The 57671-nt window shown below is 48.1% G+C and carries 56 protein-coding genes and 2 pseudogenes (1 of these 58 running past the window's edge); 33 read left to right on the top strand and 25 right to left on the bottom strand.

Going from position 1 to position 57671, the window contains the following annotated elements; translation table 11 throughout:
• From HQ41_RS08010 to HQ41_RS07975, 8 genes are all read left to right on the top strand, one after another.
• Positions 1-751 carry the final stretch of an ABC transporter ATP-binding protein gene (locus tag HQ41_RS08010; RefSeq protein ID WP_044190221.1) on the top strand. It extends 1028 nt beyond the left edge of the window, so only the last 751 of its 1779 coding nucleotides appear in the window; its start codon lies off the left edge, out of view; the stop codon is at positions 749-751.
• A complete protein-coding gene (locus tag HQ41_RS08005; RefSeq protein ID WP_036849996.1) occupies positions 744-2468 on the top strand; it encodes an ABC transporter ATP-binding protein in 1725 nt (574 codons plus the stop codon). Before HQ41_RS08010 ends, HQ41_RS08005 begins: the two co-directional genes overlap by 8 nt.
• A 22-nt stretch (positions 2469-2490) precedes the next feature.
• Complete coding sequence (locus HQ41_RS08000; RefSeq protein WP_036845232.1) at positions 2491-3276, top strand: outer membrane lipoprotein-sorting protein; 786 nt, start codon at positions 2491-2493, stop codon at positions 3274-3276.
• The gene (locus tag HQ41_RS07995) at positions 3276-4535 is read left to right on the top strand and encodes a DUF1302 family protein (protein WP_036845229.1); all 1260 of its coding nucleotides are present in this window, start codon (positions 3276-3278) and stop codon (positions 4533-4535) included. Before HQ41_RS08000 ends, HQ41_RS07995 begins: the two co-directional genes overlap by 1 nt.
• Before the next feature lie 10 nt (positions 4536-4545).
• Positions 4546-6888 carry a TonB-dependent receptor gene (locus tag HQ41_RS07990; protein WP_036845226.1) on the top strand — a complete coding sequence of 781 codons (2343 nt, stop codon included), beginning with the start codon at positions 4546-4548 and terminating at the stop codon, positions 6886-6888.
• Positions 6889-6923: 35 nt separating this feature from the next.
• Positions 6924-8162 (top strand): DUF5074 domain-containing protein, encoded by a 1239-nt coding sequence (locus HQ41_RS07985; RefSeq protein WP_036849989.1) that lies wholly within the window; start codon positions 6924-6926, stop codon positions 8160-8162.
• A gap of 485 nt (positions 8163-8647) precedes the next feature.
• The gene (locus tag HQ41_RS07980) at positions 8648-8983 is read left to right on the top strand and encodes an RteC domain-containing protein (RefSeq protein ID WP_036845210.1); all 336 of its coding nucleotides are present in this window, start codon (positions 8648-8650) and stop codon (positions 8981-8983) included.
• Between the two features lie 152 nt (positions 8984-9135).
• Complete coding sequence (locus tag HQ41_RS07975; protein WP_036849987.1) at positions 9136-10347, top strand: ATP-binding protein; 1212 nt, start codon at positions 9136-9138, stop codon at positions 10345-10347.
• 263 nt (positions 10348-10610) lie between these two features.
• Here HQ41_RS07975 and HQ41_RS09800 read toward each other — a convergent pair whose 3' ends face one another.
• The 4 genes from HQ41_RS09800 to mobA all read right to left on the bottom strand — a co-directional run bounded on the left by HQ41_RS09800 (position 10611) and on the right by mobA (position 14775).
• Entirely contained in the window at positions 10611-10814 is a 204-nt protein-coding gene (locus tag HQ41_RS09800; RefSeq protein ID WP_028897442.1) for a hypothetical protein, read from the bottom strand.
• Positions 10815-11118: 304 nt separating this feature from the next.
• Positions 11119-13131, bottom strand: coding sequence for a conjugal transfer protein MobC (gene mobC, locus HQ41_RS07965; RefSeq protein WP_044190216.1), 2013 nt, complete (start codon positions 13129-13131; stop codon positions 11119-11121).
• 16 nt (positions 13132-13147) lie between these two features.
• The gene (gene mobB, locus HQ41_RS07960; protein ID WP_044190215.1) at positions 13148-14377 is read right to left on the bottom strand and encodes a conjugal transfer protein MobB; all 1230 of its coding nucleotides are present in this window, start codon (positions 14375-14377) and stop codon (positions 13148-13150) included.
• A complete protein-coding gene (mobA, locus tag HQ41_RS07955) occupies positions 14362-14775 on the bottom strand; it encodes a conjugal transfer protein MobA (RefSeq protein ID WP_036845197.1) in 414 nt (137 codons plus the stop codon). The genes mobB and mobA overlap by 16 nt, the downstream gene beginning before the upstream one ends.
• Positions 14776-15569: 794 nt before the next feature.
• Between mobA and HQ41_RS07950 the strand changes: the two genes are divergently transcribed.
• From HQ41_RS07950 to HQ41_RS07845, 22 genes are all read left to right on the top strand, one after another.
• Positions 15570-16352, top strand: a complete 783-nt coding sequence (locus HQ41_RS07950; protein ID WP_036889339.1) for a ParA family protein — start codon at positions 15570-15572, stop codon at positions 16350-16352.
• The gene (locus tag HQ41_RS07945) at positions 16336-16764 is read left to right on the top strand and encodes a DUF3408 domain-containing protein (RefSeq protein WP_044190213.1); all 429 of its coding nucleotides are present in this window, start codon (positions 16336-16338) and stop codon (positions 16762-16764) included. The genes HQ41_RS07950 and HQ41_RS07945 overlap by 17 nt, the downstream gene beginning before the upstream one ends.
• Position 16765: 1 nt before the next feature.
• Positions 16766-17143: a DUF3408 domain-containing protein gene (locus tag HQ41_RS07940; protein ID WP_235316224.1), complete on the top strand. Its 378-nt coding sequence runs from the start codon at positions 16766-16768 to the stop codon at positions 17141-17143.
• Entirely contained in the window at positions 17140-17730 is a 591-nt protein-coding gene (locus tag HQ41_RS07935) for a hypothetical protein (protein ID WP_044190212.1), read from the top strand. The genes HQ41_RS07940 and HQ41_RS07935 overlap by 4 nt, the downstream gene beginning before the upstream one ends.
• A 29-nt stretch (positions 17731-17759) precedes the next feature.
• A complete protein-coding gene (locus HQ41_RS07930; protein WP_044190210.1) occupies positions 17760-18500 on the top strand; it encodes a ParA family protein in 741 nt (246 codons plus the stop codon).
• Complete coding sequence (locus HQ41_RS07925) at positions 18488-19075, top strand: hypothetical protein (protein ID WP_036845183.1); 588 nt, start codon at positions 18488-18490, stop codon at positions 19073-19075. The genes HQ41_RS07930 and HQ41_RS07925 overlap by 13 nt, the downstream gene beginning before the upstream one ends.
• Before the next feature lie 175 nt (positions 19076-19250).
• Positions 19251-19550: a DUF4134 domain-containing protein gene (locus HQ41_RS07920; RefSeq protein ID WP_044190206.1), complete on the top strand. Its 300-nt coding sequence runs from the start codon at positions 19251-19253 to the stop codon at positions 19548-19550.
• Positions 19551-19554: 4 nt separating this feature from the next.
• Positions 19555-19932 (top strand): DUF4133 domain-containing protein, encoded by a 378-nt coding sequence (locus tag HQ41_RS07915; protein ID WP_044190204.1) that lies wholly within the window; start codon positions 19555-19557, stop codon positions 19930-19932.
• The gene (locus HQ41_RS07910; protein WP_044190202.1) at positions 19929-22415 is read left to right on the top strand and encodes a TraG family conjugative transposon ATPase; all 2487 of its coding nucleotides are present in this window, start codon (positions 19929-19931) and stop codon (positions 22413-22415) included. The genes HQ41_RS07915 and HQ41_RS07910 overlap by 4 nt, the downstream gene beginning before the upstream one ends.
• Positions 22416-22448: 33 nt before the next feature.
• Positions 22449-23078: a DUF4141 domain-containing protein gene (locus tag HQ41_RS07905; RefSeq protein WP_044190201.1), complete on the top strand. Its 630-nt coding sequence runs from the start codon at positions 22449-22451 to the stop codon at positions 23076-23078.
• Positions 23079-23080: 2 nt separating this feature from the next.
• A complete protein-coding gene (gene traJ, locus HQ41_RS07900) occupies positions 23081-24172 on the top strand; it encodes a conjugative transposon protein TraJ (protein ID WP_044190200.1) in 1092 nt (363 codons plus the stop codon).
• 6 nt (positions 24173-24178) lie between these two features.
• On the top strand, positions 24179-24802 hold the full coding sequence (gene traK / locus HQ41_RS07895) for a conjugative transposon protein TraK (protein WP_044190198.1): 624 nt from the start codon (positions 24179-24181) through the stop codon (positions 24800-24802).
• Complete coding sequence (locus tag HQ41_RS07890; RefSeq protein WP_044190196.1) at positions 24799-25131, top strand: TraL conjugative transposon family protein; 333 nt, start codon at positions 24799-24801, stop codon at positions 25129-25131. Before traK ends, HQ41_RS07890 begins: the two co-directional genes overlap by 4 nt.
• Positions 25082-26446, top strand: a complete 1365-nt coding sequence (gene traM / locus HQ41_RS07885) for a conjugative transposon protein TraM (RefSeq protein WP_081964811.1) — start codon at positions 25082-25084, stop codon at positions 26444-26446. Before HQ41_RS07890 ends, traM begins: the two co-directional genes overlap by 50 nt.
• Positions 26447-26484: 38 nt before the next feature.
• Positions 26485-27405, top strand: a complete 921-nt coding sequence (gene traN / locus HQ41_RS07880) for a conjugative transposon protein TraN (protein WP_036847968.1) — start codon at positions 26485-26487, stop codon at positions 27403-27405.
• A 1-nt stretch (position 27406) separates the two neighbouring features.
• Positions 27407-27991, top strand: coding sequence for a conjugal transfer protein TraO (locus HQ41_RS07875; RefSeq protein WP_036849930.1), 585 nt, complete (start codon positions 27407-27409; stop codon positions 27989-27991).
• Positions 27991-28836 (top strand): toprim domain-containing protein, encoded by an 846-nt coding sequence (locus HQ41_RS07870; protein ID WP_036889324.1) that lies wholly within the window; start codon positions 27991-27993, stop codon positions 28834-28836. The genes HQ41_RS07875 and HQ41_RS07870 overlap by 1 nt, the downstream gene beginning before the upstream one ends.
• 27 nt (positions 28837-28863) lie before the next feature.
• The gene (locus HQ41_RS07865) at positions 28864-29325 is read left to right on the top strand and encodes a DUF3872 domain-containing protein (RefSeq protein WP_044190191.1); all 462 of its coding nucleotides are present in this window, start codon (positions 28864-28866) and stop codon (positions 29323-29325) included.
• Complete coding sequence (locus tag HQ41_RS07860) at positions 29309-29824, top strand: glycoside hydrolase family protein (protein WP_044190188.1); 516 nt, start codon at positions 29309-29311, stop codon at positions 29822-29824. Before HQ41_RS07865 ends, HQ41_RS07860 begins: the two co-directional genes overlap by 17 nt.
• Before the next feature lie 113 nt (positions 29825-29937).
• A complete protein-coding gene (locus HQ41_RS07855; protein WP_044190185.1) occupies positions 29938-30501 on the top strand; it encodes a hypothetical protein in 564 nt (187 codons plus the stop codon).
• Positions 30501-31316 carry a macro domain-containing protein gene (locus HQ41_RS07850; RefSeq protein ID WP_044190183.1) on the top strand — a complete coding sequence of 272 codons (816 nt, stop codon included), beginning with the start codon at positions 30501-30503 and terminating at the stop codon, positions 31314-31316. The genes HQ41_RS07855 and HQ41_RS07850 overlap by 1 nt, the downstream gene beginning before the upstream one ends.
• Positions 31317-31321: 5 nt before the next feature.
• Positions 31322-32017 carry a toll/interleukin-1 receptor domain-containing protein gene (locus HQ41_RS07845; protein WP_152567371.1) on the top strand — a complete coding sequence of 232 codons (696 nt, stop codon included), beginning with the start codon at positions 31322-31324 and terminating at the stop codon, positions 32015-32017.
• A 158-nt stretch (positions 32018-32175) separates the two neighbouring features.
• Here HQ41_RS07845 and HQ41_RS07840 read toward each other — a convergent pair whose 3' ends face one another.
• The 16 genes and pseudogenes from HQ41_RS07840 to HQ41_RS07765 form a co-directional block, all read right to left on the bottom strand.
• Positions 32176-32406 carry a hypothetical protein gene (locus HQ41_RS07840; protein ID WP_044190247.1) on the bottom strand — a complete coding sequence of 77 codons (231 nt, stop codon included), beginning with the start codon at positions 32404-32406 and terminating at the stop codon, positions 32176-32178.
• Positions 32407-32410: 4 nt separating this feature from the next.
• Positions 32411-32666: pseudogene (locus tag HQ41_RS07835) on the bottom strand (hypothetical protein).
• 27 nt (positions 32667-32693) lie between these two features.
• Complete coding sequence (locus HQ41_RS07830) at positions 32694-33968, bottom strand: PcfJ domain-containing protein (protein WP_044190178.1); 1275 nt, start codon at positions 33966-33968, stop codon at positions 32694-32696.
• A gap of 19 nt (positions 33969-33987) precedes the next feature.
• A complete protein-coding gene (locus HQ41_RS07825; protein ID WP_004584358.1) occupies positions 33988-34401 on the bottom strand; it encodes a PcfK-like family protein in 414 nt (137 codons plus the stop codon).
• Between the two features lie 17 nt (positions 34402-34418).
• Positions 34419-35009, bottom strand: a complete 591-nt coding sequence (locus tag HQ41_RS07820) for a hypothetical protein (RefSeq protein ID WP_044190175.1) — start codon at positions 35007-35009, stop codon at positions 34419-34421.
• Between the two features lie 12 nt (positions 35010-35021).
• On the bottom strand, positions 35022-35303 hold the full coding sequence (locus HQ41_RS07815) for a hypothetical protein (protein WP_004584360.1): 282 nt from the start codon (positions 35301-35303) through the stop codon (positions 35022-35024).
• Between the two features lie 11 nt (positions 35304-35314).
• Positions 35315-35533 carry a hypothetical protein gene (locus HQ41_RS07810; protein ID WP_004584361.1) on the bottom strand — a complete coding sequence of 73 codons (219 nt, stop codon included), beginning with the start codon at positions 35531-35533 and terminating at the stop codon, positions 35315-35317.
• Positions 35534-35545: 12 nt separating this feature from the next.
• Positions 35546-35755: a hypothetical protein gene (locus HQ41_RS09985; RefSeq protein WP_013815838.1), complete on the bottom strand. Its 210-nt coding sequence runs from the start codon at positions 35753-35755 to the stop codon at positions 35546-35548.
• A 755-nt stretch (positions 35756-36510) separates the two neighbouring features.
• Positions 36511-37638 (bottom strand): winged helix DNA-binding domain-containing protein, encoded by a 1128-nt coding sequence (locus HQ41_RS07800; RefSeq protein ID WP_161780598.1) that lies wholly within the window; start codon positions 37636-37638, stop codon positions 36511-36513.
• Positions 37639-37911: 273 nt separating this feature from the next.
• Complete coding sequence (gene nqrF, locus HQ41_RS07795; protein ID WP_044190162.1) at positions 37912-39144, bottom strand: NADH:ubiquinone reductase (Na(+)-transporting) subunit F; 1233 nt, start codon at positions 39142-39144, stop codon at positions 37912-37914.
• Positions 39145-39175: 31 nt separating this feature from the next.
• A complete protein-coding gene (gene nqrE / locus HQ41_RS07790) occupies positions 39176-39790 on the bottom strand; it encodes an NADH:ubiquinone reductase (Na(+)-transporting) subunit E (RefSeq protein ID WP_044190160.1) in 615 nt (204 codons plus the stop codon).
• A gap of 30 nt (positions 39791-39820) precedes the next feature.
• On the bottom strand, positions 39821-40450 hold the full coding sequence (locus tag HQ41_RS07785; protein WP_044190157.1) for an NADH:ubiquinone reductase (Na(+)-transporting) subunit D: 630 nt from the start codon (positions 40448-40450) through the stop codon (positions 39821-39823).
• A 2-nt stretch (positions 40451-40452) separates the two neighbouring features.
• The gene (gene nqrC / locus HQ41_RS07780; RefSeq protein ID WP_044190153.1) at positions 40453-41187 is read right to left on the bottom strand and encodes an NADH:ubiquinone reductase (Na(+)-transporting) subunit C; all 735 of its coding nucleotides are present in this window, start codon (positions 41185-41187) and stop codon (positions 40453-40455) included.
• 14 nt (positions 41188-41201) lie between these two features.
• Positions 41202-42404: an NADH:ubiquinone reductase (Na(+)-transporting) subunit B gene (locus HQ41_RS07775; RefSeq protein ID WP_044190152.1), complete on the bottom strand. Its 1203-nt coding sequence runs from the start codon at positions 42402-42404 to the stop codon at positions 41202-41204.
• Between the two features lie 27 nt (positions 42405-42431).
• On the bottom strand, positions 42432-43787 hold the full coding sequence (locus tag HQ41_RS07770; protein WP_044190150.1) for a Na(+)-translocating NADH-quinone reductase subunit A: 1356 nt from the start codon (positions 43785-43787) through the stop codon (positions 42432-42434).
• A gap of 241 nt (positions 43788-44028) precedes the next feature.
• A complete protein-coding gene (locus HQ41_RS07765) occupies positions 44029-44790 on the bottom strand; it encodes a porin family protein (protein WP_081964810.1) in 762 nt (253 codons plus the stop codon).
• A 730-nt stretch (positions 44791-45520) separates the two neighbouring features.
• Between HQ41_RS07765 and HQ41_RS07760 the strand changes: the two genes are divergently transcribed.
• Together HQ41_RS07760 and HQ41_RS07755 are read left to right on the top strand one after the other, a co-directional pair.
• Positions 45521-46600: an ATP-binding protein gene (locus tag HQ41_RS07760; protein ID WP_044190144.1), complete on the top strand. Its 1080-nt coding sequence runs from the start codon at positions 45521-45523 to the stop codon at positions 46598-46600.
• A gap of 230 nt (positions 46601-46830) precedes the next feature.
• Positions 46831-48003 carry a porin gene (locus tag HQ41_RS07755; protein ID WP_161780597.1) on the top strand — a complete coding sequence of 391 codons (1173 nt, stop codon included), beginning with the start codon at positions 46831-46833 and terminating at the stop codon, positions 48001-48003.
• 76 nt (positions 48004-48079) lie between these two features.
• Here the strand turns inward: HQ41_RS07755 and HQ41_RS07750 are convergent, their stop codons facing one another.
• From HQ41_RS07750 to HQ41_RS07730, 5 genes are all read right to left on the bottom strand, one after another.
• Positions 48080-49036, bottom strand: coding sequence for an L-threonine 3-dehydrogenase (locus HQ41_RS07750; protein ID WP_044190140.1), 957 nt, complete (start codon positions 49034-49036; stop codon positions 48080-48082).
• Between the two features lie 115 nt (positions 49037-49151).
• A complete protein-coding gene (locus HQ41_RS07745) occupies positions 49152-51800 on the bottom strand; it encodes a thiol protease/hemagglutinin PrtT (protein ID WP_044190137.1) in 2649 nt (882 codons plus the stop codon).
• A gap of 411 nt (positions 51801-52211) precedes the next feature.
• Positions 52212-54332: a M3 family metallopeptidase gene (locus HQ41_RS07740; RefSeq protein ID WP_235316942.1), complete on the bottom strand. Its 2121-nt coding sequence runs from the start codon at positions 54330-54332 to the stop codon at positions 52212-52214.
• Positions 54333-54538: 206 nt separating this feature from the next.
• Positions 54539-56395: a DEAD/DEAH box helicase gene (locus tag HQ41_RS07735; protein ID WP_044190134.1), complete on the bottom strand. Its 1857-nt coding sequence runs from the start codon at positions 56393-56395 to the stop codon at positions 54539-54541.
• Between the two features lie 158 nt (positions 56396-56553).
• The gene (locus HQ41_RS07730; RefSeq protein ID WP_044190244.1) at positions 56554-57183 is read right to left on the bottom strand and encodes an SIS domain-containing protein; all 630 of its coding nucleotides are present in this window, start codon (positions 57181-57183) and stop codon (positions 56554-56556) included.
• Positions 57184-57378: 195 nt separating this feature from the next.
• Between HQ41_RS07730 and HQ41_RS07725 the strand changes: the two are divergent.
• Positions 57379-57671 (top strand): annotated as a pseudogene (locus HQ41_RS07725) (transposase); the annotation flags it as partial.

Here is a 57671-nt window from a genome sequence, read left to right as displayed (position 1 = left end):
TGGTCTGGAGTTCAGGAACGTCTCGTTTTCATACGGGAAAGAAAAAGTGCTGGACAATGTGTCTTTCAAAGTGAACAAAGGAGAAACTGTTGCCTTGGTCGGTGTTTCTGGAGGCGGAAAAACCACCGTGGCACGTCTGGCAGCCCGTTTCTATGATGCCGATGAAGGCGAAATTTTAGTCGGAGGCACCAACATCAAGGAATATGAGAAAACGGCGCTGATGCGAAAGATCGCTTTTGTATTCCAAATGTCCAAGCTCTTTAAGATGAGCCTGCGCGAGAATTTATTGTTGGGTAATCCCAACGCCAGCAATGAGGAGATAGAGCAAGCTCTTGTCAGGGCCGGAGCCAAAGAGATTGTCGATAATTTAGAAAAGGGCTTGGATACGGTTTACGGTACCAAGGGGACCTATTTCTCAGGCGGTGAAGCCCAACGACTTTCCATTGCGAGAGCTTTCCTGAAGAACGCCGATTTTGTCATCCTTGACGAGGCGACCGCTTTTGCCGACCCCGAAAATGAGCATATTATTCAGGCTTCGTTCAGGGAACTGTCAAAGGACAAAACCACATTAATGATTGCCCATAGGCTCTCTTCCGTGGTTAATGCCGATAGAATCCTTGTGATGGAGAACGGCAAAATAGTGGAAAGCGGTACACATAACGAATTATTAACCCAAGGTGGTGCCTACAAAAAGCTGTGGAACGAATATCAAAAAGCTGCCAACTGGAAAATAGGAGGTAAAAATGAATAATTTCTTAAAGCAAAAATATGCCATGTCGGATCAGGGAGCGAAGAACTTGAAAAAATCTATCTTCTCGCACACGATCCTGAATCTGACCAAGATGTTTCCACCCATCGTCGGATTTATGTTTCTGTTTCAGTATCTGGGCGGTCTGGAAGGCATTCCCGCACCGGCAGAACTAACTCTTGCCGACTATATTGTCATCATCGTAGTGATGCTGTTGGTGATGTTTATCGTGGCAAGGTGGGACTATGTGCGCCTTTACGACAATGTTTATAACGAGAGTGCCAACTCGCGCATCGACATAGCCAACCGCCTGAAGAAACTGCCACTTTCTTATTTCGGCAAGCGCGATGTGTCCGACCTTTCGGCAACCATGATGAGCGACTTGCAACTTTATGAACAGATATTTTCGCACTCCGTACCGCATATCTATGCCACTTCCATTTCCACGATTATCGTTTCCATTATGATACTCGCCTACAATTGGCAGCTCGGATTGGCGGCATTGTGGGTTATTCCCGTCTCGTTGCTGCTCTTTTCCCTTTCTAAAAGGAAACAACGGAAAACCATGGACGCATGCGTGAAAACCGGTCGCGAAGTGTTCGACGATTTGCAAGAGAAAATAGACCAAATACAAGAAATCAAATCCTATAACCTGGAAGATCGGTCACTAAACGAGTTCTGCCACAAGCTGGACAGCAATACCCGTACAAAGATGAAAGGGGAGTTCTACGCCGGTATTGCCACGTCATTGGCAGGCATGTTGATGAAGCTCGGCATCGTCACGGTGGCGATTGTCGGCGCCAATATGCTGATTGCCGGACAAATCAACATCCTCGTCTATATCGCCTATCTCATCCTTACGGCAAGCATCTACCTGCCTATCGAGGGAATCCTCACCTTTATGGCGATGATCGTGGCGCTCGACGGCGTGGTGACGCGTATCAAAGAGATTAAAACCATGCCCGTTCAGGAAGGCAAACAGGAAATGAGTCCCAAGGATTACAGCATTGATTTCGAAGACGTCGTGTTCGGCTACGAGGACCATACCGTCATCAACGGCGTGAGCTTCACCGCCAAGCAAGGAGAAGTTACCGCCTTGATCGGTCCTTCCGGAAGCGGCAAAACCACCCTCACCAAATTAGCAGCTCGTTTCTGGGATATTCAGCAGGGTAAGATACTGTTGGGTGGCGAGGACATCAGCCGGATAGACCCCGAAACGCTGCTGAAAAACTACGCCATTGTCTTTCAGGATGTGGTGCTGTTCAACACCAGCATAAAAGAGAATATCCGCGTAGGAAGAAAGGGAGCTACGGACGAGGAGGTGGCCCGCGTTGCCAAAATAGCCCGCTGCGATGAGTTTATCGACCGCATGCCCGAAGGCATGGACACCATTATCGGCGAAAACGGCGAGCGGCTTTCCGGCGGCGAGCGCCAGTGCATCTCCATAGCAAGGGCCATACTGAAAGATGCTCCCATCATCCTGATGGACGAGGCCACCGCCTCGCTCGACGTGGAAAACGAAAACCTGATACAGGAGGCTTTGTCGGAGCTGATTAAAAACAAGACGGTCATTGTCATCGCCCATCGGATGCGTACTATTCGCGGAGCCGATAAAATAGTGCTGCTTAATCAAGGCAAGATTGAGGCTATGGGCACTGACGCAGAGTTGCAGGCACAATCAGCGACCTATCGGAAGATGCTTGAAAAGTCAATGGTATAAAATCAACAACAAAATATCAATCATGATGAAAAGAATTATTTTAACAAGTTTGGTGGTATTGGCTTTTGCCGCCACGGCAATGGCTCAGACGGGCAGAGAGATTGCCCAAAAAGTAAAAGACCGTCCCGATGGCGATACCCGTCAATCGGAATTGGTGATGAAACTGATTAATAAGCGCGGAGCAGTGCGCGAGCGCAAACTGATTTCTTATTCCATCGACGTGGGCAAAGGAAAGAAAGACCGCAAGAGCATTATGTTCTTCCAATACCCCGGTGACGTAAAAGGTACGGGGTTTCTCACGTGGGATTATGACAACCCCGACAAGGACGATGATAAATGGCTCTACCTGCCCGCCATGAAGAAAACCCGACGTATCAGCGGCTCGTCTGCTAAGCAAGATTACTTTATGGGCAGTGACTTTACCTATGATGATATGGGCAGTCGCAACGTGGATGAGGACACGCACAAACTGCTGGGTAAAGAAGAAATAGATGGGCATAAGTGTTGGAAATTGGAATCTACGCCCAAAGACAAACGCGAGATTTATTCCAAGAAAATAGCCTTCATACGCCAAGACTGTCTGATAGCCGTCAAGGTGGAGTATTATGACAAAATGGGGAAGCTGCACCGCCGTCTTGAATTATCGGACATTGCCAAAGTAGCAGGATTCTGGGTTGCACAGAAGCTACACATGACAAATGTGCAGACAGAGCATCAAACGATTCTTGAAATTAAGAATCCCAAGTATGACCTTCCCATGGAGGAGACAAAATTCAATGTTACCACTTTGGAGAAAGGTAGGTTCTGATGACAAACACAAGTAATCGTTCTATAAAGTTTTTGCTGCTGTTTCTCTCACTCTTGTCCCTACACGCCGCATGGGGACAGGAAGAAGGGGTTTCATCGTGGCAACTCAAAGGCTTTGTTGATACCTATCATGCCGCCCGTTCCGAGAAGCCGAACGACTTTATGTCTTCACGCACCCGGGTAAAGGGTGAAATAGGGAAAAGTTTTGGCAGTTCGACGCTCTTTGTCTCGTTCAATGCCACCCACAATGCCTTGCTGAAGGAACGCACGGGGTTTGAACTGCGGGAGGCATATCTCGACCACAGAGAGGAGCACTGGGGCTTTCGCCTCGGTCGGCAACTGGTCATTTGGGGTGTGGCAGACGGAGTGCGCATTACCGACTTGGTTTCTCCGATGGATATGACGGAGTTCTTGGCACAGGACTACGATGACATCCGTATGCCGGTCAATGCCCTGCGCTTCTTTGTCTTTAATGAGAAGATGAAGTTAGAGCTGCTTGCCGTACCGACCTTCGAGGGGTATAAGTTGCCGACCGATGCCGGAAATCCATGGAGCGTGCTGCCTAAAAATACCGTTCAGCCCCTTGTCTGGCACGAGGACGGAAGCCACCCAAAGTTCCGTTTTTCCAACATGGAATATGGAGGAAAACTTTGCTTTACCTTGCCGGGAGTGGATTTTTCCATTGCTGCCTTGCATACGTGGAACAAGATGCCTGTGATTACCTACCGATCTTCAGGTACCCACATGGCCGTATCTCCACGATATTACCGCATGGGATTCTTCGGAGGAGATATATCCAAGCCGTTGGGGCAGTTTGTCCTACGTGGCGAAGCAGCATTCAATGTGGACAAGCATTTCAGCTACAAACCCGAGGCGGGAGCTATGGAGCAGAAGGGCTTCAACACGGTGAATTATCTCGTGGGCGTGGATTGGTATGCGCCTCATGAATGGATGGTGATGGCGCAGTTTTCTTCGGAAAGTATTCTGCGATATGAAAATCAAATAGCACAACCTCGTCATCAGTCACTCCTCACGCTCAATGTGTCTAAAAAACTGTTGGACAGCACATTGCAATTATCCAACTTCACCTATTTCGACCTCAACCACAAGGGATGGTTCAGCCGCTTTACCTCCTCCTATGCGCTGAATGACCACATTCAACTATCGGTAGGTTATGATTGGTTTGGAGGCAATGAGGGGATATTCGGTAGGTACAAAAACAATTCAGAAATATGGGCAAAGGCAAAATATAATTTTTAGCAATAAAACAATGAAACAGAAAGTACTCTATCTTTTCTTATCACTAATGCTCATGAGCCTTAGTGTCTCCGCTCAAACAGGGGGAGGACGGATTGCGGGCATAGTTATCGACGATTCAGGCGAAGAACCGCTACCCGGTGCAACCATCTTTATAGAGGAACTGAAAAAGGGCGTTGCAGCAAATGGGCATGGGGAGTTCTCTTTTTCTGACATCCCCCCAGCCACCTATACGCTTACCGTGAAATTTATGGGTTACCACGCGCAAACCAGTAAGATCACAGTAGGTAAGGAGAGAGGCAAGAAAATCATCATCCGCATGAAAGCCCAATCCCAATCGCTTGAAGAGGTTATTGTGATGGGCAAGAGCGAAGCCCGTAAGATACGGGAGCAGGCAATGCCTATATCCGTAATCAGCATGAGTCAGATACAAGGAACGGTCAACAATGTGCAGGATGTTCTGGCAAAGACTGCCGGTATCACCGTGCGGACGATGGGTGGTGTGGGCAGTGCTTCTCGTATTTCGGTACGTGGGTTGGAAGGAAAACGTATTGGACTTTTCATTGACGGGCATCCGATGAACGATAATTCCGATTTTATCGACATCAATGATATTCCGGTGGAAATGATTGATCGCATTGAGATATATAAAGGTGTTGTTCCCGCCAAGTTCGGAGGATCTGCCGTGGGAGGAGCCGTAAACATTGTCGTCAAAGAGTATCCTCCCAAGTATTTGGACGTGAATTATTCTTATGGAAGTTTCAATACCCACAAAGCATCTGTGGTGAGCAAGATGAACATTGCTTCAAAAGGTATCGAGTTCGGGTTAGGAGGTTTTTATAACCATTCCGACAATAACTACAAGATGAAGTCTCCCTTCCAGGAGGGGCTTACGATAACCCGAGATCACGACAAGTTTAAGAAGACGGTTATCGGCGGCAGCTTTAAGGCTCGGAAGTGGTGGTTTGATTTGGTGGAATTTGAACCTGTCTTCATACATACCTATAAGGATATACAGGGGATAGAGTCAAATATTCAGTATGCCCACAGCCATTCCAACGCTTTTATTTTCGCCAATAAGATGGAGAAGGACAACTTTCTCTTGGAAGGGCTGGACTTGGATTGGCAACTGGGATATATTTACACCAACTATAATTTTGCCGATACCGCCTCTCATCGCACACATTGGGACGGAACGCATTATCCGGCGGCTTCCAAATTTGGTGGCGAAATCGGCAAATGGGCTTCATTATTGACGAATGATAAGCACCAATTACAGCACAAATTGAATCTCAACTATCTTGTCAATGAAAACCATTCGGTCAACTTTAACTCTTTGCTGAAATATGCCCGTGCCAACCCCAAGGATGTAATAAAGGACAAGGTCATTGGCTACCGTACTGAATTTCCAAGCAATATGCTCAACTGGGTGGCGGGATTGAACTACGACTATCGCTCTTCAGACGATAAGTTCCTCAATTCTGTCAATATCAAGTATTACCACTATTTGATGAAAACGCGGATGGCAAGTATTCTTACAAATTCAGCGGAAGATATAGATACTCGCAAGAATGATTTCGGCATCAGCAATGCGCTTCGTTACCGTATCACTCCCACCCTGATGGCAAAAGCGTCACTCGGGTATGATGTAAGGCTTCCATCGGAAGAAGAACTGCTGGGCGATGGATATGTAATAGCTCCTGCGGGCAATTTGATTCCTGAACGCAACACAAGTGTAAACGTGGGAATGATGTTTGACCTGACAGGAAAGTCTCCCAGCAACATGCAAGTAGAAGTAAATGGTTTTTACATGTATCTACAGGACATGATTCGCTTTACGGGAGGCTTCTTGCAATCGCAGTATCAAAATTTTGGCGAGATGAGGACTCTTGGTGTGGAAGCAGAGGTGAAAGCCGATGTCACACGTTGGCTCTATGGTTACGTAAACGCGACCTATCAAGACCTGCGAGATATGCGTAGGTATGAACAAAACACCACCATTGCCAATCCGACGAAGGGCAGCCGTATGCCCAATATACCTTATCTGATGGCAAATGCAGGACTGGAGTTTCACAAGGAGAATCTATTCGGAGGCAGAGGAATGAACACGCGCATATTTACCGATGCCTCATTCGTGGAAGAATACCTTTATGATTTCGAGCAAAGCCAGTTCCAGCAGCATCGCATACCGAGAACCTTCTCATGCAGTATGGGCTTTGAGCAGAGTTTCGGCAATGGACGCTACTTCATTATGGGGAAAATAAACAACCTGACCGATACGCAAATGATCAGCGAATTCAATCGCCCCTTGCCAGGACGTAGTTTCATCGTCAGATTCAGATATGTGTTCAAGTAATCAATCATCTAATAATCAATTAAACAAAAAAAGCAATGAAAAAGAAAATGATTTTCGCAGCAGCCATGTTTGCTGCACTGTGTCTCAACTCATGTGACAAGAACGATCCGGACACTCCCATAGCAGGAGGTACGGGAAATGTACTGCTACTGACAGCCTTGCCCAATGCTACGGGCATGGATGGAACAGTCTATATGCAACTCATTGACGAGCCCAAGTTGGGCACGACGATGGCTGTTGACAATAAAAATGGCATAAATGTTCCCTTTGGCAGTTCTTACCCCATGGTAATAGGTGATGAGGTCTATGTCTTCCCAAGCTATCACATGACTATGGACAAGAATGAACTGATCAAGTATCGCCGCACAAACAGTGGTTTGCAGAAAGTGGGCAGTATGCCATTGCCTGCCAACAACAGTGCCAACAGCCTCGTCAAGCTGTCTCCGACAAAGGCGTATCTGTCGCTTGCCGGATTGGGGGTAATCTACATTTTCAATCCCGAGACAATGCAGAAGACGGGAGAGATAGACCTGACATCTTTGGGCATACAGGACAATAATCCCGACATAGGAATTATGATAGAACGTGACGGATACGTGTTTGCAGGTCTAAGTCAGATGGTGGGAGGCTGGACAAGCCCTAAAGATTACAAACAAGCAGATGTAGCCGTCATTGACTCGAAGACGGACAAGCTGGTCAAGATGATTTCGGAGAAAGCCAGTGGTTTCTCTCAAGCTACACGTCCCATTGACCCGAAGTCTTTGTTCATGGATGAAAAAGGGGATATATACATCTCTTGTCTCGGCAATTTCGGAATGGTAGCAGGACATAAGGCTGGCATACTGCGAATCAAAAAGGGCGAAACGGATTTTGACCCCACATATCATTGGACGATAACCGGAGCAACTATTGAAAGAGAAGAGAAAACGGCCGGATTTGCGGCTTCTATCTGTTATATAGCCAGCGGCAAAGCCTACGGATACATTGATGTTCCGGGCTATTACAAGCCTGGCGAAACAGGGCATGCCGCTATCGCAAGCAGAGCCGTTGTATTTGACCTGTACAATCAGAAGATGACGAAAATTGAAGGACTGGAATTGTCCAACGGCTATGGTGTATTGGTCTCTAAGTATAAAGACGGCTTGGCCATCTGCAATGCTTCAGCAACGACCAAAGGAATCTATTATCTCAATCCTCGGACATCTGAGGTCAATCCAACTCCTATGATAACCACTGTAGGAAACCCTATGGCAATAGAATGGATTGGCAAGTAAATCATAGCCTATAACCAAGAGGGCGAAGACGGGAGCAGAACCCTCTGCTTTCTTCTTTGCCCTCTTTTTTATCCTCTAGTTCAAGTTAGAACCGATACGGATACTACAAATCTCCATCATTTGCCTCTGTATGTGGAGAACCTGCAATCGAACAAAAAGATGAACAATTGAAATACAAAGAGGAAAACGAGATTATAATGAATAAATTATCAATATGAAACGACTTATACAAACAACTGCATTTGAACAACTAATTTCAAATGATTTGACAGCAATCCAAATGAGGGCTGTTTGTGATAGTTTTATCAAGGATGTAATAAAACTAAGCGAAACGGAAAGAAATCCACAATCTTTATTTCGGGCTCTTTGTTACACTCGATTCCATTTACAAACAATCTACGAAAAGAGCGGATTAACAACGGAGATGGGGAAAAAATGTATCAGAGCTGCTATACGTCATTGACAAAGAGTTAGAATTATGGTATATGCGAATGCAAGGAGTTTTATCTTTATCACCTCCGAGTTTGCAATCCAATTCCTTCTGTATCCATTGGACAGGTAAAGCAACCGACTTGGTCGAACTACTCTATGCACTCGATACCTGTGACTGTATTAACGATGGTGAAATCGGTATAGAAGAATTGGCAGATACCTTTTCTGAAATCTTTGGTGTAGAAATCAAGAACTGCTACAACGTCTATATGAACATGAAACGCCGCAAGGATGACAGCCGAACCTACTTTCTTGATGAACTCCGAGAGAAGCTGAACAAGCGTATGGTGGAGAGCGACCTGAAAGGCGGCAAGTTCAAGAAACGGTGAATCAAAAGGAGGAACTCTCTCCCTCTCATTTGCCGATTACCTTAAGTTTACGGCAATTTTATTTGGAGAAACAGAGAGAATTGAGTATTTTTACATGCAGAATTGAGTAAAATACTCATCACAATTGAGTAAATCCATCATTAGATTTGAGCATGAACTATATTCGCAAACAATATCACACGCTGAAAGCACGCATTCAGGAGCCAAGGCGTTTTATGCAAGTATTGGCAGGTCCGAGACAAGTAGGCAAATCTACTCTCGTAGGGCAGGTGCTGCAGGACGTACCTATTCCATATTCGGTAGAAGTAGCAGATGCCGTCGATCCGAAAGACAGCGACTGGATACGCCGAGTGTGGGAAGGAGCACGAACCACCATGACACTCCGTGGAGAGGCTGAACGCCTGCTTGTGATTGATGAAATCCAGAAGATTGACAATTGGAGCGAGGTGGTCAAGAGAGAATGGGACGAGGACACGCGCAAGCATGTCAATCTGAAGGTGGTACTGCTGGGCAGCAGCCGTCTGTTGCTCAAGAGAGGACTTACGGAGTCGTTGGCAGGGCGTTTTGAACTTATTCGCCTCGGGCATTGGAGCTATCAGGAGATGCACGACGCTTTCGGAGTGACACTCGACGAGTACATCTACTTTGGCGGCTATCCCGGTGCAGCCCACATGATTGGTGACGAAAAGCGTTGGCGTAAGTATATCAAGGATTCGTTGGTGGCTCCCGCCATCGAAAAGGATGTACTGATGACCTCCAACATCTACAAGCCTGCCCTTATGAAACAATTGTTTGAGTTAGGGTGCGGTTATTCTGCCGAAATACTTTCTCTGACAAAACTGATGGGACAACTGCAGGATGCCGGCAACGTGACTACGTTGGCTTCGTATTTGGAGATACTCGACCAGTGTGCATTGCTGACGGGATTGCAAAAGTATGCCAATGATGAGGCCCGAAAGCGTGGCTCCATTCCCAAATACCAAGTGTACAACAACGCCTTGCTGACGGCATATAAAGGCAGGTCGTTCCTTATGGACAGAACGGACACGACGCTTTGGGGGCGATGGGTGGAGAGTGCGGTAGGTGCTCATTTGCTGGGCATGGCAGAGGAGGCAGACTATCAAGTGTATTACTGGCGAGAGCCTGCAAGGAACAAGGCAGATAAGGACAAAGAGGTGGATTTCATCATCGTAAACGATGGTGAGGTGACAGCTATTGAGGTGAAAAGCGGTCGTCGCGGGATGAACTCAGGTCTTCCTGTCTTTGTGGAGGCATTCCATCCCAAGAAATCTTTTGTCGTGGGCTCGGGAGGCGTTTCGTTGGAAGACTTTCTGAGGTGTGACATAGAGGTATTGTTGGGATGATGTTATACTTCTCTGCAGGATATAACTAAAAGACAATAAGCCTCTCAGGCGCGTCGAAAGACAGCATACTTGAGGGGCGTTCTTCATTTATAAGGGAGCCGAAATGAAGAGAACACAAGATGCAGTAAATCAAAAGGGAGGTATTCCGGTTTCGGAGTACCTCCCTTGATTTAGTTTCTGCAACTATTGGTCGCAGAAACTCTTCGTGTCTCGCAAAAGAAGATTAGAAAAATCCAACCCTTAGTTGGAGAATTTGCATCCTCTTACCGAAAAGCCCTGATAACTCTGTAGACAGCCCACAGGCAGGTGAAAGGTGCGGTGAAAACTCCTATGACGACAAAGAGGAGCAGTTTGATAATATAGTAAACAATCCACTGTCCATTTGTCCCCGCAACCATCTTATAGGGAATAAACTTCTCCACGAAGAGATAGCCCGACCATATCGCCATCAGCACATATCCGGACATCCATCTCATATCCTCAAAGCCTTTGGTCGCCAAGAAGTTCCACTTGAAACCTATGACAAACAAGGCGATGAGAAACAACATACAGAAGATACTTCGCCAAATCTCGCTGCGTTTTCTATTCTGAAAACAAGGTGTACAGAGTATCGGCTGATACTTTCCCGCACATTCGGAGCACAGCCCTTTCCCGCAATCGGAACACTGGGCTACCGCCGGTTCTTGGGTATGATTAAAACAATTCATAGTGTCATCATTTTGTGTGTTCAAAAGTACGAAAATCCAGCCTTAGAGCCAAGAAAAACAGCCATTATTTCTTGGTATTGAGTAGTTTGGAGAGTTCCGGGTCGTCGGAAATCCGTTGCAACTCCCGTTCCACGATTTCCCGCACCTCCGTCTTTACCCGTTCATAATTCGCCTTGATTTCCTGCTCCATCATATCCTCTCCGTTTTCATCCGTGAAATCCGTCAGAATAGGTATCGGTCGGTAAGCGGCTGTTTCCTTTGCCACCTTTGCATTGTCCACCACAATCTCACAGTGGAATATCTTCTGTTCGATACGTTCGGAGAAGTTGTCAGCGACCGCTCCCACGAACATTCCCTGCGTGAGCGTGGAAATCTTGCTCTGTGGAATAAGGCTGTCCATCTGCGTGGAGATGGAGGTCGTTTTGTCGCTTCGGGTGATGCTCATGCTCTGCCGCTTTTGAAGCACCTTCCCGAAACGCTCTGATAATGTCTTTGCCGTTTCGCCAACCACCTGACCGGAGAAAATGTTTCCGACGGTATTCATCACCACAGCCGCTTCCTTGTCCCCATAATCCCGCTTCAATTGCGAGAAGTCCTGAAAGCCCAAGCATACCGCCACCTTGTTGCTTCGCGCGGTGGCAATCAGATTGTCAAGCCCTTTGAAGTATATGGTAGGCAGCTCGTCAATGAGCACAGAACTTTTCAGCATTCCTTTCTTATTGATGAGCTTGACGATACGCGAATTATACAATCCCAATGCTGCTCCGTAGATATTCTGCCTGTCGGGGTTATTCCCTACACACAGGATTTTAGGCTCTTGGGGATTATTGATGTCCAGCGTGAAATCATCGCCCGTCATAATCCAATAGAGCTGCGGACTGATCATCCTCGATAAGGGAATCTTGGCGGAAGCTATCTGCCCCTGCAACTGGTCAGCCGCCCCTCCGAGCCAAGCATCCATAAAGGGAGAAAGGTAATTCTCCAATTCGGGGTAAGAGGTCAGGATGGGAAATATATCCTCGTATTTACGGCAGAGAAACTCAATGGCGTGGGGAAAGGTACAGTATTTCCCTCCTTCGAAAATGCGGAGATACCAAATGATGGCGGCAAAAAGGACGATGGGCGATTCCACGAAGAAATCACCCTGCTTCTGTACCCATGTTTTGTTGAGGTTGAGCATAATCGTATAAGCCGATTCGTAGGCATCCGATATATCGCTCATGAAATCGGGGTGTATCGGATTGCAGCGGTGCGATCGACGAGGGTCGTCGAAGTTGATCACGTAAAACTTCGGCTTGACTTTATACCCTTCCGAATGATGCAGCAGATGGTTGTAAACAATCGTGGAGAGGTCGGGATACTTGAAGTCATAGCAGTAGATGGCAAAACCTTTTTCGATTTGCTGCTTGATGAAATTATTGATGATGGCATAGGACTTACCGCTGCCCGGCGTTCCCAAGACGGAGACCGCACGGAAAGGATTGACCACGTTTATCCAGCCCTTGTTCCATTTCTTGCGATAATAGAAACGGGTCGGAAGATTGACCGAATACTCGTTTTCCAAGAGCCTTGTCTCTTGCATAAAGGATTCGTTCTCCTGATTGAAGACATCCTCCATCAGGTTGTTTTTCAAGAGGCGGCTCATGTAGAGTCCCGCCATCAGCAGACATACATACCCTATGGTTATCGTAAAGGTGTAGAGAGCCGCATTGGCTTCAATGGGAAAAGGCAAGGCGAGTATCCACCAATTGAGGAAGAAAAAGACAAAACCGATGCCCATGAACACTCCTATTTTAGACCAAGTGATGTGTTCCTCTTTAACGCCCTTTGTTCCTAAACAGGAAAGCCCCATCAGTACCAGCACAAAGAGCTTGGTATAAAGCATATTTCCGAACAACCCCGCCGTCCGGTGGAAGTTCATCAGTATCCTGTCCACCACACCGATATTCAGACCCCATAATTTGATGGCTTCGTAACAATACCAATAGAGGTGGGCAACCACCAATATAATACTCACGGCACGCAGAAAATCCATAATTTTCGCCAATGCCCTCAAATCGTCTTCTTGTTGTGACATAATCTTTCTGTTTTTTTTAGAGTTTACGTTGTTTTCTTTTCTTACGCTGCATCCGTCTGCGGAACAGCTCTTCCTCCCAATCCGTACCATGGGTTTCCAAGGGCAAATCGAGCAAACCGCCCAAGACGGAATCTCCGTCCGAAGTCTGAGTTTGGGAAATACTGCCTTTCTCACTCTGCTGTATTGGAGCAGACAGTTCGGGATGCGGGCGGTCGAACCACTCGGCAACGGCGTTTGCCGAAAGTTCCTTGCCCAATCGTGAGCCATTGACCACACAGCCGTTGTTATGGTCTATGAAGGTGATGCCATAGAGCCGCCCTTCGTCGTTCTCACGAAAGAGGACATCAATCCCCTTGTGATAGAGATTATCCCTGAAATCCACTCTTGTGGCAGAATGCCTCAATGCTCCGGCTACGACCGCTTTGGTCTTGGGAGCAAGATGTTTTTCTTTCACTTTCTCCTTTGAAGCCTTGAACCTGTTTTGTAGGGCTTCATATCCGACAGCTTTCCCGAAAAGAGAAGCCTTGAAAGGATTCCCCACCTTTTTACCTTTATCATCGGTAGCAAAATAGACCAATCCATTATAGGGCTTTCCATATATTTCTCCCTTCACCTCTTCCACGCATATATTATAGGTGGAGAGCAAGGCTCTGTATTCTTTGAAGCTCGGACAATGATAGAACTTCGCTGCAGGTTTGATAACCGAAGCCAGTTGTTTTTTGAGATTTCCCTCTTCAGGACGGACTCTTTGCAGTCGAAAAGTCTCTTTTGCCCGTTGCCTTTCGGCAGGCAGCAAGCCATATTTCTGCTCTATCTCTCGGGTGATATGCTTACTCTTGTAGAAGTTGTTGCCATCGTTAATCTTCTTCCCTTGTTCATCAACGGCTAAGGTGACAATATGCAAATGATGTCTGTCTATGTCCTCGTGTTTATACACGACAAAGGGCTGGTTGCCGTAGCCCATCTTTTCGATATACTCCTGTGCGATGGCAGAGAACTGCTCATCAGAGAGTTTATCATCGGGATGCGGGTTCAGGGAAATATGAATAATGGGCTTCTTCGTGCGAACTTGGCTCGGCATATATGCCAGAAAGTCCTGAAAACAAGCAGCAATATCGTGTGTGCCATCGGCAGAACAAAACACTTTGTTGGTCTCCAAAATCTTCGCGACACCCTCGTTTACCTTTTCTCCATTGTATGCTAACGCCCCGAAAAGGGAACTCCCGTAGCTTATTTTTGCGACCATTTCTCCTGAAATTCACGGGTGAGTTGTACGATTTCGCCTCCGATAGTTGCCAATTCAAGTGTCAGTTTCTCCAGTTGGGCAAGCATGGCGTAGGCTTTTTTCTCGGTGAAATTGCTTTTTAAGGCGACCACTACTTGGTTGTAATTGACCCCTACGCTGCGAAACTGCCCGTACAAAGTCGTCAATTTTTGATAGTAGTCGAGCAGCGAACGGTCTACTTTTATGACACGGAAAGTCTTGTCAAAGACCCTCGCCTTGATGAAAGCCGACTGACTTTGTACGCCCGCCGTTTCTTTCATGAAGAGAAACTCGGCAAATTCCATCGCGGTAAAGTTTACCGAGACTCGTTTCTCGGTCTTCTCTTTGGAGCTTATGCCCCGCATTTTCTTTTGTTTCATTTTCTACTTTGGATTTTAGTGTTTCACGGCATCACCGGCATTCGAGACAAGGCATTCTCCCTTCCAAGAAAAAACGACTTCGGAGTTTTTTCAGCCCTCTGCAAGAGCAAGGGTTTTATGCTGCAAAAACGGAGTCGTGCTGCATAAAACATACCTTGCTATTTGCTCCGACGCAAATAAATCCATCCATGAAGGACGGAAGTCGAGTATCTCAAAAAAGAACGCTTTATACCTCGAAAGCTTCGGCTTTCCGCTTAGGTGCAAAGTTACTACCCATTGTAGCTAAGACACTTACCTCATAAGTAGACACAAGTACGCATATCGACGCCACAAGTACGTAGTTAGCAAAAAGGATAGAAAAGAGGCTTTGAGGGCATCTATATTTGCCCCGTCGGACGGTTATTTGCGGATCGGTGGACATACTTGCCTAAGTCTAAAAACCTGTCCGCATCCATTTGAACAGACAATCAAGGAAATGGGAACTGGAATGAGAATATCTACAAGTTATTGCACCCATGTACCCTTATACCCTTGTGCAAGGGTACAAGCGTGGAAGTATGGATGGGTGGACGTGTGCAAGTATGCCTCCCGTCATATAGCTCCACCCTTATACAAGGAGGGACATATCCCCCAAAGTGGGTCTATGTTCTCTTATCGGAATACCTTATCGTATGCCTGTCCGGAGATTTATTCCCTCACGGACTCATTTCCATATCTGCCTTTTCAAGGAAACAAGCCAAGGTGTGCATACGCCTTTCCTCACATATATGTAGAACCATTAAACAGAAAATGAAATGAAAAAGAAACCTGTTTTCATAGCCTTCTCCACCCAGAAGGGCGGTGTCGGCAAAACGACCTTTACGGTCTTGACGGCGAGTTACCTGCACTATGCCTGCGGGTATAACCTTATTGTGGTGGATTGCGACTATCCGCAATTCAGCATCAATGCGATGCGTCAGCGTGACGCACAGGGGGTGGATCGCAACCCCGCGCTGCAGGAATTGGCAGCCACCCAGTTCTCCGAGTTGCAAAAGCCCACGTACACCATCCTTTGTGCCACGGCAGAGGCAGCCGTGGATACGGTCAGGGAATATCTGGAAACACATGAGTCGGATACGGATTTCGTCTTTTTTGACCTGCCCGGAACCATCAACAATGACGGTGTGCTGACCACTCTCTCCAATATGGATTACATTTTCACACCCATCTCCGCCGACCGTATATCCTTGGAAAGCACGTTGAGCTTTTCAGCCATCATCAAGGAGGTGATAACCGACAATACAGACACTGCCAACAAAGGGATCTACCTCTTTTGGAACATGGTAGACGGCAGAGAGAAAACACCCCTCTATACGATGTATGAAAAGGTCATTGCCGAGTTGGGGCTTCCGGTCTTGAAGACGGCAGTCCCCAATACGACCCGCTACAAAAAGGAAGTGATGGATGAGGGTACAACCCTCTTCCGTTCGACCATCTTTCCCGCCTCCCGCACGCTGCTCAGAGGCAGTCGTCTGAAAGAGCTTGTGGAGGAAATCCTATCAATCGTAAAACCTGAAGCGTATGGCAGAGAAGAATAAAGGGGCGATAGACCCCGTCGCCATCCGGGAACTGATTTCGCAGGGTATCCCGATGAAAAAGAAAGAGAGCGAGATGATACCGTCTGCCTCCGTCGAAGAGGTGGATACGTCTGTTCCGGAAACAGGGAAAGAGGTCTCGGAAGAACCGCAACTACCCATCCGAACACGTCGCAAGAATCCCGCCAAAGGAGATTACATCTCACTCTTCATGCACCGCAATGACCTGTATGACCGCAAGGCAATCTACATCTCCAAAGAGTTGCAGGACAAACTATCGGAAATCGTCCTCTTCATCCGAAAGAGGGAGATGACATTGGGCATGTACGTGGAAAATATCCTGCTCAAACATTTAGAGGACTACAAGGAAGAAATCAACCGATTAAGTGAAAAGAACTTCAAGAAATTATTGTGATATGAAACAGAAAAAAGATCAACCAATGGCAAGCAATAAGACCTGCAGAGAACGAAAAAGCGTCTCTTCAAAAGTAACCATCCGTAACTCCACCACGCTCATCGAACATTCCGAGGGACACTCTACAGGTCTCTTTCAGGAAGAGAGAAGCGATTATGAAACCGCCTTTCTGCAACCCCTGAGCATCGGAGACCGAAAGGGCGTGTTCATTTCCAAAAAGACACAGGAAGAGATTGCCGAAATCGTCTACGTGGCAGCCGCAGGCAAATTGACGATTGGGGCATTCGTAGAACATATCCTCCGGCATCACTTAGAGAGTCACCGTGGTGAGATAGACGCCTTGTTTGAGCAACAGTTCCGTAAACGTTTCGAGCGATGAAGCAGGTCGTCTTTATTCTGCTCTTGGTCGGCTTAGCCTATCTCGGCAGCGTGCAGGTCGCCCACTTCCTGTACGGACGCTATCGGAGTGCCATAAAACTCTACCGTGACTTGCAACTCTTTTTCAAGGAACGGGGCAAGGGGAAAGTCGTCGTCACCATCCGTATCCCCCAAAAGGAATCCTCCCAAGAGGAGAATGTCCTTTTAGCCGAGTTGCCCATTGACGAAGAGTTACAGGAACAGACGCCTGAAACGGAAATGTCGGAAGAGACCTCTCCGGACATTCCCGAAGAGGAAGAGGATTATGTATTGGTGGAAGTCCAAGGTGAAAGCCACTCCCTTTCGGAAAGCATCACCGCGGAAGAGTTGCAACAAATGGGCAGTGTCCTCTCCTGTAAGAATGCCCCGATAGAGGAAGCTGCGAAAGCCGCCGAAACCATCTATAAGATACACGACTCCCCGATGTTCCAAGCGATTAAGAAAGCGGCCGGAGAACGTGTCCGCGAACTGCTGGAGCGCGTTGCCGAAGAAGCTCCGAAAGAGGTTCAGTCAGGCAACTTCGATTACAAACGATTTATCAAGACATAGTATTCACCCATTCAAAGAAAAGAGAAAATATGAGTAAACCCATTTATCTCGCCATCGCTTCCCCCAAGGGCGGTGTCGGCAAAACCTCGCTTACGGCACTTGCCGCAAGCATTCTGCATTACTACAGAGGATACGATGTCGCCGTCGTGGACTGCAACCATCCCGTCTATACCATCGCCCGTCTGCGGCAACAAGAGTCGAAGGAACTAAATCATCAAAGCCTGATGCACCTGAAGCATCGGATACCCTGCACCCCTTATCCGATTATCTGCGCTCCGGTGCAGGAAGCCCTGAACAGGGTGGAGCGACACTGTGCGGACAATCCCCCTCGCTGTATCCTCTTCGATCTCCCTGCATTGATGCGTACCGAAGGGACAGTGGAACTGCTTTCGACAATGGACGCCGTTCTCTTTCCCGTTACGGGCAGTCCGATGGATATGGAAGCTGTCCGCCGTTTCATCGACATCTTGGGAGAGCAGATACTGACGATGGGCAAGGGCAATATCCGTGAGCTTTACCTGCTTCGCAATATGATACAGGCTTGGGAACGTGAGGAAGCCGACGAACGCTGTCGCACTCTTGCCGATGAAACAGGAGCTTTGCTGATGCAGACCTCATTGAGCCACTCCCGTTTATATCGTCCGCTGCTTTCCGAGCGCAGAAGAGGTGTATGCACCCTCTTACCACCCCAAGGAGGAAAGTTGAGCAGGCTCTGTATTCAGTTAGGCGATGAACTTCACGAAATCCTGCAACGCCTATGTACCGAATAGTCCTTGCCGCTCTCTTGCTCTATCTCCTGTGGCTATTTCTTTTTCTCTTGTATGAGAGGAAAAGAAGAAAGAAGGGAGTACCCCAAAAGCCTTGCCAAATAGTCTCTGAAGCAGAAATCATCGGTAAAAGTCGCTTTAAGAGAGGCCATTCAACGCCACAAGTACGCAGTTATGCCAAAGGCGAGGCGGAAGCAAAAAAGGCTTCTACATTTGCCCTCGAAAACGGACAAGAACTATCGGAAGAACCGGATAATCTGCCCGACATAGATGAGATTCCTTTAACGTATGAATCTTCGGATGCACCATCGTTTGAAGAGGAGGACGAAGAACTTCCCATACAGGGGGAAAGCGAATACGCCATGGGAATTGATTTTGAACGGGTGCTGGAAGCCTTGTCGGTCATTCACCGCCACGCCCACACCGAAGCAGAGCGACAGAGTACCGGCGATACACTGAGAGCGTTGGAAGGAACCCGGCTGATGGAAACGCTCCGAAGCGATGCGAAACGTTCGGCCACGATCGATGAAATCGTCCGTGCCCGTTTCGAGGAGCTTTACAGCGGCAAAAAAGCGTAACACCTTTTCCGATCGGTTTTACCCCCAATAGTATGGACCCTTTAATATAACAGGAACAATGAAAGAAAAAGAGTACGGCTGACTCTAAGAGAGCCACCACTAACATCCAAAAGTAACAACAGTATTCATCCGTCGGGAGGACATATCCAATCCTTCTGGCACAAAACAAAGATTTATGACCAAGAAACATTTTCTTATCGCAGCCGTCCTGCTGCTTTCCATTTCCTCTGCCTTTGCCCAAGGGAACGGCTTGTCGGGCATCAACCAAGCCACCAACATGGTGACGAGTTATTTCGACCCAGCCACGAAACTCATCTACGCCATCGGCGCGGTCGTGGGACTTATCGGTGGGGTAAAGGTCTATTCAAAGTTCTCGTCCGGAGATCCGGACACTTCGAAGACCGCCGCGAGCTGGTTCGGGGCCTGTATCTTCCTCATTGTCGCAGCCACCATTCTGAGAAGTTTCTTCCTCTAAGCCTATGGAGACCTATCCCATCAACAAGGGAATCGGTCGCTCGGTAGAGTTTCAGGGACTCAAAAGCCAATATCTGTTCATCTTCGCCGGAGGGCTACTCGCCCTTTTCGTGCTGTTTGTCATCCTCTACATGGCGGGTGTCAATCAATGGATCTGTATCGGCTTCGGAGGGACTGCCGCATCCGTTCTGGTGTGGCAGACCTTCTCCCTGAACACGAAGTATGGGGAATATGGGCTGATGAAGCGTTCCGCCTTGCACAGCCATCCCCGTTACCTTATCAACCGACGACGCATTCCCCGTCTGTTCCGACATAAGGAACAGAGAAGAGTAAAGAGAGAACAGGAAGAAAGGAAAAACAAAGAAAAGGAGAAAAGGCAATGAGAAATATACTGAAAGCCACCACGCTGGAGAATCGCTTTCCGCTGCTTGCCGTCGAAGAGGGGTGCATCCTCTCGAAGGACGCCGACATCACGGTCGCTTTTCGGGTCGAACTTCCCGAACTCTATACGGTGACAAGTGCGGAGTATGTCGCCATTCATTCGGCTTGGGTGAAGGCAATCAAGGTGTTGCCGACCTACAGCATCGTACACAAACAGGATTGGTTCGTCAAGGAGGGCTACCGCCCGGAATTGCAAAAGGAGGATATGAGCTTCCTTTCCCGAAGTTTCGAGCGGCACTTCAACGAGCGACCATTCCTTCATCACGACTGTTATCTGTTCCTGACTAAGACAACCAAGAACCGCAGCCGACAGCAGAGCAACTTTTCCTCCCTCTGCCGGGGGCATATCATCCCCAAGGAGGTACGGGACAAGGATACCGCCCGAAAATTTCTTGAAGCTACCGAGCAATTCGAGAGAATTATCAATGAGAGCGGCTTTGTCTGTCTTACTCGATTGAGCAATGAGGAAATTATCGGGACAGAGGATAAGCCGGGACTTATAGAAAAATACTTCTCTCTGTCCCTCTCTGACACGACGGTCTTGGAAGACATTGACCTCCGTGCCGACAGCATGCGTATCGGCGACAAACGGCTCTGCCTGCATACGCTCTCCGATACGGAAGATCTGCCCGGACAGGTTGCTACGGATATGCGGTATGAGCGTTTATCCACCGACCGAAGTGACTGCCGCCTTTCATTTGCCGCTCCCGTGGGGCTGTTGTTGCCGTGCAACCATATCTATAACCAGTATGTGCTGATTGACGACAGTGCGGAGAACCTGCAACGCTTCGAGAAGAATGCTCGGAACATGCACTCGCTCTCCCGTTACAGCCGAAGCAACCAGATCAACAAGCAGTGGATTGACGAGTATCTGAACGAGGCGCACAGCTTCGGGCTTACCTCCGTCCGCTGTCATTGCAATGTCTTGGCGTGGAGCGAGGATGAGGAGGAACTCCGCCTTATCCGCAATGATGTGGGTAGTCAGCTGGCACTGATGGAGTGCAAGCCACGACACAACACAGTGGATGTGCCGACGCTCTTCTGGGCGGGCATTCCCGGCAATGAAGCCGACTTCCCTGCCGAAGAGAGTTTCTACACCTTCATCGAACAGGCGGTCTGCTTCTTCAATGAGGAGACCAACTACCGTGATTCACTCTCACCGTTCGGTATCAAGATGGCTGACCGCAGCGGCAAGCCCATCCATCTCGACATCTCCGATCTGCCGATGAAGCAAGGCATCATCACGAACCGCAACAAGTTCATCTTGGGACCGTCGGGTTCGGGCAAGTCGTTCTTCACCAACCACCTACTAAGGCAGTACTGGGAACAGAACACCCATATCGTCTTGGTAGACACGGGAAACAGCTATCAGGGCTTGTGCGAGATGATACGCCACAAAACGCAGGGCGAGGATGGGGTCTATTTCACCTACTCAGACGAGAGTCCCATCAGCTTCAATCCCTTCTACACGACGGACAAGATTTTTGATGTGGAGAAGCGAGAGAGCATCAAGACCCTACTGCTGACCCTATGGAAAAAAGACAACGAGCCTGCCACCCGTTCGGAGGAGGTTGCCCTCTCCAATGCCGTTTCGCTCTTTATCGAGCGGATCAAGACGGATGATGGTATCGTCCCTTCGTTCAACAGCTTTTACGAGTATCTCACCACCGATTACTCGGCTCTGCTTCGTGAGAAAAAGGTCAGGGAAAAGGATTTTGACTTGGCCAATTTTCTCAACGTGCTGGAGCCGTACTACAAGGGTGGCGAATACGACTATCTGCTGAACTCGGACAAGCAACTCGACCTCTTAAATGCACGCTTCATCGTTTTCGAAATCGATGCGATAAAGGATCATCCCATCCTCTTTCCCATCACGACCATCATCATTATGGAGTTGTTCATCAATAAGATGCGACGACTGAAAGGGGTTCGGAAAGTCATCCTCATCGAGGAGGCTTGGAAAGCGATAGCCTCCGCAAACATGGCGGGATACATACGCTACCTCTACAAAACCGTGCGTAAGTTCTTTGGCGAGGCGGTCGTGGTGACACAGGAAGTGGACGACATCATCTCATCGCCCGTGGTCAAGGAGTCCATCATCAATAATAGTGATTGCAAGATACTGCTTGACCAGCGCAAGTACATGAACAAGTTCGACCAGATTCAGGCACTCTTGGGACTGACGGACAAGGAACGGGGGCAAATCCTCTCCATCAACCAGAGCAACGATGCCACGAGGTCATACAAGGAGGTATGGATCGGACTGGGTGGTGTACAATCCGCTGTCTATGCCACCGAAGTATCAAAAGCCGAATACCTCACCTACACAACGGAGGAGACAGAGAAGATGCGCGTACTGGCCCGTGCCGAGCAACTCGGCGGCAACATGGAGCTTGCCATCAGGCAGCTCACTGAAGAAGAATAGTCAAGAATAATCATCACTAAAATCCAACGTAAAATGAGAAAGAGAATTTTAATGCTTATCACGTGCGGTTGTCTCCTGGCCGGCAGCGCACACGCCCAGTGGGTAGTCACAGACCCCACCAACCTTGCACAGAGCATCATCAACACGACCAAGGAAATCGTACAAACCTCCAAAACGGTCAAGAACACGCTCAACAACTTCAAAGAGGTGGAGAAACTCTACAATGAGAGCAAGAAGTACTACGACGCTCTGAAAAAAGTGAATGACCTCGTGCGGGACGCCCAAAAAGTAAAGGAGACGATTTTGATGGTCGGGGAAATCTCCGACATCTATGTGAACAACTACAAGAAGATGCTCTCCGACCCGAACTTCCGTCCGGAGGAGCTGGTTGCCATCGCCAACGGCTACACCAAACTGCTCGGAGAGAGCAACAACCTGCTCAAGGAGCTGAAGCAGGTGGTGAACATCACCACGCTGAAAATGACCGACAAGGAGCGTATGGACGTGGTGGGTCGCTGCTACAAGGAGGTGCGGGACTACCGCAACCTCGTGCGTTACTACACGAACAAGAACATCTCCGTAAGCTACCTCAGAGCCAAGAAGCAGCAGGATACCGACCGGGTGCTTTCGCTCTATGGAACGGACAACGAAAGGTATTGGTAGGTATGGGAGCGGAATTTGATAACCTGCACCAAGTCCTCCGTACCCTTTACACGGAGATGATGCCGATGTGCGGCGACATGATAGGCGTCGCCAAAGGCATTGCGGGCTTGGGCGCGCTCTTCTATGTGGCACTCAGAGTATGGCAAACGCTTGCCCGTGCCGAACCCATCGACGTCTATCCGTTGCTCCGTCCGTTTGCGCTCGGTCTCTGTATCCTCTTCTTTCCGATGGTGCTGGAGACCATCAACGGGGTGCTCAGTCCCATTGTACAGGGTACACACAAGATGCTCGAAAAGCAGACCTTCAGCATGGACGAATACCGCAAGTTACGGGACAAGCTGGAGTACGAGGCGATGGTAAAAAATCCCGAAACAGCCTATTTGGTCAGTAACGAGGAGTTCGACAAGAAACTGGATGAACTCGGTATCTCTCCCTCGGATATGGCGACAATGGCGGGAATGTACGTGGAACGCAGTATGTACAACCTGAAGAAATGGTTCCGCAATATGGTACGGGAGTTCTTGGAACTGCTTTTCGCCGCTGCTGCCCTGCTCATCGACACGCTTCGGACATTCTTTCTGATTGTACTCTCCATTTTGGGACCGATAGCCTTTGCCATCTCCGTGTGGGACGGTTTTCAGAGTACCCTCACGCAATGGTTCACGAGGTATATCTCCATCTATCTGTGGCTACCTGTGGCGGACTTGTTCAGCTCGATGCTGGCGAAGATTCAGGAGCTGATGCTCAAGCATGACATCACACAGCTACAAAATGACCCTACCTATACGATAGATGCCTCGAATGGGGTCTACCTTGTATTTATGATTATCGGCATCATCGGCTACTTCACCATTCCTACGGTTGCGGGCTGGGTGATACAGGCAGGTGGAGCAGGTAATTTCGGAAAGAACGTGAACTATGCGGCAGGAAAGGGTGCTGGTATCGCAGGAGCCGTGGGTGGAGCCGCAGGAGGCTTTGCCGTGGGACACGGACGAAGCATGATGAACCATGCGGGCAGCAAAGCCAAAGAGATTGCCGGAAAATTATTTCATCGAGGAGGAAACCAATCATCAGAATCATCTGAACAAAACTAAAAAGTCATGGAATTTAAGTCATTAAAGAATATCGAAACAAGTTTCAGGCAGATACGCCTTTTTACTTTGGTTGTCGTCTGTCTGTGTGCCGCCCTTGCGAGCTATTCGGTATGGAGAGCCTACTCCTTTGCCGAAGCCCAAAGGCAGAAAATCTATGTGCTGGATGGCGGTAAGTCGCTGATGCTCGCCTTGTCGCAGGATCTGTCGCAGAACAGACCCGCCGAGGCAAAAGAGCACGTGCGCCGCTTCCACGAGCTGTTCTTCACCCTTTCGCCCGATAAGAGTGCCATCGAGGGGAATATCTCCCGTGCGCTGCTCTTGGCGGACAAAAGTGCCTACAATTACTATCGGGATTTCTCCGAGAAAGGGTACTACAACCGTATCGTGGCAGGAAACATCAATCAGGTCGTGCAGGTGGACAGCGTACTCTGTGACTTTGACCACTATCCCTATTCGGTACGGACGTATGCCCGACAGATGATTATCCGTGCGACCGACGTGACCGAGCGAAATCTCGTGACCGTTTGTCGTCTGCTCAATACGAGCCGCAGCGACGACAATCCGAACGGATTCAACATCGAAGGATTCGAAATATTGGAGAATAAGGACATCAGTACCCGTAAGCGATGAAAAAGAAAAGTCTGTTCCGAATGATGCAGGAGAGAGAGGAGGCAAGACTCCGCCGCCTGTGCGGACGCATCCCCACTCATCTGAGGCTGTATGTCGTCCTGACAATGCTTCTCTTTTTCGCTTTTCTTACCAACTACGTTTTCTTCAACGGTTTGTACCGTATCTTCTCCGACGGAGACTCCGAGGAGGAAACGTTACCGGCAATCGAGCATATAGAAGCCCCTGAAGTAAGGCGGCTCTATCCGAATGACAGTATCAACCTATTAAAGTATTACGATTATGTTCCCATTCAAAAGAAAGACAGCCTCCGATACGAGTATCTCGCCTGAGCTGACGGAGGAAGAGAGACAAAGGCGAAAGAAGTTTATCATTTACCCTCTGATGTTTCTGCTTTTTGCAGGCTCCATGTGGCTCATCTTCGCTCCGTCGGAGAAAGAAGAGGAGAAACAGACCAAGGGCTTCAACACGGAAGTGCCCGACCCGATGGCAACCGAACTGATCGGTGATAAAAAGAAAGCCTACGAGAAGGAGATGATGGAGGAGAAAGAGCAGGAGCGCAACCGTGCGATGCAGAGTCTGAGCTCCCTCTTTGGTGAAATGACCGGTGGGCAGGCTTCGCAGGGAGCGGGCGAAGCATCCGCTTGGGAGTCTGACCCCTTGGACGGAAGAGAGGAATATACCTCCCGATACTCCGCTACGCAAGCCGGCTTTCACGCCTCGGCATCCGCCTACCAAGACATCAACCGCACGCTCGGCAACTTCTATGAAACACCGAGGGAAGACCCTGAAAAAGAGGAACTGCGTGTCCGATTGGCAGAGTTGGAAAACCGTATGAGCAGCGAACAGCAGTCGCCTGCCATAACCGTAAACGACCAGATGGCATTGCTCGAAAAGTCCTATCAGCTGGCGGCAAAGTATATGCCGTCGGGCGGTGGACAGCTCTCTTCCAATATGGCATTGGCATCGGACGGGGAGACGGCTTCCGAAAGGAAAGCGGTCGCAACCACCCGAAACGGGAAGGCGGTAGCCTTTCCCGTTGCCCCTGTGAGCGAACAAGTGGTGTCGGCTCTGGCACAGCCGATGAGCGACTCGACTTTCCGCTCCGAATATGTCAAGGAGAGGAACTATATGTTCCATACCGCCATCGGAACAGCCCCGCTGGCGGAGAAGAATACCATCTCCGCCTGTGTACATACCCGGCAGACGGTTACGGACGGGCAAACGGTACGTTTCCGTCTCTTGGAACCGATGCTGGTGTCCGGCAAGGAAATCCCTCGGAACGCCTCGGTGGTCGGCATGGCGAAGATACAGGGCGAACGCCTGAACGTACTCATCTCTTCGCTGGAATATCACGGGAACATCATCCCCGTGGAATTGGCGGTGTACGATACAGACGGACAAGCAGGGATATTCATCCCCGGCTCGATGGAGCGCAGTGCCGCCAAGGAGATTGTCGCAGGAATGGGTACTTCCGCAGGCAGTAGTATGAACATCTCCACCGATGCAGGTGCACAGCTTGCAGCCGACTTGGGCAAGGGGCTGATACAGGGAACCTCGCAGTATTTCGCCAAGAAGATGCGTACCGTCAAGGTGCATCTCAAAGCAGGATACAAGGTATTGCTCTACCAACCTGAAAACAAGTAATTCACAGTTATTATTCACCACTTTAATCCACAGTAAAAATGAAAAGAACAGTTTTAGCCATCGCCCTGATGCTGGGCGCAGTCTGTGCCAACGCACAGGAAACAACTTCAAGCGGAGACCTCTATCAGGGGCTGACTCGCAAGATTGCCTTCGAGCGGATGATACCGCCCCACGGCTTGGAAATCACCTACGACAAGACGGTGCACATTATCTTCCCCTCTGCCGTGCGCTATGTGGATTTGGGTTCGCCCAACCTCATTGCAGGGAAGGCGGACGGAGCGGAAAACGTTATCCGTGTGAAGGCGACGGTCAAGGGCTTCCACGAGGAGACGAACATGAGTGTCATCACGGAAAACGGTGCGTTTTACACATTTAATGTCAAGTATGCCAACGAGCCACTACTACTTAATGTGGAAATGGCGGACTTCATCCACGATGGGGAGAGCGTAAACCGTCCGAACAACGCAATGGAGGTCTATCTCAAGGAACTCGGAAGCGAAAGCCCGATGCTGGTAAGGCTCATCATGAAATCCATTCACAAGGAGGACAGGCGGACGGTGAAGCACATCGGCAGCAAGTCCTTCGGTATTCAGTACCTGCTCAAAGGGTTGTATTCGCACAACGGACTGCTGTACTTCCATACGGAACTGCGCAACAAGTCCAACGTGCCGTTCGACATCGACTTCATCACGTTCAAAATCGTGGACAAGAAGGTCGCCAAGCAGACTGCCATGCAGGAGCAGGTACTGCTTCCACTGCGTGCCTACAACTACACCACCTGCGTGGCGGGGCAGAAGAGCGAACGCACGGTATTCACCCTGCAAAAGTTCACCATCCCCGATGACAAGCAGCTCATTGTAGAGATGCACGAGAAGAACGGCGGAAGACACCAATCCTTTGTCGTGGAGAACGAAGACCTTGTGCGTGCGAGGGAAATCAACGAACTCAAAGTGAAGTAGTATGAGAAAGTCTTTGTTTTTCCTGTTTGTCGTGTCGCTTGCCCTCTTTGCAGGGCAGGCGCACGCCCAGCGTTGTCTGCCCAAGATGAAAGGTATACGCCTGACCACAGGCATGGCGGACGGTTTTTATTCTTCCTCTTCCAAGAATGAGACGGGCTATTCGTTCGGGGCTTCGCTTGCCACCTATGCCAAAGGTGGACATCAATGGATGTTCGGAGCGGAATATCTCCGTAGATACCATCCCTATCGCGAAAGCCGTATCCCAGTGGAGCAGTTCACGGGAGAGGGAGGTTTCTTCTGCAATGTGCTTTCGGACGGGAGCAAGACCTTTTTCCTGTCAGTAGGTATTTCCGCCTTGGCGGGCTATGAGACGGTCAATGGCGGAAAGAAACTGCTATTTGATGGCTCCACGCTCCATAACAAAGACGGATTTATCTATGGTGGGGCGATCACCTTACAAGCGGAAACCTATCTGACGGACAGATTGGTGTTGCTGCTCTATGGCAGGGAACGTTGTCTGTGGGGAGGCTCTACGGAGCGTTTCCATGCACAGTACGGTGTCGGACTGAAAATCATGCTGGACTGATGGACGTGCGACAGATGAGAGAAATCCCCATTGCGGACTTCCTGAACGCAATGGGGATTCAGCCGACTAAGCAGAAAGGAGACGCCTTGTGGTATTCCGCCCCTTACCGCACGGAACGGACACCCTCCTTCAAAGTCGATACCGTCAAGAATGTCTGGTTCGATTTTGGGACGGGCAAAGGCGGTGATATTTTCGACTTAGCGGGAGAGTTTATCGGAAGCAGTGATTTTCTCCTGCGGGCGGCTTTCATGGCCAAGAGCGGAACGTGTCCGCTTCCCGTTATGGAGCAATCGCTAAGGGAAAAAGAAAGAGATCCCTCCTTTGAGGATATTGAGAGGCGTCCCTTATTGAATGGCAGACTGTTGGGCTATCTGGAAGAACGGGGTATCGATGCCCACGTTGCCATCCCCAACTGCGAGGAGGTGAGGTATCGTGTACGGGGCAAGCGGTACTATGCCATCGGCTTTCGTAACGAGGCAGGAGGAATGGAATTGCGTAATTGCTTTTTCAAGGGTTGCATCCCGCCGAAGGATATTTCCTTGAAGCGTAACGGCTCGGACGTATGTTCCGTCTTTGAGGGTTTTATGGATTACCTCTCCGCCATGCAACTCGGCATAATCGCTTCGGACTGGCTTGTCCTTAATTCCGTTTCCAACATGGAGAAGGCACTGAAAGTACTGGGCGGTTATCACAGGATAGAATGCTACCTCGATAATGATAATGCGGGACGAAGAACATTGGAAAGGCTGAGGGCAGATTTCGGAGAGAAGGTTATTGACCGTTCCTCTCTGTATGCCGACCACAAAGATTTGAATGATTACCTGCTCTATCAAAGGCAGGAGTGAGTGTATAACAATAAAATGTAAGGAACAATGAAAAAGAAAATATTGAATACGATTTTGGTAATGGGAGTGCTTGCTCTTGCAGGATTTTGTCTATCTGCTTGTGATAATGAGTTGGATATTCAGCAGGCGTACCCGTTCACGGTAGAGACGATGCCGGTGCAGAAGCACATTGTCAAGGGACAGACGGCAGAGATACGCTGTACGCTCAAACGGCAGGGACGGTTTGAGGATGCACGCTATACTATCCGTTATTTTCAGCCCGATGGAAAGGGACAGTTGAAGATGGACGATGGTACGGTCTTCAAGCCCAATGACCGTTATCCGCTCAACAAGGAGGAGTTCAGGCTCTACTACACATCCGCTTCCACCGACCAACAGACGATAGACGTGTATGTGGAGGATAATTTCGGACAGACGGCAAAACTCTCGTTTGAGTTCAACAGCCAAAAGGACGAGGAAAAGGAGAATCCGAATGAGAGCAAGAAGTAAACTTGTCGTCTTATCCTTCTGTCTTGTTTGCTTGTCCTGCTTACGACTTTCTGTTCAGGACGGAAGAAATCTACTTCTATCGCTTCCTCCGTTCGAGCGTGCCGTTGTCTGCATCAAGTACTTCGAGGGCTTACACGGGTTCAAGGACGCACCCTATGTCGGATATGGTCATAAGTTGCAAAAGAGAGAACGCTTTACGGCGGCGATGACGGAACGGCAGGCGGACTCTCTGCTTCGGGCAGACCTGATGAAGCGTCTGATGATGTTCAAGGACTATGGGAAGGATGCCTTGCTTCTTGCCGTCTTATCCTATAATGTCGGAGTGGGCAGATTGCTGGGATACGGCAAATATGCTAAGAGCCAATTGCTGCGGAAGATAGAATTGGGCGACAGGAATTTCTATCGTGAATTTATATCTTTCTGCCGATACAAGGGCAAAGTCCTCAGAGGGCTTGTCAAACGACGAAAAGTAGAGTTTGCCCTGTTTTATGTACCCTGATTATCAAACACGCTCCTTGCAAGTTCTATCGACTTGTGAGGAGCGTTTTCTTGCCGTTAAATTCGTCCTTCTCGTTATGAATGAGTAACTTTGCAAAGTTAAAACAATATAGTATGATGTATCGCAATAGTAACTATACAGCTTTTTATGTAGATGAGCCTTTTAGTCCATCTCCACTTGCAGCTTATGCAACGAAAGATTTTTGTTATTATAATATGTTGAAAGCATGGAAAGGAAATGATGCTTTATTCCCTTTTAATGATGCGCACTCAAAAACATATAGCGTAAGAGATGGAAGTAACTGGGAACTAACATTGAAGCCCAGATTACGAGAAAGACTAAGACTCTCCAAAAATATTATTTTATTTTTGAGTTCTAACACCAAATATAGTCGTGCTTTAAGGGAGGAAATTAGTTATGGAGCTTGTACTCTTGGGCTCCCTATCATTGTTGTTTATCCTGAATTAGATAATTCGCAAATAGTTTCAAACGAGCAGCTATCGAGCAGAGTGAAATTGCTTTGGGATAAATTGCCAATTCTAAAAGAAGCTATGACCAAGGTTCCTACATTACACATTCCTATGAGACAGAATAGTGTGAGTAATGCCTTATCAGACTCGGAACTGACAATTCAAGGCAAAAAAGGTGGTGATGTAACTAAATACTTTTACAAATAATGAAGCAATTGAAGATTTTCTCGTCTTATTTTCTGTCTTTTATTGGTGCAATATCAGCCTTTGTAGGTGCTTTTTCATGGCTAAATGGTTATGGATTGATGGCTTGCATTGTATTTGTCGGAGGTATCGTGCTTATTGGTACTGGATATGCCTTGTTCCAAATGCGTCCAAGCAAATCCATTCAGTTACTAATCAATAACTCGTTTCCTCTTCAAATAGAAGATGGAGACCTCTTTGCAAAGAAAGGTGTTGTAATTATTTCTGTTAATGATTATTTTGATACGATTGTCGACAACAGAATAATAGCAGCAGATACTATTCATGGAAAATTCATAGAGAAATTTTTCAGAGGGAGAATTTCAGAACTTGATGATAAAATTGATACTGCGTTAAGAAGTGAAGTACCCATTGATGTTCCCAATCGTGCAGAAGGAAAGAAGAAACGCTATCCTCTTGGTACATGTGCAGTCTTAGATGAGGGTGAGAATACATATATTCTTGCAGCTTTAACTAAGTTTGATGAGAACAATCATGCTTTCATCCCTTTATCTGAATATGGTACAATCATTCAGAAAATCATCGTAAAAGCTTCTATCACTGCTAATAGCAGACCTGTATATATGCCTTTATTAGGAAGTGGTCAGGGTGGTATACAAAAATCGGCACAAAGGATATTGTCTTATATTATAAGCCAAATAGAGTTTTGTTCAAATGTAAGTATTCCTAAGGGGCTGCATATTGTGATTTATGATCTCAGCAAAAAGGGAATCAATTTGGACAACATGAAGAGTGCTTGGCAGTCTGCAATTAAATAAGAGCAATGAAATTATACAAAGTTACAATGAATGTAATAGGCGAGGTGTTAGACACCTCGCCTATTACATCAACACAGCCATTAGAGAGACCTCGCGAATTACACAGTGAATTGCGTCGTCTTGTAAAAGGAGAAAGAGGCATCATCGATGGAGAAAGATTGCAAAATTTCGTTTTCCCAACCAATAATTATGATGTATTCATCTCACATTCACATGACGATTTAGAAATAGCAAAACAATTTGCTGCTTGGCTTAAAGAGAAATATAGATATAGTGTGTTTTTAGACTCCTTTGTTTGGAATAGTGCTGATGGCTTGCTCCAAGAAATAGATAACCTATATTGTAAGCAGAGAAACGGACTTTATAACTACCATAGAAGAAATTATTCAACAGCTCACATACATACAATGCTAAGTATGTCAATTATGGAAATTATAAAGCGAAGTAAGGTGGGAATATTAATAGATAGTCACCACTCTATAAATCTTGAGAGACTTCGTAATTCCAATCAGGCAAAAACCCTCTCTCCATGGATTTTTCAAGAGATTATGTTTATGCGTCAATTTGCAAACCAAAAATCATCTACTCGTATGTTTAGCAGTGAAAGTCTAAATGAAGGTTTACAAATAGCACATACTGTTGATTTGTCCGATTTTACTACCTTAACAGCAAGGGATTTAATCAGTAAAACATCTTTATAACAATAAAAGTTTTCTTGTTGGGCTTTTTGTTACTTTTGAGCCGTCTCAACTCACTGTCAAAAGTAACGAGGTGCTTTTCATCGGGGTTTCTTTGCTCCTTTCTTTGTCCGCCCGAAGCTCACGAAAGAAAGGAGCGGTCGGCAAATCTGCCGACCGCATTACTCTGTCTGCTTTTCTTGAACGCTTATCCGTCCCGTCCTTACATCGGGGTGCGTGGAGAAAGCCCAATTGATTTCCTCATCGGGAAGGGTGCTGTGGACATTTCCGCCCATCACCATTCCGCAATCCTGAATGACCTTTTGTCGTGCTTCGTCCTTGCTTTCGGCAACCACCTCAAAAACTCCCTCGAAGATGTATTGCGTCCGTACTCTGTAAACTTTCTTCTTCATATTCTCAAAATTCAACCTTTAATAATCTGTATTCCTTTGGCTCTCCATTGGATAACCTGCGGTGAGTAAGCCAAAAAATGGTGTGCGCCATAGCCGTATACAAAGAACTTGTCAAGTTCCGTTTCTTCAGCTATCCGCTTGACGGCAGTCCTTAGTTCCTCTTCATTGGCGGATAGAGTAATGGCATTGATTACCCTTATAAGGATATGGGGTATCTCGTCCGCCCAATTGCATACGATGCTTTCTATTTCTGCTTTCATTGCTGTGATAGTTTTATTGTTTGTACTTTATGCTGTTTGTCTCATTCTCTGCCTTATCAGTTTGCGGTTGGCATTGACAAGATTGATAATTTGGTCGTGGTATTCCGTATTTTGATTGCATAGTCCACGACTTTGCACCACTTTGAACGTATCCAAATTGACCTCAATCGTTTCTATCCGTCTGCCCTCAATGGTAGCCGAAAGGATAAGCGAGTTCTCTTTGAGATAGTAGGCATTGTCGAATACGCAATGGTGCATTGCCACTCCCTCATCCAAAAATTCCCGCACGCTCTCCAAAACGTGGACTCGGATTGTGCCGTCCGTGAATGAGATACCGAAGAACTTGGATTTGAGTTCGTGGAAACGCTTCTCGTCCTCTATTGCTTTTTTGCGTCTCTTCTCCTTTTCTTCCTTTTCTCGTTGCCTGCGAAGTTCATTTTGTCTTAGGTCGTGTTCCCTATGCAGGTCAGTAGGGCAAACATACTTCGGGCTGTGTATGTCCTTGCCCAATCTTCGGAGCATATCTACGTAGTCGCACCATATCGAAATGTCCTCTATATTATAGCCGTTGCGAGTGGCGACTTTATAGGACTGCCAACAAGCATCAAATGTCCGTGAATTGTTAAGAAAGTATTTCAGATGTTCGGTTCTGCCTGCTTTCATCAATGTTTCCCCACGGCTGTCGGACAACAGGGCAGGAATGAGAACGGTTGGTTCGATGTCGTGAAAATCGTCTCTAAAACCATTTCTGTGGAGTGCTTCCGTTACCTTGAACTTCGGATATATCGGGGAGTATGATATATGGCGGTAGGCTTCGTTGTCGTTGCGGATTGCCATAGGCGAGCAATAAGAAAAGGTGTCGATGTATCTGCCCAATACTCTCTGAACGGCAATAATCGTCTTTCGTCCTTGTGCGTTCCACCAATACTGACCGATTTCAAAGATGTATGATGATGCCTTGCAACCTTTCTCCATTTCCACAGAAAGAAGAAACATTCTTAGTACTTGGTACTCTCCACAAGTGGTAAGTATCGTAAAGTATTGCTTCTGTCTTATCTTGCGTTCAAAGGTTTCCTTGACCTGCAACCTTGCCCTACAATGAGGGCAGGTGCAAGTGTATTTCGACTTTTCCATTATCCAACTATGACCGCAATCCATGCACGTTGTACGACCTTTGGGAAGTCGATAGGCAAAGTGGTCTATACACCCTCTAAATGCCCACTTACATTGTATCTTGGTTATCGGGCGTAAGTTCTTACTCTCGGCAAGTACTGCTTTCTCAAACTTGTTTCTTGGTTTCATATTCGTTCGCTGTTTAGTATTAAAATTCGAATAAGGAGGGTTGGAGTTGCTCCTCCGCCTGCTTCTCCGCTTTCGGTTTCTTAGCGGTAAGTTTGCGGTATTCCTCTGCTTGGTATCGCTCGATAGCCTTTTTCCGTGCTTCCGCTTTCTCCTCTTCTGTGAGTTCGATAGTATGGTTTACCACGACTTGGCAGTTGATGGACGTGCCTACCTTGATGTTATCCTCATCGTAATAATGCACGGCAAGGGAATATACCTCCTCATCAGACAGACCTGCACACCCCATTCTTTGGACTTCCGTCAAGATGTAGGTAATGCACTCGTCTATGTTCTTGTTCTCCTTGCGGAAATTCCCTGCAAAGAGTTCATCGTATGATGCTCTCGTTTCCAAATAGTTTTGGATAACGTCCTTGAAATGCTCTGTACCTTTCATTGTCTTTGTTGTTTTTATCAGTTGAATAATGTTCCGTCAGAAAGAAATTCGTAGTTGTTGGCTTCGCAACTCTCTGCAAAGGCTTCCTCGCTGAGTTGGTATTCCATATCGTCCCTGCAAGCCTTGAAAAATCCATTCAAGCACCTGTCCATAAGTTCGTATAGGGTGGTATCATCGGGGGCTTTCAAAAAGTCGTATATGGGCTTCAATATCTCATAGTCCATACAATAGCCCGTCAATACGCAATCATTGGTAACAAATACACGACTTTTACGCTTTCTCTTGTAATTGTGCCCCCAAATGGTTTTGGGTATATACAAGTCGTTCCAATGGTTATTGACAAGGTATTTCAGTAGTCTAACCCCTTTCAAATTATCTTCTTCCTCGCTGTAATGAGAAGTGAAACGATACCAATAGGAATAATTATCGTATGACCATCTGTCCACCTTGATATTGAATATCTGTTCAAAGGCTTGCAATGTCTTTCGGTTTTCTTCGTCCCAACCATAGTTAAAATGTTCCGCCCAATGGCTGTGTGCCTTTGCTTGTGCCTCTCTTGTCAGTTCGTGGAGGTTATATACCTCGTATGTTCTTATTGCCGTTCTCATATTCGTTTGGTGTTATAGGGTTGTATTATTGATGATGTCTTCTCCATTGTCCGCAAAGACCTCGATAGTAGGTTTCCCTCCATTTTCCTTTACGGATAGGCTTTCGGAGGTTTCATATAAGGTCTCGTCGTCCATAATGATGACTTTCTCGTTGTCTTCAAAACAAAGTACATCCTCTCCCTGCCACGACTTGACAATAGCAACGGCTTCCTCGTAATTCTCTGCTGTTACTTCAAAGTGGGTGCGCTCCCAACAAGTAACCTTTCTATCTTGGTAAAATCTGAATGCTTCCATCGCTCCCACTATTAGATTGTTGCTAAAATGATTTCTTGGATATGAATAGGTTCAACTTCTGAGAAGAGATAGAGGATAAATTCCTTTCTGTCCTTCCGATTGAGTTCTTTGTATAGTTCCCTAAAGGCGGATATATTCCCATTGAGGTAAACCGATACCATATACTCGAAAATGTTGTCCACTTCGTAGTATCTGCATTGCTGTGCGATTGTCTTGCTTCTTCTTTTCATATATCTGTCTGTCTAAGAAATGAGTATCCAAAGTATTGTCCCGATGATGAGGGCATAAGCCAAGATGTACACTGCGATTGCCAAAGTGATGGTAAGGAGTAGCCGAATGAGGAATTTCCCTGCACATAACCCTGCCAGCCAAAGCCAGACGCTTCCGCCCCAAAGGAGAGAGCCTGCGAGTGTAAGAGCCACCCAAATTGATATTTTGTATCTCGGTTTCATCTTGTCTGATTTTTTTGATTTTATGCGGATTCCAGAGGTGAGGGAGGTAGAGTTTCCATTTTTCTTTTTCTCTGTCCTCGTGTTTCCGACATTTTTTTTATGCGTTTTTCCGTCGGGTCGGTCGTTTTCGTTTCAGGGGCTTAAAAAGGTAGGGCTTAGGACAAACAAGGTTTTACGGCGAGAATACTACCTGCAATGAAATGGAAGTGTGGAGATTGTCGCCTAAACGGCTTGCCGCCCCGACCTTTTTTGTACGTGAAAGCCCGGAACTACCTTTGCCGCTGACAACGAACAACCGATCCCGATGCGAATACATAGAATGGAACGTGGAGAGGAACACCGCAGAGGATAGAGCGAAAAAATGAAAGGCAGCCTTCACAAGAAAGACTGCCACAACAATGAGCAATGAGACGAAAAGGATAAAAGCTGTTGTCTGAATAGACAACTATATAGAAAAGAAAAACGGAGAAAGACGAAACTTTCTCCGTAGATAATGTTACCTTTGCAGTAGGTTGTTCGAGTTATGCAAAGCGTTGTGTGTCATTGCAGAAGATAGGTCGCTAAATCATTACCTGCTGAAAATCATAACTCAAAAGGCTGTTCATAGCCAATTACTTATACCTAAATGATAGATTTTAGGCAAAAATAATGTAAACTCCACTAATGCCAATTAGGAGAGTTCTCTTCTGCATGTAGATTATTGAATATCATTCAGTTTTTTATTTTGATCAACTCAATAGGCTCAAGTAAGAGCTTTATCTAGAATAGAAGATCTGATAGAGTTTGGTCGGAGCGCTAAGATTTAATTCACGTGCTCCCTCTGCTTCAAAGTACTCTGCCTCGACAGTTACCCCAGATTTATTCTTCTTGCGGCTCCATAGCCCTACCACTCGTCCATGCTGCAAAATCGTTGGGTAGAATGTGCCATTGGTATAACACGCCTTTTGATGCTGGGCAGGTATGATGAGATCCCGATCTTTGTAGGCAATGATATATTCGTCGAAAGCAGGGAGTAGATGTATACGATCCCTCATGGGTTCTATCACAGGCTCTACGCAAGAGCTGTATATGTAATACGTTTGTCCTTCATAGATTTCTCGAATTAGCTCACCCTCTAGGTTGTCGATAGCTTGGCGAGCCTGTCGTGTAGTTAGCCCAGACCACCAAACGAAGTCGGTGAGTTGCGCAGGGCTATGGCTACGAAAGTAGGCTCTAGCCAAACGAGTTATTGCCTCGTCTTCGGAGATCTCTGCAGTCGAGGGGGTGCGTTCGTCTAGCAGGGCGTAGGTAGGTTTGCCTACTCTATCTGCTCCACTACAAATAACCCCTTCTGTTTCAGCAAACATCAATAGGCGATACATCGTCCCAGTAACCAGCCTAATGCCTTCGGACTCAAATAGAGTGTCGAGCTCCTCTTTCGTGAGTCCTCTATTCCCTGCTAGATGTTTCTCGAATAGTCGTATAGCTCGCTTGAATAGATCTTCGGTTAGCCCAAGTGCCTCTAATCTTTTCTTATCTCTAATGACTCTTTGAATGGATGCTCTAGAGAGTTGAGTCATCCAGCGAATGTCTTCGGCTGTGACAAAGTGCCAAGTAGGGCGCATAATGTGCGTTCGTAGGATCTGCCCTTGATCAATCGCTTGCTGTACGATATCTAGCGAAGCCCCCGCTGAAGGTGCTAGGCGCATACCAATAGCCCATTTAGCCATCTCGTAGTGTTGGGCTTGGATAGCGCCGAAATGAGCTACAATATCCGCAGGGCTCTGTACCATTGATTGAGATAGGAGCTGACTTGCTAAGCGAATGGCATGGAAATCTGTCATGATTGAATCTACTTGGAGGTAAGTGTTGATGAATTTGGTCAAAAATACATAATCCTCCATACCTATACTAAGATATGGAGGATTAGCCATGAGTTTTCTTTCTGTTGATAGCCTCTTCACGCATCTCGCAGGGGATGCGACAGAACGTGCGGATGCGCCCCAACGACGAGCAGATGATGTCTCAATTCACGCATCCCCACGGGATGCGACAGGGTCTGTTTTTGTGGTATGTTGGCTACGACACGTGGTTTCAATTCACGCACCCAAAAGGGCTGAATCCTAGAGTCGGAAGACTCGGAATTCAGCCCTTTGCATTATTCATTCGGCGATAGATTAGCCGAAGTCGTCGAAGTAGAGTGAGCTGCGCTCAACACCAAGATTCTCGAGCATACCCTTAACGGCATTGGCCATTGGGCCAGGACCGCACATGTAGTACTCGATATCCTCTGGAGCCTCGTGCGTGCTGAGGTAGTTATCTAGGATCACCTGATGAATGAAGCCTACATAACCGTCCCAGTTGTCCTCTGGTTGAGGATCGCTCAAGGCAATGTGGAACTTGAAGTTGGGGAAGTTGCGCTCGATCTCACGGAAGTCCTCTTCGTAGAAGATCTCCTTCTTACTACGAGCTCCGTACCAGTAGCTCACCTTACGGCCAGTCTTAACCGTATTGAAGAGGTGCAGAATCTGAGCACGTAGAGGAGCCATACCAGCACCACCACCGATGTAGAGCATTTCGTTATCCGTCTCTTGAATGTGGAAGTCGCCATAAGGGCCACTCATCTTGACCTTGTCGCCGGGTTTGAGCGAGAAGATATAGGACGAAGAGATACCGGGAGGCACCTTCATGAAGCCACCCGTAGCACGGTCGAATGGAGGTGTGGCAATACGCACGTTGAGCGTGATGATATTACCCTCGGCTGGATAGTTGGCCATAGAGTAGGCTCGGACTGTTTCCTCCTCATTCTTGACGGTGAGGTCCCACATCTTAAACTTATCCCAGTCCTCGTGGAACTTCTCCTCGATCTGGTAGTCCGAGTACTTGATGTCGTACTTAGGGATCGTGATCTGTGCGTAGCTACCGCTCTTGAAGTTCATAACTTCGCCCTCGGGGAGCTTCACCACAAATTCCTTGATGAAGGTCGATACGTTGCGGTTGGAGATAACTTCGCACTCCCACTCCTTCACACCGAAGACTTCCTCAGGCACGATCACCTTCATGTCCTCCTTGACCTTGGTTTGGCAAGCTAGGCGCCAGTGTTCCTTCTGTTCTCTACGACTAAAGAAGCCCTGCTCGGTAGGGAGGATTTCGCCTCCACCCTCTACCACACGGCAGCGACACTGTCCGCAGCTACCACCACCACCACAGGCGGAGGAGAGGTAGATATTCTGCCCTTGTAGGGTAGAGAGCAATGTGCCACCGATAGCAACATCGGCGTTCATCTCGTCATTGACGTTGAGCTTGACGTTACCCGATGGTACCAATTTGCTCTTGGCCACCAGCAGCGTTAGCACTAGAATCAGCGTAATCAGTAGGAAAACCGCTACGCTTATAATGATTACTGTCATTTTCTCTTTACTCTAATAGTTTAATCTGATACTACATCTTCACGCCAGAGAAGCTCAAGAAAGCCAAGCCCATAAGAGCCGTTACGATAAACGTAATCCCTAGACCACGCAGAGGCTTAGGAATATCGGAGTACTGGAGCTTCTCACGGATCGCAGCCATACCTACGATAGCGAGCAACCAACCAATACCAGAGCCTAAACCATACACAGTAGCTTCGCCTACGTTTACAAACTCACGCTGCTGCATGAAGAGCGAACCACCGAGGATCGCACAGTTTACGGCGATTAGTGGCAGGAAAATACCCAGCGAAGCGTACAGAGAAGGGCTGAAGCGCTCCACCACCATCTCTACGAGCTGTACGAAAGAGGCGATCACCGCAATGAAGACGATGAGTGAGAGGAAAGAGAGATCGAGCGTTGCATACTCCTCGCCAAGCCAAGAGAGTGCGCCTTCTTTGAAGACATAGTTCTCTAGCATGTAGTTGATGGGCAGGGTGCAAGTCAAGATGAAGATAACAGCTAGACCTAGACCGAAGGAAGTCTTAACGTTCTTGGACACGGCCAAGAATGAACACATCCCTAGGTAATAGGCGAAGATCATATTGTCCACAAAGATGGACTTAAAGAATAAAGCTAATGATTCCATTCTATTATACTATATTATTGGGATGAGGGACTAGTTCTCTTGTAGCTCCTTGTTGCGTGAGCGCTGGATCCAGATGAGTATCGCCACGAGAATGAGTGACATCGGAGGCAAGATCATCAGACCGTTATTGACATAACCAAAGTCATACACAGCCTGTGGAATAATCTGCATACCGAATAGCTGCCCCGTACCGAATAGCTCACGGAAGAAACCAACGGCCACCAATACGATGCCATAGCCAAGACCGTTACCGATACCATCGAGGAAGCTCTCCCATGGGCCATTACCTAGGGCGAAGGCCTCCAAGCGACCCATCAGAATACAGTTGGTGATGATCAGACCAATAAACACGGAGAGCTGCTTGCTCACATCGTAGGCGAAAGCCTTGAGCACCTCGCTCACGAGTGTTACCAGCGTAGCCACCACCACGAGCTGCACGATGATACGGATACGACCGGGTATCGTTTTGCGCAGCAAGGAGATGATCACGTTGGCGAAAGCTACCACCACCGTCACGGCTAGTGCCATCACGATAGAGGGCTCCAGCTTCACCGTCACGGCTAGAGCCGAGCAGATACCGAGCATCTGCACGAGCACAGGGTTACTCTTACCCAGAGGTGCGAGTAGTGTTTCTTTATTTTTATTGTTCCAGAGAGACATGACTATTGTGCGTTATAAGATTCGAGAAATTTCTGATAAGGCGAGATCGAAGCCTCAAGCATAGCGTGTACCCCATCGCTAGTAAGCGTACCGCCCGAGATACCGTCTACATAGTCTTGGTCGCTAAGCACCTTACCAGCCTTAACCACAGCGATGCTCTTGAACGCACCATCTCTGTAGACCTGCTTACCTACGAATAGATTTGCGAAGGTAGGCGTAGAGATCTCGGCACCTAGCCCCGGAGTTTCGCCCTTGTTGCCGAAGTCTACACCGATTACTGTAGAGTGGTCTGCAGCATCGAGAGCTATGTAGCCCCAAATAGGCCCCCACAGACCTGCACCATTCATCGGCAGAATATAGGCAGTCTTGCCGTCTACCTCTGCGATGTAGAGGGGGAAACCGTCCTCTGCCTTACCTTCCTTGGCGAATACTTTGAAGAGATTCTCAGTATTGAGCTTAAAAGCCTTGCTCTCTGCCTCGGCATCGAACTCCGACTTGACCGATCCGTCTAGGTCTACCAGCAGCTCTTTCTTAATAATAGTCTTGTAGGTCGCCTCTACCTGAGAGATCTCGGGGGTCTGACCGACAGAGCGCAGGATCTGCTGCATCTTGTCAATCTTCTCATTAGCTTGCTGGGCTGGCTTGAGCACTGTGGCGGCACCTGCTAGCAGTACAGCAGCCACTACGACCATAATCGCTGCGTATATAATCGTATATGAATTCTTATCTGTATTCATTTGCTTGATATGTATTAAGCCTTAGACTTAAGCGCACGAGCTAGGCGCTTCTGAGTATTGCGCTCTACGACCATATAGTCAATCAGAGGAGCCATCATATTCATGAAGAGAATAGCAAGCATCATACCCTCGGCATAACCAGCGTTGAGCACACGGATAAATACAGCCATTACTCCGATGAAGAATCCATAGATCCACTTACCTACTTCTGTGCGAGCTGCAGTTACGGGGTCGGTAGCCATGAATACGATACCGAAGGCGAAGCCACCATAGAGCAGGTGCTGTAGCGGTGTGGTCTGCATAGCAATCGTAGTACCGAAAGCGTTGAAGATAGAAGCCATAGCCACTACGCCTGCTACCCCAGAGAGCATAATCTTGTAGCTAGCAATCCCCGTAAAAATGAGGAATAGCGCACCGATGAGGATAGCCAGTGTAGACGTTTCGCCAATAGAACCGGGGATTAGGCCGAGGAAGGCATCTAGATGGCTCAAAGGCTGACCAAGAGCATCGTGGATGACAGGCACCTCACCCTTGGCCGCAGCAATCTGAGCCAGAGGAGTAGCACCAGAGAACGTGTCCACCACCTTACCAGCGCCAATGCCGAATGTATCGGTCAGACGCACCCATACAGAGTCGCCAGACATGGCAGCAGGATAAGAGAAGAAGAGGAAAGCACGCGTCACTAGAGCCACGTTGAATACGTTGTAGCCCGTACCGCCAAACACTTCCTTGGCGAATACCACAGAGAAGGCCGTGGCTACTGCAATCATCCATAGAGGTGTCTCTACTGGGATAATCATAGGGATCAGCATCCCCGTCACAAGGAACCCTTCGGCCACTTCGTGCCCCTTCTTGGAGGCAATGACGAACTCAATACCTAGACCCACCACATAGCTCACAATAATCTGAGGAAGCATAGAGAGCAATCCGTAGACGAACTTGTCTAGGAACCCTACTTCCTGACCAATAGCGAGGTAATGCTGATAGCCCAGATTGTACATACCGAAGAGGAGCGCAGGCATCAGGGCGATAAGCACCATAGACATCGTGCGCTTGCTGTCGATAGCATCGTGTACGTGCACGCCTCGCTTGCTCGTAGTATTGGGGACAAAGAGGAAGGTCTCGAAGGCATCGAATGCCGTGTGGAAAGCCTCCAGCTTACCGCCCTTCTCAAAGGCGGGCTTTATCTTGTCGAGTTGTTTTCTTAGAGCGTTCAAAGTCTTAACTTTTTATAAGTCCAACAATTAATTCATTTCCTTGTACAGCTCATCAAGACCCTGACGAACGATCTGCTGCAGAGGCATCTTGGACGTATCGACAAACTCACACACACAGAAGTCCTCTGGAGCAACCTCGTAGATACCTCGGTTCTCCATGTCTGTGATGTTGAAGGCAATGATACTCTTGAGCAAGAACTCGGGATAGATGTCTAGGGGGAATACCTTGTCGTACTCGCCACTCATGATCATGGCACGTACCCCACCCTGCAAGCGTGCATCTAGCACATACTCCTTGCTCTTGGGGGTCAGCCAGCTAAAGAAGCTACGGCTCATACTAAACTTACCGAAGCCCGGCAGTGCCCAGCCAAACATATCGTGTACGTCATCGCCCTCGGGGATTACCGTGATTTGGTCACACTGGTAGCTGATGAACTCATGGTCGGCGTCAACCTTAACCCCAGTGAAAACATCTCCGTCGATGACACGCTCATGCTCAGCCTTGATGGCTAGACCCTCGGGGAAAGCCTCTGAGAAGCGAGCTCCGGGGAGAAGCTCCATGTAGCCGTGCTGCTTGGCGTCTGATCCAGTAAGAGCTACCGTACGAGAGAAATTGACCTGACCAGTCTTGAGGAAACGACCGATCACAAGCAGATCAGTAGCCTTGAGCGTCCAAACGACTTCCTCCTTATTGATAGGCTTGATGTGGTTGATGAGGGTACCTACCAACCCTGCTGGGTGTGGTCCCGAAACCTCTACACGCTCTACAACCTTGACGCCAGAGAGCGACCCGGGCTTAACACCTAGATAGACCTTGCCAGAGGTTAGCTTCGTCAGAGCATCGAGTGCAAGCTGTAGCTCTGCCTCACGCCCCTTGACGAGGAAGTCAAAGTTGGGGGCAAGCGGAGCGGTGAAGTTGGCCGTCACGAAGATATCACGAGGCGCAACCTCTGGGTTAGCTATGCGGTCGTAGGGACGCTGTTTGAAGAATGCAAAGAGTCCACTCTCGAGCAGAGCAGCGAGGATCTGCTCGCGCCCCTTAGAGGTAAGTCCCTGCACGTCGAAGGTTTTGAACTCCTGCTGCCCATCGGGTTTGATTTCGATGCTAAGTATCTTGCGCTTGGCTCCACGGTTCACAGCCACCACTTCGCCGCTTACGGGAGAGGTCAGCTTGAGCGCAGGGCTAGCCTTGTGATAAACAATAGGAGTGCCTGCTTGTACTCGGTCACCTACCTGCACTGCAAGTTTGGGAACCAAGCCCACGTAATCGTCAGGGACAATCGCATAGGTCTTGGCTCGACCAGACGAGGCCAGATATTTCTCTGGCGCTTTGCCCTTTAGATTAAGTGTGAGGCCCTTCTTTATTGAAATTACATTTGCCATAACACTGTTTGAACGTTTTATTTGTGAAAAATAATGCCCACAAAAATACATAATTTTCGGCTATCTATCCCTAATAATAATGACTTGCGTCAGCGACTCTCTCCACGAGTGCAAAAAAAACTTGCCCCAAGAGAGCGTTTTGGACAAAAATACTCCGCACCATGGAGGCCAAATAGCGACCATGATGCGGAGCGTTTTTGAGGAATATGTCGGCCAGAGGTGGCAACAAGTGCACCCCGCTCTAGAATCGAAGCCCTACCGTCAGATAAAAATTCATATCCTTGGCACCTAGGCTATTAAGCACCTTCTTGGTACCCTCAAAGTTATTGACCGAAACGTTGGCCTTGTCCACATTGACAGACAGACGATTCTTAGTGCCAATATCGACTCCTGCCCTCACATAGAGCAGTGCAAGCTCGACAGTGGCAGACCCTCCCAAACCATAGTCAAATTGGCTTAGTTCAAAGGAGTCGATCGTACGCTTGGCAAAGTCGGAGAAGCTAGTAGTCTTGGAGCCTAACTTAATCTCCTCTTTGAGCATATAAGATAGGTAAGGCCCCCCCTCGATAGAGATCCCAATAGCTCGGAAAGGTTTGATCCTAAACCCGAGTGTTAGGGGAACCGAGATAGCATGAGAGGTTAGAGCAACCTGAGCACCTCCAGACTGCAAATGGTCTTGTAGCTCCTTGTCTACTTTGCCCATCCATTCGTGAAACTCGCCGTAGCGTTCGTCCGAGAGGATTCCCTTGAGATTGAGGTCTGCGCCACCACCTTTAATAACCAAACCGGGGGCTAAGTAGAAGATAGACCCTAGCTTCATCTCGTATGCGATGCCGGCACGATAGTTCATCTTCAGTTTGCCGTCATAGTCTGGCTGAGAAAAGGTACTAATACTCATATTGGAGAGCGATGCTCCACCTTCGATACGGAAGGCAGTTTTCTGAGCGACCATAGGGAGTGCTGTGAGCATTAGCCCTAGGCTCAATAATAATTTCTTAATCATAGCGTTTACTTCGTTTTTTAGGATTAAAACAGCTAATGCCACAAATATAATACAATTCAAACAGATGCCTCCTGCCTCAATCCTGCAAGACTAGGCCTACCCAACTGGCTTACCCGACCTGCAGGGAGGACAGACTCATACCTCGGCAACAATAGTACTATGACGAAAATAGGAGAAGCCTATCCTATTCATTCTTCTACTTTTTAGTTAAAAGCTGTTAATTATATACTAAGATATTTGGGCAAATAGAGCAAGGGTTCGTAAGAGAGAGCGAGATCGCTGAAAAGAATTGATGGGAATACTTTTGGAAATTGGAGGACTAACCTGCCGAGGTGTGTCCACCAATCTCAAAGAGTTGATGGGAAGAAATAGACCAAAATACACTAAGCGTGTATAAGACCCCCGAAAAATATTTTTTATAAACCTATATATTAACAACTTACAAAAACCTCGATTAGGGCGGGTATTTTCATCAGCCTAGGGCAAAGTGCCCAAATGAAGGCAAACGCAACCTAGAGCCCGTTGGGAGGCAAATACGCCATCTACCAGTATCGCTGACACAAACAGCAATACTGATACAAAAGAGCCTCTAAGTGTAGGGAAATGTAAATTGCATAATGGGGCAGCACAGCGCTTGGGAGCAGACGGTTTTTATCCCAAGCCAGACAGTATTATCTCGCCCATCTCACTATCTTTGCTCAGGTAAATAAGGAATTTCTATAAAAGATACATGAATAAAAATATCTTACGTATTGCCCTCACTGGGGGTCCATGCGCTGGTAAAACAACGGCTCTAGCCAAGATCATCGAGCGCTTCAGCGACCTCGGCTACTTGGTGTATGCCCTACCCGAAACACCTACGATCTTCAACAACGCCTCGATCGACTTCGGTACACCCGACAAGCAGTACTTCTACAACATAGAGAAGGCCGTGCTCAAGTACCAGATACAGATGGAGGATACCTTCATGGAGCTAGCCCGCTCTGCCAAGCAACCCGTACTGATCATCGCAGACCGTGGGACGATGGATATCTCCGCCTATATGGAGCCAACGATCTGGCAGGCTATGCTCGACGAACTAGGGCTATCGGAAGTCAAGCTCCGTGACGCTCGCTATGATGGTGTGATACACATGGTGACTGCCGCTATCGGCGCCGAGGAGTTCTACACGACAGAGAACAACAGCGCCCGACACGAAGGCATTGAGCAGGCACGAGAGCTGGATAACCGTATCCTGAAGGCATGGACAGGGCACCCCCAGCTACGTATCGTGGAGAATAATGTAGACTTCGATGTCAAGGTCAATAATACCCTGCGTGCCATTCATAGCATCCTCGGCGATACCGATATGCCTACCGAGACAAGACGTAAGATGCAGGTGCGTGTAGTCGGCGAGATCCCCTATGGCGTAGAAGCAGAGATCTACCAAACCTATATCGATCTCGAGGACGGCTCTAGCCTAAGGCTACGTAAGCGTGGGCTGCGTGGCAACTATGTCTACTTCATGAGCGAGAAGCGCAAGAGTAGTGATATGGCAAGCAAAACCATCATCACAGAGCGCCAAATCAGCCCTGACGAATATCTAACTCGCATGAACCGCATCGACCACCAGCAGGCTACGGTAGTGCACAAGATGCGGAAAAGCTTCATTTGGGCTAAGCAATACTTCGAGCTAGATAGGTTCATAGAGCCAGACTTAGGCTTCCAGCTATTACAAGTCAAGACTGAGGTCGGGGCAGAGATCAAGCTACCACCGTTCGTTGAGTTGATCGAGGAGGTAAGCGAAGATCCTCTGTACGAGAGATTATAAGTATATTTGCCGTTGGTGTGTCATCTGCACAAGTTGTGGGACTATCTGTGTCACTGGCCCAGCTCTAGCGGACACAGCCCTACAATTCGGGCGTACGATGGCGCAGGGTGACGGCAGCTGCGAGCCAAATGTATCTTGTCGCTCCGTCATTTGCTTGTCTTTTTGCTTACTTATTAACTATAATGTCATCTATGAAAAGACTGTTATGCACGCTTGCTTGCTTGAGCTGTATGAGCCTAGCAACAGCACAGAAGACGGTAACCGTGGGCAACGAGGAGCTAAGGATCCGATTTGATGGCCGACTTACGTACGACGGAGCGGTTTACCTCCCCCAGACCGATGTGAGCCAACTACAACACGCCTCCGAACCATTTAGATTCTCTAACGGTGCCAACCTCACACAGATGCGCCTAGGCCTGCACGCCATGTTGGGTAATAAGTGGAGCGGTCGCTTCGATGCCAACTACTCCGATCGCAAAGTAGCGATGACAGACGCAGCCCTCTTTTGGCACATCGATCAGGGCTCCAAGCTCATCATGGGTTACTTCAAAGACCCCGTGAGTATGGAAAACAACACTGCTTCCAAGTATTTAAGTGTCGCCACTCCTATGGCGGTAGGTATGCTCACCAGTGGTGAGCGATACATCGGGGTGACGTATGCCCGCTGGGGCAAACAGTATTGGCTCTCGGCTGGAGCCTATGCTGGCTCCTTAGCAGGAGCCCACCTGCCTAGAGCCAACCGAGGCAACGATGGTTATGGCATCAGTGCGAGAGCAGCCTATGTACCTATCGACAACGACTACACAACCCTACACATCGGGGCCTATAGCCGCTTTAGAGTACCCGACGGTGTGGCTGGGCAGATCAACATCGGCACACTACCCGAGTCTACGATAGACAGCCGTCGCTTCGTCACGACTACGATTAGTGGCGTGGAGAACTACTTACTGGGTGGGCTAGAGGCAGCCTTCAAGTTCGACAAACTATTCATCACGAGTGAGTATCTTTTCAATCGGTACAACTACAAAGAGCGAGGACATTCGTTCGTCAGTGGCTGGACCGTTACGGGCTCCTACATGCTTCTAGGCAAGCAGCGCAAATACATCAAGGGCGAAGCCGTCTTTAATCCCGTGGGCAACCTAGACCACAGAGGAGGGCTAGAGATCATCGGTCGCCTCGGTGCTGTAAACCTCAATGACATCGAAGAGAAGTTCTACGGCGGTCAGGCCTTTGCCGCTATGCTTGGGCTTAACTGGTACCCACGTGCCAATCTGCTCTTTGGTATCGGCTACACCTATCTAGATCACGACATGCACGCCACGGCAGGCGGAGCGATTACGCCCCAGCCTCTGGACGGTGTAGACTTCCACACACTACAAGTCAGAGCCCAAATGATCTTCTAGGCACTTGTATGTACCAAAAGACAGTGGGGAGTATCGAATACTCGATACTCCCCACTGTCTTTTGACTATATCAATGTTACTTACCGAAGCGAGCCTTAAGCGTCTGTATCATGTCTAGGCTCATACTATCTAGGTCGTACTCTGGCTTCCAGTCCCATTCGGCTCGTGCACATGAGTCATCTAGAGAGTTGGGCCAGCTCTCGGCAATACCTTGTCTTAGCGGATCCACCTCGTAGGTCACTTCTAGCTCTGGCATCAGCTTCTTGACCGCTGCAGCTATCTCCTCGGGAGCAAAGCTCATGGCTGCGATATTGAAGGAATTGCGGTGCACCAGCCTAGAGGGGTCGGCCTCCATCAGATCCATACAAGCCCTCAGCGCATCGGGCATATACATCATATCCATATATGTACCGGGCTTAATAGGACAAGTAAACTTACCCTCCTTGACCGCTGCATAGTAGATATCCACAGCATAGTCCGTAGTACCTCCTCCCGGAGGTGCCACATTGGAGATAAGCCCGGGGAATCGTACAGATCGGGTATCTACACCAAACCTCTTGAAGTAATAATCGCTAAGAAGTTCTCCCGAAACCTTGGTCACGCCATACATCGTCTTGGGGCGCTGTATGGTATCCTGAGGAGTTTTGTCTTTGGGTGTTTCTGGGCCAAAAGCACCTATGGAGCTAGGAGTGAAGACTGCACAACCCAGTTCACGTGCCACCTCGAGGGTATTGAAGAGCCCGCCTAGGCCAATCTGCCAAGCCAGCTGTGGCTTCTGCTCGGCCACTGCACTCAGCAGAGCCGCCAGATTGTAGATCGTATCGACCTGATACTTCTTAACGACATCGGCTATTTGCTGCGCATTGGTTATATCAACGATCTCTGCAGGACCCGACTCGAGTAGCTCCCCTTTGGGAGGCATCGAAGGAATATACCCCGCAACGACATGATCATTACCGTAGCGCTTACGCAGAGCCATGGCAAGCTCTGTACCAATCTGCCCCGTAGACCCGATGATTAGAATGTTTTTCATACCTAATCTGTACTGATATGATGAATAATTGAGTTGATTATGGCTGACGCCGTATAGTTAAAAACCAATTTTAGATGCCATTATTTACCTCGCTGGAATAGGTGCGTATAGATGTTCAATTACGCTTCTCCAAGCGCTGTATCCAAGTTCTCTCAGGGGTGCTCAGACGCAACACATATAGCCCCGAAGCAAGTCTAGAGAGGTCGAGCTCACGATTGCCCTCCGAGAGCTCTGTGCTCTGCACACGACGCCCCGACAGATCGAATATCTCTACATAGAGCACGCACTCTGGAGCATTGGCGATGTGCGCCACAGCGTAGGCTGGGTTAGGGTAAACCTGTGGGCTCTGGCGAGCGTGTAGCAGATCAATGCTAGTGATCTTATCTAGATTTTTGAAGCTAACGTATCTGCGTGGTGTAGTGGCCGACCATACATCTACCCAAGCCTCGCCCACGAGTGCTTCTACATGCAACTCATACTCTCTTCCCTCTTTGAGAGAGAGCGTCTTGAATGGAATGCACACCTTGGATCTAGAGGACTTTAGGAAGAGATTTCTCTTGATAGATACACCTTCTTTTTGCCCTAGATCTACCCACGTATTGTCCTGCATATCGAGCAAGCGATAGCGAATAGTCCCTGCATAGTCTGCTCCAAAGTTGCGCACCTCAATGCCGATATCAATCTTATCATACTTGACTACCGCCATATCTAGGATATCGGACTCTATAACCTTGCCATCTTGGAAGAAGTCGAAAGAACCTGCACCCTGATCTACATACTCAAGTATTGGCTGCTCCTCTTGTGCCAAAACCTCTATCTGATAGGGCTCACGAGTACCACTTATGGCATATGTCTGAGCTGGTATGGCCTGACCCGTAAGATCCTCCGTGGGGAGGGTTACGAAGCAGAAGTCTACATTGTAGCGTCCGGGCTTGATTTTACCTCGTGTAGAGAGGCCATAGGAGTAGAGTCTATGGCTTTTCGCATACCCATAGAAATCAATAGGGGTCGTAAAAACAGTATCAATAGGCGCCTTACCGGGCTCGCTGAAGATGAGCCCGACTGAGCCAGATATATGACGAGGCGATGAGTTATAAATCTCTAGAGAAGTCGAGCCAGAACGCCCTAGCACAATGCGATAGACTTCCTTGGGCTGGCTAGTCAGTTTGAGTCTAGGCTTATGCCCAGCATCAACCAAGCTCAGGCTACCTGCTTCGGCCTCGATCTCGATACGATTGGCAGCTCCTATAGGCAGCCATGCTCCCTTAGGTTGCTTATTGGAGGTAGAAACGACCTCTTGGCTGACAGCCCTCAAAGTATATACTCCATCTGCGAGCTCTATGTCGTTTAGGTCTACGGCAAGCCTTATCTGCGCAGGGACATACATGTACATATCCACATCGTATACTACATCGGCACCCGTGAAGACACGCAGTTGCTCGTCCTTGTCATTGTAGAGCGCTACACCTAGGCGACCAGTATAGGAGGGGACAGAGAGATTGGCAACCTGCATGTACTGTACCGTGATTATCTTCTTGCCCCAATCGGTAGCTGGCTGTACCAAAGACATCATGGACTGGGTGAAGCTCAGTCTGGGCTGTAAATCGAGAGGCGTAACTCCCTCTTTGCCTTTGGGGCGAGTGAAAATAAAGAACTGGGCTTGATTAAATTTACCGCCTCCACCACCGATACCAAGACCTTGGGGGTTCATGAAGTTGAGCTCATAGTAGCCATCGCTCAGACCACCCCAGCCCCAGTTCACGTGGACATATCCATTCTCGTCATATCCATCGATGACCCAAGCGTGTCCGCCGAGATCTCCAACGCCGGTCATCAAAACAGGGTAGCCGTTATCAAACTCTTTTTTGAGCGAGGAGAGCACATAATCCTCGTCGGAGGAGTCACGAATGATCGCATGAGTTTGGTAGCCGAAGTGGTTGCGGAAAGCCTTCTCGGCGTCCGAAATGTAGGCACCACTCTCTCTAGGAGTATAACCCATATTGACCGCAACCCCAGCATCCCTCATCAACAGAGCTACAGCCTTGGCCGACTCTGCCGTCCAACCGTCTTGACCATTGTCCCGTCTATAGACATCTTGCATATTGCTCCAGTCATAGGTAGACTTACTAAAGTCTACGGACTGTCTAGGATAATAGAATCTAGCCCCGGGAGCAGCCTTGTACTGTGGCTGATAAGAATTGGAACCCTCACCCTGCTCTGGCCACTTATGGAAGTACATAATCTGAGCCATCGCCGTGGCCAGACACCCCGTGGGTGCATGGGCAGAGCCGACGCTAGGGGTCATATTGTTGTAGGGTTCATCTTGGTTCCACACAGACTTAACGAGTGGAGCCACTACTGGTTTGGGGTATCTAGATAGGTTGCGTAGGCTCCTACTATCTCCTAAGCCAGAGGTCGCAGCACGCAGCTGCTTCACACGCCTCTCATAGTGCTTGAGTAGCGATGCCAACTGCTCAGGCATATTTGCGACATCTACATATCCTCTATCCGAGTAACCAATGACAGCAGGCAAATTGTCATCACCAGAAACGATAACAAAGCCCTGCTTACGCACATCATTGAAGATGTAGTAGCTCTGAGCTTGCCCACTCATTTCTTCGGCTATAGCACTGCGTAGCTGACTGCTATGGTCCACTTCAACAAAGCGAATAGCTATCTTCAAGGCTTCCCTACGCCCCACAGGTCCCGCCGCTGCACTCCAGCCAATAGCTAGCCACAGCAATAGGGATAAGTAGAATTTCATTTTCATGATCCGAACTGATGATTTGTACAGATGATTGACATGAACGATTCATTTATCGCTCCGAAGTTAGTGATTTCTAACTAAAAGATGTCGAAGTAGTAGATATTTTCTTATTCACCGCTCCTGACAACCAGCATTGTTACTTCATCTACGTTCCACAAGGCTTGCGATAGGCTATAAATCAGACATTCCACACAGTAAATAATAAACATATAACAGCAGCTGAATGCTACATTGCTAACAAAGTTTAGCTCAGGTCACATACCTCATTATGCTCTCTACAGCCTCAGCACGTTGCATTTTTCGTATTCTGACGACACACAAAAAGGGCTGTGGACAAAATCAGATTGTACCACAGCCCTAGGATATTTGCCGTCTAGGCATACTAGCCAACGGCTACAAACGAACTAGCTACTTGAGCCCTCTTGCCTTCATAAGGCTCTCAATTTTGGGCTCAGAGAGGCCTGTCATGTCTTGGAAAATTACATTCAGATCCTTGGAGTTGCCTCGAGATAGGATCAGATCTCTTAGACGCTGTCCGTTCTCACGAGTGAAGCCTCCGTTCTCTAGGAACCAGTCGTACGTATTATTGTCTAGTACCTCAGCCCATAGGTAGGCATAGTACCCAGCAGAGTACCCACCACCCATGCTATGGCGGAAGTAAGTACTGCGGTAGCGTGGGGGGATCTGCGCATTGAGCATTCCCATATTCTTGAGGGCTTCGCTCTCAAACTTAGCCACATCGCTCACCTCACTCTGGCCATCTCGCATATGCCAAGCCATATCAATTACCACCGCTGAGATATTCTCACCCAGAGCATAGGCTTGATTAAACTTGGCCGCTGCATTCATACGCTCTACTAGCTCTGCAGGGATGGGTTCGCCAGTCTTATAGTGCTTGGCATAGTTCCTCAGCACTTCGGGGTGAGTAGCCCAATGTTCGTGGAACTGAGAGGGCATCTCAACAAAGTCACGTGCTACACTGGTACCAGAGAGCTTGGTGTACTTCTGGTCAGCAAAGAGGCCGTGTAGACCATGCCCAAATTCATGGAATAGGGTCGTCACCTCGTCCATATTAAGTAGAGTAGGCTCGCCACCAACTGGAGGAGCATAGTTGCACACATTATAGACTACTGGCTTTCTGCCCAGTAGGCGGGATTGCTCTACCCAGTTACTCATCCATGCCCCGCCACTTTTCGTTGGGCGACGATAGTAGTCGGTGTAGAAAATTGCAATCTTATCACCCTTCTCATCGAGCAAGTCATAGACTTTGACATGATCGGCGTAGACGGGCAGATCATGGCGCTCTACAAAGTCCACTCCATAGAGCTGCTTGGCCACAAAGAACAAGCCATTCTTAACCACACTATCCAAAGCAAAGTAAGGTTTGATGTCGTTCTCGTCTAGATCGTAGCGCTGCTTACGGAGTTTTTCGGCGTAGTAATCCCAGTCCCAAGCCTCAAGCTTGAAGTCGGATCCCTCTGTCTTGCGGGCGAAAGCCTCTAGATCGGCAGCATCAGCCTGTGCCTTGGGAGCATATGCCTCAACGAGCTTATGGATAAAGCTGTACACATGCTCTGGCTTGCTGGCCATTTGATCCTTCAGGCCCCAGCTAGCATAGTTGTCGAACCCTAGAATACGAGCTTTCTCTGCTCTTAGTCGTGTAATATCTAGAACGATCTGGCGAGTATCATTGGCGTCGCCACGCTCACCACGCATCATAGACGCCTCGAGCAGACGGCGACGCAAATCACGATTGTTGAGCTCAGGCAAATAAGCAGAGCGTGTCGTATTCTGTATGTTGAGCAGATACTTGCCTGTGTGTCCAGCCTGCTCGGCATCTTGTTTAGCTTGAGCAATTGAAGCAGGCGACAACCCATCTAGCTCGGCCTCCGTATCAACAAGAATACCTGCCGCCTGCGTACCGTCCTTGACTAAATTATTGAACTTGGTAGTCAAGACGCTTAGCTCTTCATTAACCTTCTTCAGTTGCTCCTTACCCTCGGCTGTAAGATTGGCGCCTTGTTTAACGAAGTCGTTGTAGGTAATCTCTAGCAAACGAGCATCTTCGCCCTCAAGCTCATGCATTTGTTGTTCATAAACAGTCTTGACACGCTGAAATAGCCTATCATTGAGAGCTATAGCATCTGAGTGCTTCGTAAGCAGAGGCGTTACTTCTTCCTCTATTTTTCTGATTTCGTCCGTTGCATTAGCTCCCGCCAAGCCAGAGAAAACAGTTGAGGTACGCTCAAGCAATAGACCAGCCCGCTGTAGAGGCACAAGGGTATTCTCGAAAGTAGGTACCTCGAGGTTATTGACAATAGAGTCGATCTCTGCCAGATGCTGCCTCATACCTTCAACGAAAGCAGGCATAAAGTGCTCAGGCCTGATCTGATCAAAAGCAGGAGCTCCAAACTCCAACGTATTCTCTATGAAGAGGGGATTTCCCTCTAGAGAAGAATTGGACTTCTTCTCTCCTTGACAAGCTGCAAGCATAGCTGCTAAACTTAGTGTAATGATTAATTTCTTCATAATGCGATTAACAAAATAGCAATACCCAAAATACGAGAACAAATATAAGCATTTGCCAGATGAAGCACTCAACCTCGCTCTCTCTATACACCTATAAACAAGCTAATACGAAGGACGGCGTGTCGAAATGCAAGTTTCGTCACGCCGCCCCTATTGTACTCCTCCTTAGCTTAAGCTACATTATTAACATTGTAACACAACCTCTCCTATTTCCGCTTCTTGGCATAACGACCATAAAAGGGAGCATCTCCTCTATTCTGCCCTTTGCGAGCCTTGCGGGCGCTAGATCGTTCGTCACTCCAGCTATCTGCATCGGAGCGTCTACCACGACGTTCACTACGCTCGAATCCTCTATCCGAACCTCTAGAAGCCTTGCGCTCCCCCCTAGGCGAAACACCTCTAGAACTACGCACCGCCGTCGGAGCTTTGTCTGCAAACTCAACAGAGATACGTCTACCCTCAACCTCGTAGCGATTCATGCTATCTACAACCTCTTGTGCATCATGCTCGTCTACATCGAAGAAAGAGAAGCGAGGCAAAAGATCAATCTTACCTATCTTGACGCGTCCCGGCACACACTTATTGATCAGCTCAATAAGCTTATTGGGGAACATACGATCCATCTTACCAAAGTTGATAAACAGACGCGTCATGCCGGGTTCGGCTCCACGCTCACGCTTGGTCTTGCTGCTCTCGGCGCTGCGCTCTAGGCGTCCCTTGTCATCGGCCTCCTCGATTTCATCTACACTCTCATAGTAATCGAGCAGACGACGAAACTCCATCAGCATCAGGCGACGCAATAGTTCCTCCTTATCGAGCCAATCAAGCTTGCGCACGATGCCCGGTAAGAAAGCCTCAAGTGTTGCGTCCTCTGTCATATCAACTCGCTCAATACGGTCGGCAAGGTTGTATAGTTGCTTCTCACAGATGTCACGGCCGCTCGGAATGTGTACACGCTCAATCTTACTATTGATAATGCGCTCAATATCCTTGAGCCTACCACGCTCACGACTATGACAGATGGCGATGGATAACCCCGTCTTACCTGCACGTGCCGTACGTCCAGATCTGTGCGTATAGCTCTCTATATCATCGGGCAGACCATAGTGAATGACATGAGTAAGGTCATTGACATCTAGGCCACGAGCCGCTACATCGGTGGCTACGAGAATCTGCAAATTCCGAATACGGAACTTCTGCATCACATAGTCACGCTGCGCCTGACTGAGCTCCCCATGAAGCGAATCGGCATTGTAGCCATCTTTGATGAGTTGGTCGGCAATTTCTTGTGTTTCCTTGCGAGTGCGGCAGAAGACGATACCATATATATTAGGATAGTAGTCTACGATACGCTTGAGGGCAAGATACTTGTGGCGTGCAGCTACCATATAATAGACATGCTTGATATTAGCATTGCCTTCGTTCTTATTACCTACCACGATCTCCTGTGGGTTGCGCATGTAGGACTTAGCAATAGAAGCGATCTCTTTTGGCATCGTAGCCGAGAAAAGCAAGAGGTGGCGTTCCTCTGGTACATCAGCCAAAATAGTCTTGAGGCTATCGGCAAAACCCATATTGAGCATCTCATCAGCTTCGTCCAGAATAACAGTACGTACTTCGGCAAGTGATGCCGCACCACGCTCCATCAAATCTATCAGACGACCGGGGGTAGCTACTATGACTTCGACCCCACGCTTGAGGGTACGGATCTGAGCTTCGATGGACGAACCTCCGTAGATCGGAAGGACACGAACATTGGGTAGATATTTACTGTAAGCTACTAGGTCGTCGGCTATCTGCAAACAGAGCTCACGTGTAGGGCAGAGCACCAAGGCTCTTGGTGCGGCTGATGGTTCGGCATACTCCGACAGCTTCTGCAAGAGCGGAAGTCCAAAGGCTGCCGTCTTACCTGTCCCAGTCTGCGCCAAAGCTACTAGGTCGATAGGATCACCCAAAAGATAAGGGATTACAGCCTCCTGTACGGGCATAGGCTGAATGTAGCCAAGCTCAGAAACGGCTTGGCAGATAGGCGTAGATACGCCCAATTCTTCAAATGTTTTCAATTGTCTTCGTTATATGAATAATTATACGCCCTCGGCTCGGCCATCATCTCAATGGCAGGCACCGAACACGAAGAACTGATACGCCCCTAAATAAGCGACTAGATAATATAGATATGGGACAAAATACCTCGACCCTAAAGACAAACTCACGTCTGTCTTTACTTACTATTCCTTGCTTCCTCTCGGCTCTTAGCCCCAAGATAACCCCCATGATGCCGCAACGCATACTCGTGATGGCCAAATCCGATGCGCTGCATCACGCTTACGACAAGCAAATCTCCTAGCACGGTCATAACCGTAGTACTAGTCGTTGGGGTCAGCCCTAGAGGGCATATCTCGGGCGGATTACCTGTCGAGAGGCATACATCCACCATACTGGCTAGTGGACTATCCACCTTGCCAGTGATAAGTATAGTAGGTATATCTGGTATCATTTGCCGCGCCAGCTCTACGAGCTCGAGCACCTCACGGGTCTTACCCGAGTTGCTGATGATCAGCAAGACATCTCCGGGACAAACCATACCCAGATCGCCATGTTGGGCCTCGCTAGGATGCACGAAGTAGGCTGGTGTACCGGTAGAGCTAAATGTCGTAGCGATATTCAGAGCAATTTGTCCAGCCTTACCCATACCCGAGGTAATCAAGCGACCTCTCCCCTCGTGTATATACTCAAGGATAATGCCGATGGCTCTCTCGTAATCATTAGTTTGAGGAATGGACTGTAGTGCTTTGATTTCCGCCTCCAACATATCGGAGATGGCATACTGGCGTGGTTGATTGACTTGCATACCAATTCTTTTAACTATCACAAAGGTACTCTTTTTATCCTCGCTTGCCAAATTAAGTGCGAAATGGTCTACTCTCACGAAGACTTGTGAAGAGAGACCGTTGCACGACATTTAGCCGCCTTTCGGCTAGAAATGTTGTATATATCTCTGATTATTAATATATTTAACATGTAATTAACTGTATCGACATGNATGAAGCACTCCTTTCTCCGACAAATCAATGCTTGCGTTGATTGGAGAGGTATCCGCACGCTGCTGAACAAGAAGTACACCAAGACACAAAATGCCGTAGGCAACCCTGCCTACGATGCCTTGCTGATGTTCAAGATTCTTTTGCTAGAGACATGGTATGGTTTGAGCGATTATGAGGTGGAGGAACGCATCAATGATTCACTGCTTTTCAGCGAATTCCTTGGCTTAGACCTTGGCTATCCCTCTCCCGATCATAGCACCATCAGTCGCTTTCGCTCGGAGCTAACGCGTCTAGG

The organism is Porphyromonas sp. COT-290 OH860 (assembly GCF_000768935.1).
Classification (GTDB): domain Bacteria; phylum Bacteroidota; class Bacteroidia; order Bacteroidales; family Porphyromonadaceae; genus Porphyromonas.
Note: the sequence above shows the minus strand (reverse complement) of the source record. Positions and strands in the feature narration are given on the sequence as shown.

What these genes read in the sequence shown, in the direction of transcription:
- HQ41_RS08005 (WP_036849996.1), top strand. Translation starts at nt 744, where the DNA reads ATGAATAATTTCTTAAAGCAAAAATATGCCATGTCGGATCAGGGAGCG.
- HQ41_RS08000 (WP_036845232.1), top strand. Translation starts at nt 2,491, where the DNA reads ATGATGAAAAGAATTATTTTAACAAGTTTGGTGGTATTGGCTTTTGCC.
- HQ41_RS07995 (WP_036845229.1), top strand. Translation starts at nt 3,276, where the DNA reads ATGACAAACACAAGTAATCGTTCTATAAAGTTTTTGCTGCTGTTTCTC.
- HQ41_RS07990 (WP_036845226.1), top strand. Translation starts at nt 4,546, where the DNA reads ATGAAACAGAAAGTACTCTATCTTTTCTTATCACTAATGCTCATGAGC.
- HQ41_RS07985 (WP_036849989.1), top strand. Translation starts at nt 6,924, where the DNA reads ATGAAAAAGAAAATGATTTTCGCAGCAGCCATGTTTGCTGCACTGTGT.
- HQ41_RS07980 (WP_036845210.1), top strand. Translation starts at nt 8,648, where the DNA reads ATGCGAATGCAAGGAGTTTTATCTTTATCACCTCCGAGTTTGCAATCC.
- HQ41_RS07975 (WP_036849987.1), top strand. Translation starts at nt 9,136, where the DNA reads ATGAACTATATTCGCAAACAATATCACACGCTGAAAGCACGCATTCAG.
- HQ41_RS09800 (WP_028897442.1), bottom strand. Translation starts at nt 10,814, where the DNA reads ATGTCCGGATATGTGCTGATGGCGATATGGTCGGGCTATCTCTTCGTG.
- mobC (WP_044190216.1), bottom strand. Translation starts at nt 13,131, where the DNA reads ATGTCACAACAAGAAGACGATTTGAGGGCATTGGCGAAAATTATGGAT.
- mobB (WP_044190215.1), bottom strand. Translation starts at nt 14,377, where the DNA reads ATGGTCGCAAAAATAAGCTACGGGAGTTCCCTTTTCGGGGCGTTAGCA.
- mobA (WP_036845197.1), bottom strand. Translation starts at nt 14,775, where the DNA reads ATGAAACAAAAGAAAATGCGGGGCATAAGCTCCAAAGAGAAGACCGAG.
- HQ41_RS07950 (WP_036889339.1), top strand. Translation starts at nt 15,570, where the DNA reads ATGAAAAAGAAACCTGTTTTCATAGCCTTCTCCACCCAGAAGGGCGGT.
- HQ41_RS07945 (WP_044190213.1), top strand. Translation starts at nt 16,336, where the DNA reads ATGGCAGAGAAGAATAAAGGGGCGATAGACCCCGTCGCCATCCGGGAA.
- HQ41_RS07940 (WP_235316224.1), top strand. Translation starts at nt 16,766, where the DNA reads ATGAAACAGAAAAAAGATCAACCAATGGCAAGCAATAAGACCTGCAGA.
- HQ41_RS07935 (WP_044190212.1), top strand. Translation starts at nt 17,140, where the DNA reads ATGAAGCAGGTCGTCTTTATTCTGCTCTTGGTCGGCTTAGCCTATCTC.
- HQ41_RS07930 (WP_044190210.1), top strand. Translation starts at nt 17,760, where the DNA reads ATGAGTAAACCCATTTATCTCGCCATCGCTTCCCCCAAGGGCGGTGTC.
- HQ41_RS07925 (WP_036845183.1), top strand. Translation starts at nt 18,488, where the DNA reads ATGTACCGAATAGTCCTTGCCGCTCTCTTGCTCTATCTCCTGTGGCTA.
- HQ41_RS07920 (WP_044190206.1), top strand. Translation starts at nt 19,251, where the DNA reads ATGACCAAGAAACATTTTCTTATCGCAGCCGTCCTGCTGCTTTCCATT.
- HQ41_RS07915 (WP_044190204.1), top strand. Translation starts at nt 19,555, where the DNA reads ATGGAGACCTATCCCATCAACAAGGGAATCGGTCGCTCGGTAGAGTTT.
- HQ41_RS07910 (WP_044190202.1), top strand. Translation starts at nt 19,929, where the DNA reads ATGAGAAATATACTGAAAGCCACCACGCTGGAGAATCGCTTTCCGCTG.
- HQ41_RS07905 (WP_044190201.1), top strand. Translation starts at nt 22,449, where the DNA reads ATGAGAAAGAGAATTTTAATGCTTATCACGTGCGGTTGTCTCCTGGCC.
- traJ (WP_044190200.1), top strand. Translation starts at nt 23,081, where the DNA reads ATGGGAGCGGAATTTGATAACCTGCACCAAGTCCTCCGTACCCTTTAC.
- traK (WP_044190198.1), top strand. Translation starts at nt 24,179, where the DNA reads ATGGAATTTAAGTCATTAAAGAATATCGAAACAAGTTTCAGGCAGATA.
- HQ41_RS07890 (WP_044190196.1), top strand. Translation starts at nt 24,799, where the DNA reads ATGAAAAAGAAAAGTCTGTTCCGAATGATGCAGGAGAGAGAGGAGGCA.
- traM (WP_081964811.1), top strand. Translation starts at nt 25,082, where the DNA reads ATGTTCCCATTCAAAAGAAAGACAGCCTCCGATACGAGTATCTCGCCT.
- traN (WP_036847968.1), top strand. Translation starts at nt 26,485, where the DNA reads ATGAAAAGAACAGTTTTAGCCATCGCCCTGATGCTGGGCGCAGTCTGT.
- HQ41_RS07875 (WP_036849930.1), top strand. Translation starts at nt 27,407, where the DNA reads ATGAGAAAGTCTTTGTTTTTCCTGTTTGTCGTGTCGCTTGCCCTCTTT.
- HQ41_RS07870 (WP_036889324.1), top strand. Translation starts at nt 27,991, where the DNA reads ATGGACGTGCGACAGATGAGAGAAATCCCCATTGCGGACTTCCTGAAC.
- HQ41_RS07865 (WP_044190191.1), top strand. Translation starts at nt 28,864, where the DNA reads ATGAAAAAGAAAATATTGAATACGATTTTGGTAATGGGAGTGCTTGCT.
- HQ41_RS07860 (WP_044190188.1), top strand. Translation starts at nt 29,309, where the DNA reads ATGAGAGCAAGAAGTAAACTTGTCGTCTTATCCTTCTGTCTTGTTTGC.
- HQ41_RS07855 (WP_044190185.1), top strand. Translation starts at nt 29,938, where the DNA reads ATGATGTATCGCAATAGTAACTATACAGCTTTTTATGTAGATGAGCCT.
- HQ41_RS07850 (WP_044190183.1), top strand. Translation starts at nt 30,501, where the DNA reads ATGAAGCAATTGAAGATTTTCTCGTCTTATTTTCTGTCTTTTATTGGT.
- HQ41_RS07845 (WP_152567371.1), top strand. Translation starts at nt 31,322, where the DNA reads ATGAAATTATACAAAGTTACAATGAATGTAATAGGCGAGGTGTTAGAC.
- HQ41_RS07840 (WP_044190247.1), bottom strand. Translation starts at nt 32,406, where the DNA reads ATGAAGAAGAAAGTTTACAGAGTACGGACGCAATACATCTTCGAGGGA.
- HQ41_RS07830 (WP_044190178.1), bottom strand. Translation starts at nt 33,968, where the DNA reads ATGAAACCAAGAAACAAGTTTGAGAAAGCAGTACTTGCCGAGAGTAAG.
- HQ41_RS07825 (WP_004584358.1), bottom strand. Translation starts at nt 34,401, where the DNA reads ATGAAAGGTACAGAGCATTTCAAGGACGTTATCCAAAACTATTTGGAA.
- HQ41_RS07820 (WP_044190175.1), bottom strand. Translation starts at nt 35,009, where the DNA reads ATGAGAACGGCAATAAGAACATACGAGGTATATAACCTCCACGAACTG.
- HQ41_RS07815 (WP_004584360.1), bottom strand. Translation starts at nt 35,303, where the DNA reads ATGGAAGCATTCAGATTTTACCAAGATAGAAAGGTTACTTGTTGGGAG.
- HQ41_RS07810 (WP_004584361.1), bottom strand. Translation starts at nt 35,533, where the DNA reads ATGAAAAGAAGAAGCAAGACAATCGCACAGCAATGCAGATACTACGAA.
- HQ41_RS09985 (WP_013815838.1), bottom strand. Translation starts at nt 35,755, where the DNA reads ATGAAACCGAGATACAAAATATCAATTTGGGTGGCTCTTACACTCGCA.
- HQ41_RS07800 (WP_161780598.1), bottom strand. Translation starts at nt 37,638, where the DNA reads ATGGAGGATTATGTATTTTTGACCAAATTCATCAACACTTACCTCCAA.
- nqrF (WP_044190162.1), bottom strand. Translation starts at nt 39,144, where the DNA reads ATGACAGTAATCATTATAAGCGTAGCGGTTTTCCTACTGATTACGCTG.
- nqrE (WP_044190160.1), bottom strand. Translation starts at nt 39,790, where the DNA reads ATGGAATCATTAGCTTTATTCTTTAAGTCCATCTTTGTGGACAATATG.
- HQ41_RS07785 (WP_044190157.1), bottom strand. Translation starts at nt 40,450, where the DNA reads ATGTCTCTCTGGAACAATAAAAATAAAGAAACACTACTCGCACCTCTG.
- nqrC (WP_044190153.1), bottom strand. Translation starts at nt 41,187, where the DNA reads ATGAATACAGATAAGAATTCATATACGATTATATACGCAGCGATTATG.
- HQ41_RS07770 (WP_044190150.1), bottom strand. Translation starts at nt 43,787, where the DNA reads ATGGCAAATGTAATTTCAATAAAGAAGGGCCTCACACTTAATCTAAAG.
- HQ41_RS07765 (WP_081964810.1), bottom strand. Translation starts at nt 44,790, where the DNA reads ATGATTAAGAAATTATTATTGAGCCTAGGGCTAATGCTCACAGCACTC.
- HQ41_RS07760 (WP_044190144.1), top strand. Translation starts at nt 45,521, where the DNA reads ATGAATAAAAATATCTTACGTATTGCCCTCACTGGGGGTCCATGCGCT.
- HQ41_RS07755 (WP_161780597.1), top strand. Translation starts at nt 46,831, where the DNA reads ATGAGCCTAGCAACAGCACAGAAGACGGTAACCGTGGGCAACGAGGAG.
- HQ41_RS07750 (WP_044190140.1), bottom strand. Translation starts at nt 49,036, where the DNA reads ATGAAAAACATTCTAATCATCGGGTCTACGGGGCAGATTGGTACAGAG.
- HQ41_RS07745 (WP_044190137.1), bottom strand. Translation starts at nt 51,800, where the DNA reads ATGAAATTCTACTTATCCCTATTGCTGTGGCTAGCTATTGGCTGGAGT.
- HQ41_RS07740 (WP_235316942.1), bottom strand. Translation starts at nt 54,332, where the DNA reads ATGAAGAAATTAATCATTACACTAAGTTTAGCAGCTATGCTTGCAGCT.
- HQ41_RS07730 (WP_044190244.1), bottom strand. Translation starts at nt 57,183, where the DNA reads ATGCAAGTCAATCAACCACGCCAGTATGCCATCTCCGATATGTTGGAG.